51 protein-coding genes and 2 tRNA genes (2 of these 53 cut by a window edge) are annotated in these 57,671 nt (G+C 43.9%); 34 read left to right on the top strand and 19 right to left on the bottom strand.

Translation table 11 applies throughout. The features are described 5' to 3' along the window. The 4 genes from Q8W40_RS11675 to hemL all read right to left on the bottom strand — a co-directional run. On the bottom strand, positions 1-817 hold the 5' end (the start) of the coding sequence (locus Q8W40_RS11675) for an ATP-binding protein (protein WP_305397303.1). It extends 2,573 nt beyond the left edge of the window; 817 of the gene's 3,390 nt are visible here — the first part of the coding sequence; its start codon is at positions 815-817; its stop codon lies beyond the left edge, outside the window. A 242-nt stretch (positions 818-1,059) separates the two neighbouring features. Continuing rightward, entirely contained in the window at positions 1,060-2,085 is a 1,026-nt protein-coding gene (gene rsmC, locus Q8W40_RS11670) for a 16S rRNA (guanine(1207)-N(2))-methyltransferase RsmC (RefSeq protein ID WP_305397302.1), read from the bottom strand. Between the two features lie 90 nt (positions 2,086-2,175). Further along, positions 2,176-3,261 (bottom strand): AI-2E family transporter, encoded by a 1,086-nt coding sequence (locus Q8W40_RS11665; protein ID WP_305397301.1) that lies wholly within the window; start codon positions 3,259-3,261, stop codon positions 2,176-2,178. Between the two features lie 247 nt (positions 3,262-3,508). Further along, complete coding sequence (gene hemL / locus Q8W40_RS11660; RefSeq protein ID WP_305397300.1) at positions 3,509-4,801, bottom strand: glutamate-1-semialdehyde 2,1-aminomutase; 1,293 nt, start codon at positions 4,799-4,801, stop codon at positions 3,509-3,511. Between the two features lie 200 nt (positions 4,802-5,001). Here hemL and erpA point away from each other — a divergent pair, with 200 nt between their 5' ends. From erpA to Q8W40_RS11645, 3 genes are all read left to right on the top strand, one after another. Further along, entirely contained in the window at positions 5,002-5,343 is a 342-nt protein-coding gene (gene erpA / locus Q8W40_RS11655; protein WP_101113259.1) for an iron-sulfur cluster insertion protein ErpA, read from the top strand. Positions 5,344-5,586: 243 nt separating this feature from the next. After that, complete coding sequence (locus tag Q8W40_RS11650) at positions 5,587-6,669, top strand: efflux RND transporter periplasmic adaptor subunit (RefSeq protein WP_305397299.1); 1,083 nt, start codon at positions 5,587-5,589, stop codon at positions 6,667-6,669. A gap of 12 nt (positions 6,670-6,681) precedes the next feature. Continuing rightward, positions 6,682-9,852, top strand: coding sequence for an efflux RND transporter permease subunit (locus Q8W40_RS11645; protein ID WP_305397298.1), 3,171 nt, complete (start codon positions 6,682-6,684; stop codon positions 9,850-9,852). Between the two features lie 90 nt (positions 9,853-9,942). Here the strand turns inward: Q8W40_RS11645 and Q8W40_RS11640 are convergent, their stop codons facing one another. Continuing rightward, positions 9,943-11,235: a peptidoglycan DD-metalloendopeptidase family protein gene (locus tag Q8W40_RS11640; RefSeq protein ID WP_305397297.1), complete on the bottom strand. Its 1,293-nt coding sequence runs from the start codon at positions 11,233-11,235 to the stop codon at positions 9,943-9,945. A 130-nt stretch (positions 11,236-11,365) separates the two neighbouring features. Here Q8W40_RS11640 and tyrS point away from each other — a divergent pair, with 130 nt between their 5' ends. Then, positions 11,366-12,553: a tyrosine--tRNA ligase gene (gene tyrS, locus Q8W40_RS11635; protein ID WP_305397296.1), complete on the top strand. Its 1,188-nt coding sequence runs from the start codon at positions 11,366-11,368 to the stop codon at positions 12,551-12,553. A 47-nt stretch (positions 12,554-12,600) separates the two neighbouring features. Here the strand turns inward: tyrS and Q8W40_RS11630 are convergent, their stop codons facing one another. Next, on the bottom strand, positions 12,601-13,011 hold the full coding sequence (locus Q8W40_RS11630; RefSeq protein WP_305397295.1) for a YbaN family protein: 411 nt from the start codon (positions 13,009-13,011) through the stop codon (positions 12,601-12,603). A 485-nt stretch (positions 13,012-13,496) separates the two neighbouring features. Between Q8W40_RS11630 and Q8W40_RS11625 the strand changes: the two genes are divergently transcribed. Continuing rightward, positions 13,497-14,324 (top strand): magnesium transporter, encoded by an 828-nt coding sequence (locus Q8W40_RS11625; protein ID WP_305397294.1) that lies wholly within the window; start codon positions 13,497-13,499, stop codon positions 14,322-14,324. On the opposite strand, the gene dacB is transcribed toward Q8W40_RS11625, so the two are convergent. Together dacB and Q8W40_RS11615 are read right to left on the bottom strand one after the other, a co-directional pair. After that, a complete protein-coding gene (dacB, locus tag Q8W40_RS11620) occupies positions 14,290-15,693 on the bottom strand; it encodes a serine-type D-Ala-D-Ala carboxypeptidase (protein WP_305397293.1) in 1,404 nt (467 codons plus the stop codon). The genes Q8W40_RS11625 and dacB overlap by 35 nt on opposite strands. A 109-nt stretch (positions 15,694-15,802) precedes the next feature. After that, a complete protein-coding gene (locus Q8W40_RS11615; RefSeq protein WP_305397292.1) occupies positions 15,803-16,822 on the bottom strand; it encodes a porin in 1,020 nt (339 codons plus the stop codon). Positions 16,823-17,353: 531 nt separating this feature from the next. Between Q8W40_RS11615 and greA the strand changes: the two genes are divergently transcribed. After that, on the top strand, positions 17,354-17,827 hold the full coding sequence (gene greA / locus Q8W40_RS11610; RefSeq protein WP_101113250.1) for a transcription elongation factor GreA: 474 nt from the start codon (positions 17,354-17,356) through the stop codon (positions 17,825-17,827). Positions 17,828-17,944: 117 nt separating this feature from the next. Here the strand turns inward: greA and yhbY are convergent, their stop codons facing one another. Next, a complete protein-coding gene (gene yhbY / locus Q8W40_RS11605) occupies positions 17,945-18,241 on the bottom strand; it encodes a ribosome assembly RNA-binding protein YhbY (protein ID WP_101113426.1) in 297 nt (98 codons plus the stop codon). A gap of 123 nt (positions 18,242-18,364) precedes the next feature. On the opposite strand from yhbY, the gene rlmE reads away from it, so the two are divergent. The 15 genes from rlmE (at position 18,365) to nlpI (ending at position 34,437) form a co-directional block, all read left to right on the top strand. Next, positions 18,365-18,994: a 23S rRNA (uridine(2552)-2'-O)-methyltransferase RlmE gene (gene rlmE / locus Q8W40_RS11600; protein WP_104401415.1), complete on the top strand. Its 630-nt coding sequence runs from the start codon at positions 18,365-18,367 to the stop codon at positions 18,992-18,994. Between the two features lie 105 nt (positions 18,995-19,099). Beyond that, positions 19,100-21,043, top strand: coding sequence for an ATP-dependent zinc metalloprotease FtsH (gene ftsH, locus Q8W40_RS11595; protein WP_126607609.1), 1,944 nt, complete (start codon positions 19,100-19,102; stop codon positions 21,041-21,043). A gap of 58 nt (positions 21,044-21,101) precedes the next feature. Next, entirely contained in the window at positions 21,102-21,932 is an 831-nt protein-coding gene (folP, locus tag Q8W40_RS11590) for a dihydropteroate synthase (protein WP_305397291.1), read from the top strand. Positions 21,933-21,947: 15 nt separating this feature from the next. Beyond that, on the top strand, positions 21,948-23,288 hold the full coding sequence (gene glmM / locus Q8W40_RS11585) for a phosphoglucosamine mutase (protein ID WP_305397475.1): 1,341 nt from the start codon (positions 21,948-21,950) through the stop codon (positions 23,286-23,288). Between the two features lie 267 nt (positions 23,289-23,555). After that, positions 23,556-23,900, top strand: coding sequence for a preprotein translocase subunit SecG (gene secG, locus Q8W40_RS11580; protein ID WP_101113245.1), 345 nt, complete (start codon positions 23,556-23,558; stop codon positions 23,898-23,900). Between the two features lie 9 nt (positions 23,901-23,909). Continuing rightward, positions 23,910-23,993, top strand: a tRNA-Leu gene (locus Q8W40_RS11575). Between the two features lie 56 nt (positions 23,994-24,049). Beyond that, positions 24,050-24,126, top strand: a tRNA-Met gene (locus Q8W40_RS11570). Between the two features lie 234 nt (positions 24,127-24,360). Further along, a complete protein-coding gene (rimP, locus tag Q8W40_RS11565; RefSeq protein WP_305397290.1) occupies positions 24,361-24,816 on the top strand; it encodes a ribosome maturation factor RimP in 456 nt (151 codons plus the stop codon). Between the two features lie 18 nt (positions 24,817-24,834). Further along, positions 24,835-26,322: a transcription termination factor NusA gene (nusA, locus tag Q8W40_RS11560; protein ID WP_101113244.1), complete on the top strand. Its 1,488-nt coding sequence runs from the start codon at positions 24,835-24,837 to the stop codon at positions 26,320-26,322. Positions 26,323-26,343: 21 nt separating this feature from the next. Then, positions 26,344-29,052 (top strand): translation initiation factor IF-2, encoded by a 2,709-nt coding sequence (gene infB, locus Q8W40_RS11555; protein ID WP_101113243.1) that lies wholly within the window; start codon positions 26,344-26,346, stop codon positions 29,050-29,052. A 98-nt stretch (positions 29,053-29,150) separates the two neighbouring features. Then, entirely contained in the window at positions 29,151-29,546 is a 396-nt protein-coding gene (gene rbfA, locus Q8W40_RS11550; protein WP_104401422.1) for a 30S ribosome-binding factor RbfA, read from the top strand. Further along, positions 29,546-30,490 (top strand): tRNA pseudouridine(55) synthase TruB, encoded by a 945-nt coding sequence (gene truB / locus Q8W40_RS11545; protein ID WP_305397289.1) that lies wholly within the window; start codon positions 29,546-29,548, stop codon positions 30,488-30,490. The genes rbfA and truB overlap by 1 nt, the downstream gene beginning before the upstream one ends. A 204-nt stretch (positions 30,491-30,694) precedes the next feature. Further along, entirely contained in the window at positions 30,695-30,964 is a 270-nt protein-coding gene (gene rpsO / locus Q8W40_RS11540; protein WP_101113239.1) for a 30S ribosomal protein S15, read from the top strand. Positions 30,965-31,234: 270 nt separating this feature from the next. Next, positions 31,235-33,358 carry a polyribonucleotide nucleotidyltransferase gene (pnp, locus tag Q8W40_RS11535; protein ID WP_305397288.1) on the top strand — a complete coding sequence of 708 codons (2,124 nt, stop codon included), beginning with the start codon at positions 31,235-31,237 and terminating at the stop codon, positions 33,356-33,358. A gap of 200 nt (positions 33,359-33,558) precedes the next feature. Continuing rightward, positions 33,559-34,437 (top strand): lipoprotein NlpI, encoded by an 879-nt coding sequence (nlpI, locus tag Q8W40_RS11530; RefSeq protein WP_305397473.1) that lies wholly within the window; start codon positions 33,559-33,561, stop codon positions 34,435-34,437. 62 nt (positions 34,438-34,499) lie between these two features. Here nlpI and Q8W40_RS11525 read toward each other — a convergent pair whose 3' ends face one another. The 3 genes from Q8W40_RS11525 to Q8W40_RS11515 form a co-directional block, all read right to left on the bottom strand. After that, on the bottom strand, positions 34,500-35,378 hold the full coding sequence (locus Q8W40_RS11525) for a U32 family peptidase (RefSeq protein ID WP_305397287.1): 879 nt from the start codon (positions 35,376-35,378) through the stop codon (positions 34,500-34,502). Positions 35,379-35,394: 16 nt separating this feature from the next. Continuing rightward, positions 35,395-36,408, bottom strand: coding sequence for a ubiquinone anaerobic biosynthesis protein UbiU (gene ubiU / locus Q8W40_RS11520; RefSeq protein ID WP_305397286.1), 1,014 nt, complete (start codon positions 36,406-36,408; stop codon positions 35,395-35,397). 100 nt (positions 36,409-36,508) lie between these two features. After that, positions 36,509-38,545 (bottom strand): putative bifunctional diguanylate cyclase/phosphodiesterase, encoded by a 2,037-nt coding sequence (locus tag Q8W40_RS11515; protein WP_305397285.1) that lies wholly within the window; start codon positions 38,543-38,545, stop codon positions 36,509-36,511. A gap of 195 nt (positions 38,546-38,740) precedes the next feature. Here Q8W40_RS11515 and ubiT point away from each other — a divergent pair, with 195 nt between their 5' ends. Then, a complete protein-coding gene (gene ubiT, locus Q8W40_RS11510) occupies positions 38,741-39,268 on the top strand; it encodes a ubiquinone anaerobic biosynthesis accessory factor UbiT (protein WP_101113234.1) in 528 nt (175 codons plus the stop codon). After that, positions 39,252-39,755 carry a GNAT family N-acetyltransferase gene (locus Q8W40_RS11505; RefSeq protein WP_305397284.1) on the top strand — a complete coding sequence of 168 codons (504 nt, stop codon included), beginning with the start codon at positions 39,252-39,254 and terminating at the stop codon, positions 39,753-39,755. The genes ubiT and Q8W40_RS11505 overlap by 17 nt, the downstream gene beginning before the upstream one ends. Before the next feature lie 79 nt (positions 39,756-39,834). On the opposite strand, the gene Q8W40_RS11500 is transcribed toward Q8W40_RS11505, so the two are convergent. The 3 genes from Q8W40_RS11500 to Q8W40_RS11490 all read right to left on the bottom strand — a co-directional run bounded on the left by Q8W40_RS11500 (position 39,835) and on the right by Q8W40_RS11490 (position 42,440). Next, complete coding sequence (locus tag Q8W40_RS11500; RefSeq protein ID WP_305397283.1) at positions 39,835-40,953, bottom strand: class II histone deacetylase; 1,119 nt, start codon at positions 40,951-40,953, stop codon at positions 39,835-39,837. Between the two features lie 93 nt (positions 40,954-41,046). Next, complete coding sequence (locus tag Q8W40_RS11495) at positions 41,047-41,352, bottom strand: hypothetical protein (protein WP_305397282.1); 306 nt, start codon at positions 41,350-41,352, stop codon at positions 41,047-41,049. 113 nt (positions 41,353-41,465) lie between these two features. Further along, complete coding sequence (locus Q8W40_RS11490; RefSeq protein ID WP_305397281.1) at positions 41,466-42,440, bottom strand: response regulator transcription factor; 975 nt, start codon at positions 42,438-42,440, stop codon at positions 41,466-41,468. A 311-nt stretch (positions 42,441-42,751) separates the two neighbouring features. On the opposite strand from Q8W40_RS11490, the gene Q8W40_RS11485 reads away from it, so the two are divergent. The 3 genes from Q8W40_RS11485 to rimI all read left to right on the top strand — a co-directional run bounded on the left by Q8W40_RS11485 (position 42,752) and on the right by rimI (position 44,054). Continuing rightward, the gene (locus Q8W40_RS11485; RefSeq protein WP_305397280.1) at positions 42,752-43,054 is read left to right on the top strand and encodes a hypothetical protein; all 303 of its coding nucleotides are present in this window, start codon (positions 42,752-42,754) and stop codon (positions 43,052-43,054) included. 168 nt (positions 43,055-43,222) lie between these two features. After that, complete coding sequence (locus tag Q8W40_RS11480; RefSeq protein WP_305397279.1) at positions 43,223-43,615, top strand: DNA polymerase III subunit psi; 393 nt, start codon at positions 43,223-43,225, stop codon at positions 43,613-43,615. Continuing rightward, positions 43,608-44,054, top strand: coding sequence for a ribosomal protein S18-alanine N-acetyltransferase (rimI, locus tag Q8W40_RS11475; protein ID WP_305397277.1), 447 nt, complete (start codon positions 43,608-43,610; stop codon positions 44,052-44,054). Before Q8W40_RS11480 ends, rimI begins: the two co-directional genes overlap by 8 nt. An 81-nt stretch (positions 44,055-44,135) precedes the next feature. Here the strand turns inward: rimI and Q8W40_RS11470 are convergent, their stop codons facing one another. From Q8W40_RS11470 to Q8W40_RS11460, 3 genes are all read right to left on the bottom strand, one after another. Further along, positions 44,136-46,571: an EAL domain-containing protein gene (locus tag Q8W40_RS11470; RefSeq protein ID WP_305397275.1), complete on the bottom strand. Its 2,436-nt coding sequence runs from the start codon at positions 46,569-46,571 to the stop codon at positions 44,136-44,138. A gap of 53 nt (positions 46,572-46,624) precedes the next feature. Next, a complete protein-coding gene (locus Q8W40_RS11465) occupies positions 46,625-47,332 on the bottom strand; it encodes a substrate-binding periplasmic protein (RefSeq protein WP_305397273.1) in 708 nt (235 codons plus the stop codon). A gap of 430 nt (positions 47,333-47,762) precedes the next feature. After that, complete coding sequence (locus tag Q8W40_RS11460) at positions 47,763-47,987, bottom strand: hypothetical protein (RefSeq protein WP_305397272.1); 225 nt, start codon at positions 47,985-47,987, stop codon at positions 47,763-47,765. Positions 47,988-48,109: 122 nt separating this feature from the next. Here Q8W40_RS11460 and prfC point away from each other — a divergent pair, with 122 nt between their 5' ends. Next, a complete protein-coding gene (gene prfC, locus Q8W40_RS11455; protein WP_305397270.1) occupies positions 48,110-49,699 on the top strand; it encodes a peptide chain release factor 3 in 1,590 nt (529 codons plus the stop codon). A gap of 123 nt (positions 49,700-49,822) precedes the next feature. Here the strand turns inward: prfC and Q8W40_RS11450 are convergent, their stop codons facing one another. Then, positions 49,823-50,734 carry a MurR/RpiR family transcriptional regulator gene (locus Q8W40_RS11450; protein ID WP_101113223.1) on the bottom strand — a complete coding sequence of 304 codons (912 nt, stop codon included), beginning with the start codon at positions 50,732-50,734 and terminating at the stop codon, positions 49,823-49,825. A gap of 449 nt (positions 50,735-51,183) precedes the next feature. Between Q8W40_RS11450 and Q8W40_RS11445 the strand changes: the two genes are divergently transcribed. The 7 genes from Q8W40_RS11445 to Q8W40_RS11415 form a co-directional block, all read left to right on the top strand. Continuing rightward, complete coding sequence (locus Q8W40_RS11445) at positions 51,184-52,176, top strand: thiamine pyrophosphate-dependent dehydrogenase E1 component subunit alpha (protein ID WP_305397268.1); 993 nt, start codon at positions 51,184-51,186, stop codon at positions 52,174-52,176. A gap of 45 nt (positions 52,177-52,221) precedes the next feature. Continuing rightward, positions 52,222-53,232 carry an alpha-ketoacid dehydrogenase subunit beta gene (locus Q8W40_RS11440; RefSeq protein WP_305397267.1) on the top strand — a complete coding sequence of 337 codons (1,011 nt, stop codon included), beginning with the start codon at positions 52,222-52,224 and terminating at the stop codon, positions 53,230-53,232. Positions 53,233-53,371: 139 nt separating this feature from the next. Next, the gene (locus Q8W40_RS11435) at positions 53,372-54,535 is read left to right on the top strand and encodes a dihydrolipoamide acetyltransferase family protein (protein WP_305397266.1); all 1,164 of its coding nucleotides are present in this window, start codon (positions 53,372-53,374) and stop codon (positions 54,533-54,535) included. Positions 54,536-54,614: 79 nt separating this feature from the next. After that, positions 54,615-55,487: a class II fructose-bisphosphate aldolase gene (locus Q8W40_RS11430; RefSeq protein WP_126609208.1), complete on the top strand. Its 873-nt coding sequence runs from the start codon at positions 54,615-54,617 to the stop codon at positions 55,485-55,487. Then, positions 55,475-56,173 (top strand): HAD-IA family hydrolase, encoded by a 699-nt coding sequence (locus tag Q8W40_RS11425; protein WP_305397265.1) that lies wholly within the window; start codon positions 55,475-55,477, stop codon positions 56,171-56,173. The genes Q8W40_RS11430 and Q8W40_RS11425 overlap by 13 nt, the downstream gene beginning before the upstream one ends. Before the next feature lie 163 nt (positions 56,174-56,336). Then, positions 56,337-57,467 carry a sugar ABC transporter substrate-binding protein gene (locus Q8W40_RS11420; RefSeq protein WP_126609210.1) on the top strand — a complete coding sequence of 377 codons (1,131 nt, stop codon included), beginning with the start codon at positions 56,337-56,339 and terminating at the stop codon, positions 57,465-57,467. A 12-nt stretch (positions 57,468-57,479) separates the two neighbouring features. Beyond that, on the top strand, positions 57,480-57,671 hold the 5' portion of the coding sequence (locus tag Q8W40_RS11415; RefSeq protein WP_305397264.1) for a sugar ABC transporter ATP-binding protein. 1,323 nt of this gene lie beyond the right edge of the window; 192 of the gene's 1,515 nt are visible here — the first part of the coding sequence; it begins with the start codon at positions 57,480-57,482; its stop codon lies beyond the right edge, outside the window.

The following is a 57,671-nucleotide window of genomic DNA, read 5'->3' as shown; positions in this document are numbered from 1 at the left end:
CCTTGATGGTTTTACTCGTTGCAGCATCTTCAAACAGCGACAAAAGTTTGGTGCTCGGTAAACGAAATAGCGCGTAACTGTGTAAGTATTCATGCTGTACAATGGGAGCAGCAAACCACGCAACATGTTCGTTGCCTTCTAAAGCAAAGTCCGACATGGCGATAGGCGTGAAATCTTGGTTGTCTTTGTGCTTTCTAACTTTTTCTTTTAACGCGTTAAAAGTTTTGCCTAGATTACTTTCACTGTATTTTCCGGTATTTAGATTAGTACCGTAATTGTCGTATTTATTTAGGGAATAAACGACATTACCATCCATATCTACTAATAAAATATCGTCAAAATCGCTACGTTTAAGCAAATCAACGTAGCGGCGGTGATAGCGTTTGTGCATTAATCGGTAGCGCTCACTACCCTGATAGTCTTCGGATTCTGGTAATACCGACGTTTTTATTTGATCGCCAGAACCTTGTATATAACGCTGTTGTGCATAGTCTCGAGCTTGCTCAATGGTCTCGCCCAAGTTATTGAAAGCATTTATTAAACCGTAGAACCTTCCTCCGCTATTGTACGCCAGTTCAGAACGGACAAAGCCCATAACCTCGGACTCTTTGGCTTCGAAATAATCGAGTAACTGTTGTTTTTTTGTATCTCGAACTGAAAGGAGGTGAGACGTACTTTGTTCTTGTAAATCTTTACTATGGGACTGGAGAAAAAACAGCGCGATCATAGTCAGTGGCGTGATACTCAAAACGAGAAAAGCCACCATCAACGTGTGCTGAAGACGTTTAAATTTTTGTTTTTTATTAGGTTTAAACATAAGTGTCGTTTAAAAAAGCCTATTAACAACTCAAGCCGTTTTCGTAAGCTGCGACGAAAACGACAAAACGGGAAATGACGATTTTAACGTTTATACGAGGTTTTTTTTCTTAATCAAGTAAGTGCCATATAAATCGTGGTCAATAACGCAAAAATTGAGTCTCGCTAAGCAACAGTCGCATGAGTATTGGTGCAAAAGCAACGCCAGCATGAGAGATCAGGCTGGCAGGTAAACTCAATCTGTTATGCTTTATTTGCTTGGTAAATAGCGAACTTTGTTGTTTTGTCAGCTAACTCGCAGTGACCAAATGCTTTTTCAATAATTGGAGGATATTTTAGAAAGCTATTGGCGACGATGTGTAATGTCCCTCTTTTATTCAAGTAAGTAGGGGCTTGGGCCAATAACGTTTCTGTCGCACTGTAGCTAGTATCTAAGCCTGAATGAAACGGTGGGTTAGATATTAAAAAATCATAAGAATCATTCATATCTGAATACACGTCTGTTGCAAACACGTGACCTTCAATATTGTTGGCTGCAAGTGTTGCTTTGGAAGATGCAACAGCCAGTGCGCTGACATCGCACATAGACAAGTTTATTTCTGGGAATTGATTCGCCATCGCAGCGCCAATAACCCCTGCACCACACCCGAAGTCGAGCACTTTTCCTGCTAAGTTAGGGAGCGTTTTCAATAGTAGTTGAGTACCAAGATCAAATTCACCATGGCTAAAAACACCCGGTAGACTTTTTATGGTTAAGTCAGTCCCGCCAATGCTTAATGAATAGCTTTTGTACCACTGCTGAATGTCAAATTCAGGGGGCTCAGAGGTACATTGCCCCCAGTAAAAAGAGCAACGGCGCGCTGAGTCGTATTTCTTAATGACACCATAGGGTTTAAAGAATTTTTCTATACTTTTGATGCCAGAACGGTTTTCTCCAATGACGACAATTTCTGTATCGACACCGAATTTGCTCATCAACATTGCCAACAAATATTCGGCTTCTGCTTTTGCTTTTGGCCAATACAGCAAGATGAGATCAGCCTGACTTGGCGCTGTGAATTCTTCACCGAAAAAACGTTGAATAGAGGAGTGACTTTCGAGTTGGCGATAGTATCCATAATGCGTGGTAAATACGGAAACACTTTCACAGTTCTTGGCGAGTTCTATTGGAAACAGATCTTCTGCTTCGCCCGCAACCAATACGTGTTTGCCATTAAAATATTCCAGATTTCGCTCTGCAATTTGGCTAGGAGCGGTAAATGCTGACATGAAAGGATCTCGAAAAGAAAAATATGGTCGGATTCTCGCACAATCCGACCATAGCTTGAAGTGTCTATGAAGGAATTAGGTCAACAGATTTTAACTGTTATCTTGTTTATTTAAGAAGGTTTGGAACTCTTCTTCATAAATAGTGAACAGCACCATGGTGACGGCAAAGATGAGTGGACCATAGATTAAACCTATTAACCCGAACAGCTGGATACCCCCTAATAGGGAGAAGAAAATCATCAGTGTATTCATCCCAGCACTGCCCTGCATTAGCAGAGGACGTAAGATGTTATCGATAGAACCAACAATGACGACACTCCATATGGTTAAGAAGATTGCCCAACCCGTGTCACCTGTAACAAATAGGTAAATTGCCGCTGGTATCCATATTAAAGCGGTACCAACCAGTGGAATGAAGGAAGCGAATCCCATCATTGTTCCCCAAAATAGCCCTGGGAAACCCGCTAGCCACATTCCAATACCGCCTGCCAAGCCTTGAGCGATCGCAGTGAGAAATGACCCTAAAACTGCCGACTTTGATACTTTCTCAATTTCTTCAAGCAGCCTATCTTCTTGGCTACGAGAAAGAGGAAGTATATGGCGGATAGCTTTAATGATTTTGTCGTGATCTCTTAAAAGGAAGAAAAGCACAAACAGCATCAAGAAGAAATCCATTAAGAAGTTGGTCGCATCCCCAAGTACTTTGGCACTAAATGCCACTAACTGAGAACCAAACTGAGAGACAAACTCGGCGACTTTCTGGGCGATTTGCTGCGGGTCTATTGCATCAAAAGGCAGGTATTCATTAATAAAGCCGAGTGCTTTGATAACAAAAGGATGCGAGGTGGCTTCTTGAATTCCACCGTGAGTTAGCCAGTTATAAGCGTTTTGAGAAAAACCGGATCCTTGCTGAACAATGGCCGCAAATACGGCTAATAAAGGCAAAACAATGATGACGGTGAGTAACACGCAAGATAGGACAGATGCAGTGTTTCTGTATTTTGGCATTTTGTTTTCTAGCCACTCATGCACAGGAAACATAAGAAGAGAAATAATGAAAGCCAAAATAATGGAGTTAACGTAGGGCTGGACAAGCAAATAGCACGCATAACCAGCAGCCAAAAGTGCGAGTACGAGTACCCAGTGGCTGGAAGATAACTTGAGTTTATCTGACACGGTATTGCCTCTAATCTTTATAGTCTGTGCATTATAATGGCGGTAATACAATTGGTTATCAACAAAAGAAAAACGTTATGGCGTGATGTAGGAAAGAGAAGGCGTGCTCAGGAAAAAGAAGCCGAGTATCGCTATTTACACTATATGTTTGTGTACTTCTCGCTTTAGTTATTCTCCATAGGCGATAAAAAGGGCAGCGAAGGCTGCCCTAAATAGACTGATTTTTATTAAAAATCGGTGTAAGAATTTATGCTTCAGAAGCAAGGATCGCAAGACAGCGGTCTGCCGCTTCCAACGTTGCATCAATTTCTTTGCTGCCGTGCGCCAAAGAAGTGAAGCTTGCTTCAAATGCGGAAGGTGCAAGATAAACACCGTGATCAAGCATGAGGTGGAAGAATCGTTTAAAACGCTCAATATCGCATTTTGTGACGTCTTCATAGCTAGTTACGTTAGTCTGATCCGTAAAGAAGAATCCAAACATCCCACCGACTTGGTTCACAACCAAAGGAATACCATTTTTATCGGCTAATTCTTTGAATCCATCAGCCAGTTGTTTGGTCACGTCGGCCAGACGTTGTTCATTACCTTCGCACGTTAATTCCTGCAAACAAGCGTAGCCAGCAGCCATTGCCACTGGGTTACCAGAAAGGGTACCCGCTTGATAGACAGGTCCTGTTGGTGCGATATGTTGCATGACTTCTTTCTTACCACCAAATGCACCGACTGGCATACCACCGCCAATCACTTTACCTAACGTAGTCAAATCTGGCTGAATATTGTAGTAAGCCTGAGCGCCACCTTGTGCAACACGGAACCCCGTCATGACTTCATCAAAAATCAGCAAAGCGCCTTCTTGATCGCAGAGGCTACGTAAACCTTCGTGGAAACCATCGACAGGAGGAATACAGTTCATATTACCCGCAACAGGTTCTACAATAATGCAGGCGATTTCCCCTTTGTTTGCAGCAAACAGCTCTTTTACCGACTCTAGATCGTTAAAAGTCGCAGTAAGAGTATATTTAGCAAAATCGGCAGGTACACCCGGAGAGCTTGGCTGACCAAGGGTGAGAGCTCCTGAGCCTGCTTTCACCAATAGACTGTCTGCATGACCGTGATAACAGCCTTCAAATTTCAGAATCTTATCTCGACCAGTGTAGCCACGAGCTAATCGAATCGCACTCATAGTGGCTTCAGTCCCAGAGCTCACCATGCGAAGTTGCTCCATTGAAGGAACTAATGTCGACACCAACTCCGCCATTTTGATTTCCATTTCGGTTGGCGCACCAAAACTAAGTCCGCGATTAGCGGCTTCTACTACGGCATCGCGAACAGCAACATGGTTGTGACCTAGAATCATTGGTCCCCATGAACCAACATAGTCTATGTAAGCTTTACCATCAGCATCAAAGATAAATGCGCCGTCAGCTCGTTCTATAAATAGCGGTGAGCCACCTACGCCATTAAAAGCGCGTACAGGGGAGTTAACGCCTCCCGGGATAATATCTTGCGCTTTTTGATACAGCTCGGCTGATTTGGTCATGGAGAAATCCTTATTTAAGTTGAACGCACGCATTGTAACGGTAACCGCGATTTTTGCATTATCCAATTTAAAGTTTTGTGTGACTTAGGTTGAAATAGGCAATACTTGAACGTAACAGTCAGGTATTAGATAATCAGCCAATAATCGAAATTTTAATAAGTCGGCGTATTGATGAAATAAGCCGCGTGAGAGAGGTCGTTGTGAGTGAAATAAATGTACCCTTGTCCTTTTCAGATACGGCGGCAGCACGTGTAAAGCTCCTAATTTCTGAAGAAGAAAATCCAGAACTAAAATTGCGTGTATACATCACTGGAGGTGGCTGCAGTGGTTTTCAATACGGATTTACTTTTGATGAGTCCGTCAATGAAGGTGACTCGATTATCGAAAATGATGGTGTTGTTCTTGTTGTAGATCCTATGAGTCTTCAGTACCTAATGGGGGGGATTGTTGACTACACTGAAGGTTTAGAAGGCAGTCGCTTCTTTGTCAACAACCCTAACGCAACGACAACATGTGGTTGCGGAGCGTCATTTAGCGTCTAGTCGCAGTTTTAATACGTCCTTTAATTCCATGAAAACCCAGTAATTTACTGGGTTTTTTCATTTTTTTTTGAGTTTACTTGCAAAACACCGTTCGGTGCGGTGTATTGTTTCCGTATACTTGATTAGCATTGGGTCATTCAATGTTAATCTGAGCTTAAGGTTGCTCAGATATAATCCCCGTCTAAATTGAGTCTTTTGCGTTAGGAAGTCGTATAAGACAAAAAAATATAACAAGGAATTTGTATGCCAGTTGCAAGAACTAATGGCTTTTTCTCTCAACGCCCTTGGCTAGTTTCCCTCATACTCGTTACTATTCTCACCGTTTGGCTTGGTCTTGGCATTCTGAAAGCGGAAGAATCTCCCCAAAGTAATAAGCAAGAAGAAACCATCCCACTCGCAAAGGTTGTTGTTGATAGTTTTATAGCTCAACCCACAGCCAAAAATATTAACCTCTATGGTCGTACCGCACCAAACCGTGAAGCCACTCTCGGCGCAGAAATCGCCGGAAAAATTATCGCTCTCAAAGCGAGTAAAGGTGACTTTGTTAAAAAAGGACAAGCTATTGCCCAAATAGACAAAGCGGATTTGGATATTAGGCTTGAGAAAGCCAAAGCATTACTGACTGTAAAAGAGAAAGAATTTAAAGCAGCGAACTCTTTGAAAAAAAGAGGACTACAAGGTGAGGTTGCTTACAGCAATGCTCAAGCTTCTTTAACCGACGCTCGAGCTGGTGTTCGAAATGCACAATTGGCTCTAAGCAATACTGAAGTTAAAGCACCTTTCTCTGGCTTTGTTGAAGACATGATGATTGAAGTTGGGGACTTTGTAGGTGTGGGTGATCCCGTCGCGAAAGTCTTAGACCTTTCTAAGTTGGTTATTGAGGCAGACGTCAGCGAGCGCCATGTTCATCAACTTAAACTGAATCAACTTGCTTCTATTCGCTTGGTGACTGGGGAGATTATTGAAGGGCGTTTACGCTATCTTTCTCGTGTTTCCTCTTTATCTACAAATACGTTTGCCATTGAAATTGAAATTCCAAATAAAGGGCAGAAAACACCAGCAGGTGTGAGCGCTGAAGTTGATTTAGAGCTGGAGACTCAGCTTGCTGTTAAAGTTACGCCCGCAATGTTAGCGCTAGATGAATCTGGGAACTTAGGCGTGAAAACGGTTCAAGCCAAAGACATAGTTAAGTTTATTCCCATTCAATTGGTTAAAGCGGAACAAGACGGTGTTTGGCTGACAGGGCTAGGCAGTGAAGTGGATATCATTACTGTTGGTCAAGGATTCGTCCGTGATGGCGATTCCGTAATCGCTACTCGCCAATAAGAGGGCTGTATTATGTATTCTGTAATTGATGCAGCACTCTCGCGTAGCCGTACAATGCTGACTTTGTTGGTCTTGATTTTGGTTGCAGGGGCACTGACTTACCAAGCGATCCCTAAAGAATCCAGCCCGGATATTACCATTCCAATTATTTATGTGTCTGTTGGACACCAAGGTATCTCGCCTGGAGATTCAGAGCGACTGCTTGTACGACCTATTGAGCAAGAGCTACGCTCAATTGAAGGTGTAAAAGAGATGAATTCCACCGCTTCAGAAGGTCATGCTTCTGTCATGCTGGAATTCAATGTTGGTGTTGACCTCAATAAAGCAATGGCTGATGTTCGTGAGGCGGTGGATTTAGCCAAAGCTAAGCTGCCAGCAGACAGCGACGAACCAACCGTTAACGAAGTAACTTTGGCTTCCGCACAGCCTATTTTATCTGTTGTGCTATACGGGACAGTACCGGAACGTACTATTGTTCAGGTGGGGCGCCAAATACGAGATAAGCTGGAAGGTTTCCGTCAGGTTCTTGAAGTCGATATTGCTGGTGACCGCGATGATGTTGTTGAAATCATTGTCGATCCGCTTCTCATGGAAAGCTATGGTCTTGATCAAGGCGATATCTACAATCTAATTGCTCAAAATAACAAAGTTGTTGCAGCTGGTTTTGTTGATACTGGCTACGGACGATTTTCTGTCAAAGTGCCTTCGGTTTTTGACTCTCTAAAAGACGTCTTAGAGCTACCGGTAAAAGTTGATGGAAAACAAGTCATTACATTTGGTGATATCGCGACCGTAAGACGCGCATTCCGAGATCCTGAAAGTTACGCTCGACTCGATGGAGAGTCCGCTGTCGTTCTCGATGTGAAGAAACGAGCAGGCGAAAACATCATTGAAACTGTTGATCTGGTTAAGCTGGTTCTAGCAGAGGCGCAGAAACGTGACGATTGGCCTTCAAACCTGTTAGTTAAATATACGTGGGATGAATCGAAAGATGTGAAGACCATGCTTAATGATCTTCAAAACAACATTCTTTCTGCGATCATTCTTGTTGTCATCGTGATCATTGCGATTCTTGGTACGCGAACGGCTTTCTTAGTGGGTGTATCCATTCCTGGATCATTTCTTACTGGGTTGCTGGTTCTCGCAATATTTGGCTTGACGGTTAATATTGTCGTTCTTTTCTCGTTGATCATGGCCGTCGGTATGCTGGTGGATGGTGCCATTGTAGTCACCGAATTTGCAGACAGAAGAATGCAAGAAGGTGTCGATAAGAAACAGGCCTACCGAGATGCAGCAAAACGAATGGCGTGGCCTATTACCGCTTCTACCGCTACTACGCTGGCGGCATTTGCTCCCTTACTATTCTGGCCCGATACCACGGGCGAGTTCATGAAGTATCTACCGCTGACGCTGATTGCTACGTTAAGTGCATCTTTGGTCATGGCGCTGTTGTTTGTTCCAGTTCTTGGGGGGCTGTTAGGTAAACAGCAGTACGTTTCTCCCGCTAAGCAGAAAGAAATGGTGGCCTTGCATGATGGCGACTTTGAAAAAGCGACTGGTTTAACAAGGGCATACTATAAAACGCTGTCTGTGGCGATTAAGCATCCTCTCAAAATTCTATTTTCTGCAATCTTACTGGCCGTTGCCGTAGGCTTCGCTTATAACAAAGCCGGTCTAGGTGCAGAGTTCTTCCCTGAGGTTGATCCTCCATTCTTTACTGTAAAAGTACGCTCACATGGTGATTTATCATTACGTGAAAAAGACACCATCATGCGCGAAGTTGAAGCCGCTGTTTTAGGGCACGATGAATTTGAGAGTGTTTATACCAAAACAGGTGGAAAAGATGAGATAGGGCAGATCCAAATTACCCCTATTGATTGGCAGTATCGTCGTAAAGTGACCGTTATTATCGAAGAGCTTCGTGAAGTGACAGATAAGTTTGCAGGGGTCGAGATCGAATACAAATTCCCAGATGCAGGTCCCCCAGTAGAAAATGATTTAGTCATTGAGATGTCTTCAAGCCAACCTGATAATTTGGACGAAGGAGCGAAAATTGTACGCCATTGGGCGGATTCATATCCTGCGTTCACAAACTTGAATGACACATCCAGTAAAGAGGGTATCGACTGGCAAATCGATATTCGACGCGATGATGCTTCACGTTTTGCGGCGGATGCAACCTTAGTAGGAAACACGGTTCAATTTGTCACAAACGGATTGAAAATTGGTGATTACCTTCCCGATGATGCAAATGAAGAAGTGGATATTTTGGTTCGATTCCCTGAAGACAAGCGAGATATTGGACGCTTCGATCAATTGAGAGTCAAAACTCAACAGGGGTTAGTGCCAATTACTAACTTTGCAGAAATTAAACCGCACCAAAAACAAGACGCGATCCAACGTCTTGATGGGCACCGTATCATCAACATCATGGCTGACATGAAAGAGGGTGAGGAATATAACCTAGCTAATGAACTGCCTAAGATTGAAGAAGCTTTGGCGAAACTAGAGCTTCCTGCTGGTGTGGAATACAAGATTCGCGGACAGAATGAGGAGCAAGAAAACTCGTCTGCATTTTTGCAAAAAGCGTTCTTGATTGCGTTAGCTGTGATGGCGTTGATTCTGATTACCCAATTCAATAGCTTCTATCAAGCATTCTTGATTTTGAGTGCCGTGCTGTTTTCTACTGTTGGCGTGTTTGTTGGCTTGTTGATTTTCCAAAGACCATTTGGCGTGATTATGTCAGGAATTGGTGTCATTGCGCTGGCGGGTATTGTCGTTAACAACAATATAGTACTCATTGATACATACAATCAGTTGAGAAAACGTGGTTTAGACAAGACCAATGCGATATTGCGTACCGGAGTTCAGCGTCTTCGCCCAGTTATGTTAACCACTGTGACCACTATTTTAGGTCTTTTGCCAATGGTATTGGAAATGAACATTGACCTTATTAATCAGAAGATAGAGTTTGGTGCGCCAAGTACTCAATGGTGGTCTCAATTAGCAACTGCTGTTGCGGGTGGGTTGGCATTTGCGACAGTGTTAACACTGGTTTTGACACCTTGCTTACTCATGCTTGGTAGAGAGCCTAAAACAGAAGTCAAATCAGATGACTCTTCCGTTATTGGAAAAACACAGTCTGAAAAAACGGAGCTGGAATTGGTAAACGAGGCATCGTAACTTCTTTCACTACTCTCACTTAAAAAGAAAAACGCCAGCTTAGTATCACTAAGCTGGCGTTTTTGTTTGGATATGAAAATACAGCGAAAGCTAACTTTCTTGGGGTTGCAGAAGCACTTTGTATTTATCAAGTTGCTCTAGACGAAGCTTGGAGTTGGCAATGAATGTTTGCTTCGCTTTTCCTTTTAACGATTTGGACTCAGGAAGCTTCACTGTCCGAGGGTTTTTGTGTACACCATTAACCAAAAATTCGTAGTGAAGGTGCGCTCCAGTGACTCTACCAGTGCTCCCTAAAGTGCCAACGGTTTGCCCCTGTTTTACTCTTTGCCCTGTTTTCACCCTACGTTTTTTCATGTGTAGATATTTAGTTATGTACGTGTTGCTGTGGCGAATAAAGACATAATTACCATTAAACTTGTTGTATCCAGACTTCTCAACAATACCGTCTCCAGCAGCCCAGATAGGTGTACCAACAGGTGCAACATAGTCGGTTCCTCTGTGCGCGCGTACTTTACCCGTCACAGGGTGTAGCCGTCGTGGGTTGAAGTTAGAGCTGACATAACGGAAGTTGATTGGAGAGCGAAGGAAAGCTTTCTTCATTGCGCGCCCGTCTTGATCGTAATAGTTACCCGTTTTTCTGTCACGAATCGCTTTGAATGTATCACCTTGGTTGGTAAAGATGGCGGCAATGATATTACCTCGTCCAATCTTTTCACCTTCGACAACTTTTTCTTCGTAAAGCACCTGAAAGTTATCGCCTTTTCGAATGTCTAGGGCAAAGTCGATATCCCAGCCAAATATCCCAGCCAGCTCCATAATCTGATTTGCATTTAAACCGGCGGTAACGCCTGCGTTCCAAAAGTTCGAAGTAATTTCAGCTTCGGCATAATTGTATTGTATGTCGACCTCTTTCTTACTCCGCTGGGAGGCATACCCATCTTCAGACCGAGTAATACTGAATGTTTCAAAGGCGTTTAACTGACGATTCAAATGAATCAGCTCATTCTTCTCATCAAAGCCAAATTTTAACGTATCTCCGGGGCGCAAACGTGATAGCTGCCTGTTGATTTCTTTGTTACTGCTGATCAAGTTATGTAGAAGACGAGGAGACAACCCTATGCGGCTAAATAGGACAGCAGCGCTTTCACCTGAACGTACTTTATGGGTTTCCCAGCGAATCAGTGAAAGGGTTTTGGGCTCGTAGCTTGGGCTTAAGTTCGCACCATCAATGGGGATTGGATAGGCTTTGCCCACTTCCAAACTTTGAGTCTTGGGTTTGAGCTCACTGGCATCTGGAAGAAGAAACACAGCGATGATGACAATCGCAGAAAAGAAGGCAATCCATACTCGGTGCAACGGAGAAAGACGTGCGAATTTAGACATCGGAATCCATTTATTGGGTTAATGATATAAAAAAGACAATTACTGAGTCTAACTGGTTTCAAAACTGAGTGCTATTCAAGTAAGATGACGGAATATCAAATTTTTGCCAAATCTGTGGGAGTGAACAAGAATGGCGAGTATTGAAGCAGCACTGGCGGAAATTAAGCGCGGTGTCGAAGAGCTTATTCCAGAAGAAGAATTGATTGAAAAGCTAAAGGAAGGTCGCCCTTTACGCATTAAGCTAGGTGCCGATCCTACTGCACCAGATATCCATCTCGGTCATACCGTTATTTTTAATAAGTTACGTGCATTTCAGGATTTAGGTCATGAAGTGACGTTCCTTATTGGTGATTTTACTGCAATGGTTGGTGACCCAACGGGTAAAAATAACACTCGCCCACCTCTTAGCCGTGAAGACGTTCTTCGCAACGCAGAAACGTATAAAGAGCAAGTATTTAAAATTCTCGATCCAGCGAAAACCAAGATCCAATTTAACTCAGAGTGGTTATCGGAATTAGGTGCTGAAGGTATGATCCGTTTGGCTGCGAATCAGACCGTTGCGCGTATGTTAGAGCGTGATGACTTTAAGAAGCGTTATGCTGGTGGCCAACCTATTGCGATTCACGAATTTATGTATCCATTGCTTCAAGGCTGGGATTCAGTCGCAATGGAAACAGATGTGGAACTGGGCGGTACAGACCAGAAGTTTAACCTTCTAATGGGTCGCGAACTGCAAAAGTCGAATGGTCAAAAACCACAAGCTGTTTTGATGATGCCTTTATTGGTGGGTTTGGACGGTGAGAAGAAAATGTCCAAGTCGGCGAATAACTATATTGGCATCAGTGAAGCGCCAAGTGAAATGTTCGGTAAAATCATGTCGATTTCTGATGATTTGATGTGGAGTTACTATGAGTTGTTGTCATTCCGCCCATTAGGCGAAGTTGAGCAATTCAAGAATGATATCGCAAACGGTAAAAATCCACGTGATATCAAAATACTACTGGCTAAAGAAATTATTGCTCGCTTCCACTCCGAAGCGGATGCTGACGCAGCTGAGCAAGAATTCATTAACCGTTTCCAGAAAGGTGCAATGCCTGAGGAGATGCCTGAATTTGAATTTGATGCTGGGTTGCCAATTACGAATCTGCTGAAAGATACAGGGTTAGTTAACTCAACATCAGATGCGATGCGTATGATTAAACAAGGTGCAGCCAAAATAGACGGCGAGAAAGTTGTAGACAACAAACTTGTCCCTGAAGCAGGTACTGCTGTTTACCAAGTGGGTAAACGCAAATTCGCACGAGTGACAATTAAGTAGCAATAACTGCTTTGAAAAAGCCCTGATTCTATCAGGGCTTTTTTATATTAGAGATCGCTGGGTGTATAGCTTTTAAATCGAGCAATAAACCAAGTTTCAAATACAAGTAAAGAGATCACGCCATATTGCCAATGGGTTCCCCAAGCTAGCCAGTACAAGACCGCTCCCATAGATAACCAGATAACCACTAGTGATTGGATTTTCTCTGCTTTTGTTAACCCTTGCTTGTTCTTTAACCGTCTTGAAATAGGTCCTAAATACTTATTTTTAAGCAACCAATTTTGAAATTTCTCAGATGTTGCTCCAAAGCAATAAAGCGAGACGAGCAGAAATGGCACGGTGGGAAGCAACGGAATAAATACCCCGATAAAAGCGAGCACAACCGTAAGCCACCCTAGAGCGATGAGGAAAAGGCGCTTTCCGTTTGAGATTGGCGTATCTGTGTGCACTTTTTCCATGTGAATCCAATTTGAGTGTATAAAAGCCTTGTCTATATGGTGGAAGTATAGACCAATTAATATGTTGATTGTCATTCTAATTTCGTTGTTAATGAGAATCAATATCAAAACGGTGTGCTGTTGCTCAATGAGTAGCTAGGGTCTTATTGGTGCGACCAATTAGTTAGCATTTATGTTGATTTTTAAGGAATTAAAATTCCTTTTATGCCATTCGAATTTTTAGGGGGCATGGTAAAATCCTCGTGCTGCAATTGTGCAGTAGATAGGAGTTTATCATGAGCAATGCCGACAATCCTCCCAGTAGTCGAGGAGAAAAATAGCTGCATGATTCTGAAATGACTCTCCATCGATTTCAAACTTCTATTTATCTCCCTTCTGCAAGAGCAAGACTTCCCTTTACAGGTAACTGAATTCCGGAAGTATGTTGGTTGTTCATGAAATTTACTGTCTCTAGGCAATAGATACCGCTAATCGGGAGATTCGCAATGACAATCATAAAAAGTAAATTATATTCTGAAGAAGAAACAAATACGGTATTCACAGTATTTAAGCAGTATGACAATGAACATCAGCTTTACTTACTTTCAATTATGCCACTGGAAGAAGTAACAGCGATTCTCATGCATTACTCAGTAAGGGAAGTTCAGCACTTTATCAAGCAACTTGAAAAGTGTGGTCATGATTTACGTGCACGGCAGTGCGCAATCCGGCTTGGCTTCATTCATTCTGAAGCTGAAACCGCACAAGGGTATATGTCTACCAATGTGTTTGAACACTTTAAACAGCGTGTTGGGTGGATAATTGGATTAGCGCTGTTAGGAATAGTTTCAGGGCTCATTATTGCTCAATATGAGGATACACTAAGCCAATTAGTGTTATTGGCAATTTATATGCCGGTCATCGCTGCAGCTGGAGGAAATACAGGAACTCAAGCTGCAACACTTGTCATTCGTGCACTCGCGACTGGAGAAATAAGAAAGAGGCAGTGGTTACAGGTACTTTGGAAAGAAAGCCGCGTGTCTCTCTTGTTAGCAATGGTGGTCGCGATAGTGATTGTAGCCAGAATTATGCTCTTTAGCGGAAATGTGAATACTTCGAATTTTGAGTTGGATTTGATCGCAATAGCAGTAGCTGTCGCTCTATTTATTCAAGTCACCATATCTACAACATTAGGTGGTGTGTTGCCTATATTAGCGCGAGCTTGTCGACTGGACCCCGCAGTTTTAGTGAGCCCAGTATTGGCGTCTATTGTCGATATATCAGGTATTTGGATCTACTTTACCGTAGTGAATCATTTTCTAGGCTTGAGTTAACCAAGTCGCGATAAAATTGTTTCTCAAAATTAAAAATAGGGGCGATAACCTTTGGGGCGTCGTCCTTTTTTATAGGGTGATAGTCAGTAACGAATTGAACAAACAGCGATGTTGGTTTGTTTTTTTCATCCAAAACATACCCAGCCATATTGTAGCTGCCGTACAGTGACCCACTTTTTGCGGTTATCCGACCGGCTATAGGTTTTTTCCTCATGCTTTTTCGATATTTAAGTGTGCCAGATTGTCCGGAAACAGGAAGTAGCTCAATTAAACCCAGCTCGGCATTATGTTTCCAAACGTATTTAAGCACTTTTTCCATATCAGAGCTTGTTAAGCGGTTATTCCGTGAAAGCCCAGAACCATCTTCCAACTGCGTATGCTCTAAATTGATGCCTGCTCGTGTATAAAGAATTTGTTTAATGGCTTCAGTACCGTTCGAGAAACTACCTGGCTGGTGATAAAAACGAGCCCCCATCGTTTTGGTCAAGTTGTCAGCAATTAAATTGTCTGACTTACTCAGCATTATCTTGAGTAATTCTGGGAGTGCTTGGGATTGATGTGTAGCAACAATGATCCCTTTTTTAGTTTCACTTTTACTTGAGATAGAGCCTGTTACGCTGATGCCATTTTTAGCTAAGATGCGCTTGATAATGGCAGAGACATAAAGAGAGGTATCTTGCACCGCAAACTTTAGCGGTAGTGGCTTATCTCTCTCCTGCATGCACCCTGATAGATGGTACTGATTCCCCTCAGAGGTTATCAGCTCTAACTGGCATCGTTTGGATTTCACAGCCACCTTATTTAAGCTAAGAGCATCGGTTGTGACATTGATGGGCTGATGGCTTGGGACAAATACCGATGTTGCTTGATTGGATTGAGACGAAATTGACGCTTGTACACAGTTATTGTCCAGTGTTATCGCGCTGGCAGGAGCACTATAGCAGACGCCTAAAATGTCCCAAGGCCAGCCTACTGCTCGTTCATACCCTCTAAAAGCATTGCTGTCTAAAATTACGTTGTTAACGGTGGTTATACCTTGTTGCTTAAGCTGCTGGGTAAGAGCCGTTAGATGTTCGGTTTTTAACTCAGGATCCCCACTAAAGCGAATAACAAGGTTTTGTTCAACTATTTCAAAATGTGTTTCGAAGCGAAAATCATCGCCTAATTCTAATTTTGCGGCCAGCGCAGTCAGAATTTTTAGAGTGCTTGCTGGAGGAAAAAACTGTTCGCTGTTTTCCTTCAATGCGTAGTCTCCGAAGCTGTCTGACACCAAAAGAGTGTGCCTAGAACCGTATGGGAGTGAATCCACGGGGGCATATGCTAAAGATTGGAAACTGATGAGAAAAAACAGGAGTATTAGTGTTCGCATAATATGGGGTCAAAGATGCATATCGGTTTTTAGTGTAGCAAATAATCAGCAAAAAAAAACGTCCACCCTAAGGTGGACGCTCTATCATTCATTTCAGCTAAAAGCGAAATTAGAAGTCGTAACGTAGACCAAGAACCGCCTCGTTTTGTGCGCCTAGCTTGCCAACTTTGTCTGAATCTAGCAGGTTAAAGTTGTAAGAAACGTACGAACGGAAGTTGTTGTTGAAGTAGTAAGTCGCATCTACAGCGATGTTGTCTTTTTCCACTTCTGATTCTGAGTTTGCTGCGTTTGATTTGTCGTTCAAACGGTTGTAAGTCGTTGTGAACTTAGCTTGACCCATTGTGTAAGCTGCTGCTAGTTCGTAACCGTCGCCTTTTGAACCGTTGTTCGCGCCATCTTCTTGGTTGTCGATGTTTGTATATAGACCAGCTACGTAGAATGCATCAAATTCGTAAGATGCACCTAGCATGAATTCTTTAACAGACTTGGTCGCAGATTCGTCTTGAGCAGCGTAAGCGGCTGTTAAACGTGCGCCAGTGTCACCGATTGAGTAGATACCAGAAAGAGCGTAACCGCTGTTATTGTCTTTCTCGTTTTTATCTGTAGTTGTGTTAGCCGTAGCTGAACCAATAGTGTAGTTAGCACGAGCTTCGAAATCACCGAAAGTACCAGCGTACGCGATTGAGCGATCTGGACGGTCTGCAGCGTTAACTTTAGGTGCTGCAGTGTTACCGTGGTAAGCCATGATATCTGTGAAGTCAGTAACCGCTTGTAGAGAACCTTTTACAGTACCCATTGTTACTTCACCAAAGTTACCACCAATACCAGCAAACACATAACGGTGCTCAATTGTATCTCGAGTCGAGCTGTTGTGACCGCTTTCGTTGTATGCCTTGAACTCACCTTCGTAGAAGCCTAGACCGTATAGCTCGTCAGTGATCTGAGTTTTACCTAAGAAGTTTAGACGTACGCGAGACTTGTCTTCTACTTTGTTGTCTTTAAGAGAAAGACGAGCTTCAACACGACCACCCATTTCAAGGGAAGCGTTGTCGTTTTTCGCGATTTCAGCAGCAGTAGCGCCAGTGCTAGCAGCCGCAGCTACAGCTAGAGCAATTAGTTTTTTGTTCATTGCTTTCTAAGTCCTAGTTTTAGTCCGTAAATATAAGCAGGTAGGTTATTTTCCTGCCCACTTAGGGATGCGAATAACATCATGCAGATACCTGTGTGATGTCATTCGCATTTATAAGGTGAGGAATTTGTACCCTTAAAGTTCAGGTTTCCGTTAGTAAAATGATATAAAATCAAATAATGAACATTGTTTTTTTAGATCTTTGTTGGTTTATTATCTTTTTAAAACATTGGGTTGTGATTTTTTTTGTTTTTTTTCTTAAATGATTTTTTTATATTTTTTTATATGAATTATGTTTGGTTTGTTGGGAATTTATAATTGTGGTGATTAGGTGAGGCTGGGGAAATCCGCCAATTTAAGGTTTTGTGACTCACAACTTTTGAAATACGTGACCTTGCGAAAAAGTTTGATTACACTATTTGAAAGTGAACCATTTGCCCCGCCTCATACTCGCACCTTGAGTAGGAGAGGGGTTTTGTTGTCTGAAGATTCTGACAAATACATTAAGTCAGATATCTGTTGAGGTATAAGATGGAAAAAGTTCCAATGACTGCTCGTGGCGAGCAGAAACTACGCGAAGAACTGGAAACGTTGATGAAGCGTCGTCCATTGATTTCTGAAGCAATTGCAGAAGCTCGTGAGCTAGGTGATCTAAAAGAAAACGCAGAGTACCATGCGGCTCGTGAAGAGCAGGGCATATGTGAAGCTCAGATTCGTGATATTGAATATAAGCTGTCGGTTGCACAAGTTATTGATGTGACCAAGATGGAAAACACTGGCAAAGTGATTTTTGGTACTACGGTAACCTTGGTGGATATTGATACTGACCAAGAAAGTACATACCAAATTGTCGGCGATGACGAAGCAGAGATTAAAGCTGGAAAAATTTCTGTTAGCTCTCCGATTGCTCGTGGTCTAATTGGAAAAGTAGAAGGTGATGAAGTTACCATTACTACGCCAGGTGGCATCAAAGACTACGACATCGCAAAAGTTGAATACTTATAGAAAGATTGTTATTGGACCTTGCTCTTAAGGGAATAAAACACTTTAGAAAATAAAAAAAGGTCGCCAATGCGACCTTTTTTGATTGAAGCAACGGGTTGGTGCTTCAAGGGCAATCCGTTATTTACGAGGAATCTCGATTTTGCGTTCCTCAGACTGACGGTACAGAACCAGTACTTTACCAATGGTTTGTACTTTTTCAGCTTTAGTTTCACGTACGATCGCGTCAATAATGAGAACTTTTGTTTCTCTGTCTTCAGAGGCAACTTTTACTTTGATTAGCTCATGGTGGTCTAGAGCCAGTTCAATTTCAGCAAGTACGGCTTCGGTCAATCCATTGGCACCCATAAGTACCACAGGTTTTAAACTGTGAGCTAGGCCTTTCAAATACTGCTTTTGTTTGGTGCTTAGGTTCATTGTGCGCCCAATTTTCTTTAATATAAGGGTTGAAAACCGCTATTTTAACGCCATCTATCCCTGAAGACTATAATTTCTACCATACTTATTTGGTGGATAGTCATCCAAGCAATTAGGAATCGAATGAGTAAACAGAAACACTCAGCTAGCTCTGGTCGCTGGTTGAAAGAACATTTCGATGATAAATACGTAAATGAAGCAAAGAAGAAAGGTTATCGTTCACGTGCTATCTTCAAAATTGAAGAAATTCAAGGCAAAGATAAGCTATTAAAACCTGGAATGACCGTTGTCGATCTTGGTGCTGCACCTGGCGGTTGGTCTCAATACGCCGCTAAGCACGTAGGACAAGAAGGACAGGTCATAGCTTGTGACATTTTACCTATGGATTCGATCGCTGGCGTTGCCTTTTTGCAAGGTGATTTCCGTGAAGACGCTGTTCTAGAAGCACTTTTAGAGCGAATTCAACCAGATATGGTTGATGTCGTTATGTCTGATATGGCACCAAATATGGCTGGTAACCTTTCGGTAGATCAACCTAGAGCTATGTATTTGGTAGAACTCGCGTTGGATATGTGTCGACAAGTTCTGGCTCCAAATGGTAGTTTCGTTGTTAAGGTATTTCAGGGCGAAGGCTTTGATCAATACGTTAAAGATGTGCGAGACATGTTTAAGACCGTAAAAATAAGAAAGCCAGACTCTTCAAGAGCTCGCTCAAGAGAAGTCTATATTGTAGCGACTGGTTACAAAGGCTAGCTTACGTTTACAAAGAGCAATTTAACACTATAGCTACAGCGTATAAACTGTAGTACCCTACCTTTAATTACAATTAGTTATCGAGAGGCTGACACCTTGAGTGACATGGCAAAAAATTTAATTTTGTGGCTAGTAATCGCCGTAGTCTTGATGTCGGTTTTCCAGAGCTTCGGCCCTGGGGAAAATAGCGGCAGAACAGTGGATTACACCACATTTGTACAAGAAGTTGGCCAAGGCCAGATTCGAGAAGCTCAATTCAAAGACAGAGAAATCACTTACTACCGTCGTGATAACACTCGCTATGTGACTTACATGCCTGTGTACGACAGTAAGTTGCTTGATGATTTGATTAACAAGAATGTGAAAGTAGTCGGTACTCCGCCAGAAGAGCAGAGCTTACTTGGCACTATCTTTATTTCTTGGTTCCCAATGATCTTATTGATTGGTGTGTGGATTTTCTTCATGCGTCAAATGCAAGGCGGTGGCGGTAAAGGTGCCATGTCTTTCGGTAAGAGCAAAGCTCGTATGATGAGTGAAGAACAAATCAAAACAACGTTTGCTGATGTTGCTGGCTGTGATGAAGCAAAAGAAGATGTTAAAGAGTTGGTTGATTACTTACGTGACCCAAGCCGCTTCCAAAAGCTCGGTGGTAAGATCCCTACCGGTGTTTTGATGGTTGGTCCTCCGGGTACTGGTAAAACTTTGCTTGCTAAAGCCATTGCTGGTGAAGCAAAAGTACCGTTCTTTACGATATCAGGTTCTGATTTCGTCGAAATGTTCGTTGGTGTTGGTGCATCTCGTGTACGTGACATGTTTGAACAAGCGAAGAAAGCCGCGCCTTGTATCATCTTCATTGATGAAATCGATGCTGTTGGTCGCCAACGTGGCGCTGGTGTTGGTGGTGGTCATGACGAACGTGAACAAACATTGAACCAAATGCTGGTTGAAATGGATGGCTTTGAAGGTAACGAAGGTATCATTGTTATCGCAGCAACTAACCGTCCAGACGTACTTGATCCAGCACTTCTTCGTCCTGGTCGTTTTGACCGTCAGGTTGTTGTTGGTCTTCCAGATGTTCGCGGTCGTGAACAAATTCTTAAAGTTCACATGCGTAAAGTACCGCTTGCTGGTGACGTTGAGCCATCTTTGATTGCTCGTGGTACACCTGGTTTCTCTGGTGCAGACTTAGCGAACCTAGTGAATGAAGCTGCCCTATTCGCCGCTCGTGGAAACAAACGCAACGTATCAATGGTTGAGTTTGAACTTGCTAAAGATAAAATCATGATGGGTGCGGAGCGTCGCTCAATGGTTATGTCTGAAGACATTAAAGAATCCACTGCGTATCACGAAGCGGGTCACGCTATTGTTGGTCGTTTGGTTCCTGAGCACGATCCAGTATATAAAGTGTCTATCATTCCACGTGGTCGTGCGTTGGGTGTCACTATGTACTTACCAGAAAGTGATCGTGTGAGTATGTCTCGTCAGCATCTAGAGTCGATGATCTCAAGCTTGTATGGTGGTCGTTTAGCCGAAGAGCTTATCTACGGTTCTGATAAAGTATCAACTGGCGCGTCAAACGATATTGAACGTGCAACAGACATTGCTCGTAAAATGGTTACTCAATGGGGCTTCTCGGACAAACTTGGTCCTTTGCTTTATGCAGAAGATGAAGGCGAGGTGTTCCTTGGTCGTAGCGTGACTCAAACTAAACATGTTTCTGACGATACGGCAAAACTTATCGACGATGAAGTTCGCAGTATTATTGACCGTAACTATGATCGCGCCAAAGTCATTCTTGAAGCGAACATGGACATTATGCATTCAATGAAAGATGCATTAATGAAATATGAAACGATTGACGCAGGGCAGATCGACGACTTGATGGAGCGAAAGGAAGATGTTCGTGAACCAGCAGGTTGGGGCGATCAAACTCGTGCTCAAGAAGAGTCAAACAACGAAAAGAAAGCACAGCCAAATAAAGAAGAAAAAGATGAAGAAGAAAAACCTTCAGCCCCTTCTGATGAAAGTGCCGACAAAAACGTTGAGTAAAAAATAGTTAAATACAAACCCCGAGGAAACTCGGGGTTTTTCTGTTTCTAGAGTAGTCATGTTTATACGATCCAATAATAAAGAACTCGATTTGAGCAGCCCTCATATAATGGGGATATTGAACGTAACCCCCGACTCATTTTCAGATGGTGGTCAGTTCAATCGTATTGATGATGCCTTAAGCCAAGCACGTTCAATGATATCGGCAGGTGCAACTATCATTGATATTGGTGGAGAATCAACGCGACCAGGTGCTCCAGACGTTACGTTAGACGAAGAACTTAAACGTGTTATCCCTGTTATAAAAGCATTAAGAGCAGAGTCTGATGTATGGATATCTATTGATACCAGCAAAGCGGAGGTTATGAGACAAGCTACTTCTGCGGGAGCTGATATTATCAACGATGTGAGAGCACTGCGGGAGCCCGGTGCCTTGCAAGCTGCAGCTCAAGCTAATGTGCCGGTATGTCTCATGCATATGCAGGGGCAACCTAGAACCATGCAAGAAAACCCTACATATCAAGATCTCTTGAAAGATGTTGAGGTATTTCTGGCAGAGCGTGTTTCTGCTTGTGAAAATACAGGGATAGAGCGTGGACAATTGATTTTAGATCCGGGTTTTGGGTTCGGCAAAACGATTGAACACAACTACCACATATTGGCAAATCTAGAGCGGTTCCATCGCTTTGAGTTACCTATCCTTGCTGGGATGTCTCGTAAATCAATGATATTTAAGCTCTTGGATAAAGAACCGAAAGAATGCCTGATCGGCAGTGTTACATGTGCAAGCGTCTCTGCACTGAAAGGTGCCCAGATCATACGTGTTCATGATGTGGTCGAAACGGTTGAAGCGATAAAAATTATCAATACAATCAGTACAAACCAATAAAAATTATTAGGAAATATTATGTCTAAAAGGCGCTATTTTGGTACGGACGGTGTTCGTGGGAAGGTAGGACAATACCCAATTACTCCCGATTTTGTATTAAAGCTTGGCTGGGCTGCTGGTCGCGTACTTGCAAAGCAAGGGACAAAAAAAGTCATTATCGGCAAAGATACGCGTATTTCTGGGTATATGTTGGAATCTGCGCTTGAAGCTGGTCTTGCAGCAGCAGGGCTCAAAGCGACATTCACAGGTCCAATGCCGACTCCTGCTGTTGCTTACTTGACACAAACATTCCGCGCTGAAGCTGGTATTGTAATTTCCGCATCTCACAATCCTTACTATGACAATGGCATCAAGTTCTTCTCATCTGAGGGGACAAAGTTGCCAGATGATATTGAATTAGCGATTGAAGCTGAGCTAGACAAAGACATTGAATGTGTTGAGTCAGCGCTGCTCGGTAAAGCATCACGACTCGATGATGCCGCAGGTCGATACATTGAATTTTGTAAGAGCACATTCCCTAATGAATTGAGTTTAGCTGGACAGAAGATCGTTGTGGATTGCGCAAATGGTGCCACTTACCACATTGCTCCTAGCGTTTTTAAGGAGCTCGGCGCAGAAGTTATTGCTATGGGTATCGAGCCTAACGGCACGAATATCAATGATGAAGTAGGTGCAACAGATGTTCGAGCGTTGCAAAAGCGAGTGATCGAGGAGCAAGCAAATCTTGGATTGGCCTTTGATGGCGATGGTGATCGTATCATCATGGTTGATGAGCTTGGAAACAAGATTGACGGTGATCAGATTGCTTACATCATTGCGCGAGATGCACTCCGTCGTGGCGAACTAAAAGGTGGCGTAGTCGGTACATTGATGACGAACCTTGGTATGGAAAATGGGCTCAAACAACTGGGTATTCCATTTGTACGAGCAGCCGTTGGTGACCGCTATGTAATGGAACAACTGCTGGCGAAAGGCTGGAAAATCGGTGCAGAAAACTCTGGACATGTGATTTTGTTGGACAAAGTAACGACAGGAGATGCAATCGTCGCTGCATTGCAAGTGTTGGCATCAGTTGTTGATAGCGAAATGACTCTGAATGAACTTTCTCAAGGTATGACGCTATATCCTCAAGTGTTAGAGAATGTTCGATTCAGTGGAGATTCAAACCCTCTTGAAGCTCAAACTGTAAAAGATGCAGTGGTTAAGGTCGAGTCTAAATTGGGTGAAAAAGGTCGAGTGCTTTTGAGAAAGTCCGGTACAGAACCTCTTCTTCGTGTCATGGTTGAGGGTGAAGATGCGGAACTTGTTCAGAAATCGGCACTTGAGATAGCAGAAGCGGTAAAAGCGAGCTGTTGATCTCAACAATATAAAAGCCAAAGTTTTACTTTGGCTTGATGACTCTAAATTAGGTTTGTGTATTTGGTTAAGCTTCTTTTTTTAGCGCTTTGCTAATATTTTGACCACTTAAGCCCTAAGCTTTACAATTTAGTGAATTTTTACTTGTCAGCGTAAAAGGCATTCGATAGTATTGCTCCGCCTTCGAAAGGGAGGTGCGCTAGCTTTGTCTCTGTGCTTATTCAGTACGACGGCGCTGGCTCAACAATTTGGAACATAGGTGGAAGAATGTTTACAGTTCTACTTGTGATTTACCTGTTGGCAGCGGTTGGTGTTATTGGCCTAGTGTTGATTCAACAAGGTAAAGGCGCAGACATGGGAGCTTCGTTCGGAGCTGGCGGTTCAAACACAGTGTTTGGCGCGAGTGGCTCAGGAAATTTCCTAACCCGAACAACTGCAGTTTTTGCGGTAGTATTTTTTATCGTTAGTTTAGTTCTTGGTCGTATGTCTACAAACAGCGGCGAAACAGAAAGTATTCTAGCGAACCCAAGCCAGGCTGCATCATCTATTGAGCAACCGGCTGATGTAACGAGTGAAATTCCTGCCGGAAGCGGCGACGAAATTCCTCAGTAAAGAATTTATGCCGAGATGGTGAAATTGGTAGACACGCTAGCATGAGGTGCTAGTGCCTTTGGTGTGAGGGTTCGAGTCCCTCTCTCGGCACCATAAGTTCTGCAAACTTGTAAATTACTGCCTTGGGCGTATAATGCTCAGCAGTCGGACGCGGGGTGGAGCAGCTTGGTAGCTCGTCGGGCTCATAACCCGAAGGTCGTCGGTTCAAATCCGGCCCCCGCAACCAATTTCTAGCAAGTGATGTTGCTAAAGTTGGAAGCAAGTTTGAGCGGTTTTACCTAACCGCAAACTGAACAAAATAATGTTCAGTTATATCAGGGTCCAGCAACAAAAACCCCGACTAATCGGGGTTTTTTGTTATTTGTATTTTGTACTGTGCAAAATATGAGTAATGCTCGGCTATTTGATAGGGCTATTAGCCCTTTTTTTGTTTCTAGAGTGGTTATCTAAGGGTGATTTCATGACGGGTTTGGAAAGACAACTAACAGAAATGCTGGACGCGCCAGTGGCAGCATCTGGTTATGAGTTAGTTGGATTGGAGTTCATCCGTGCTGGTGAGCATTCAACATTGCGCATTTATATTGATCACGAGAACGGCATCAATGTAGATGACTGTGCAGAGGTAAGTCATCAGGTTAGCGCAGTGCTCGATGTTGAAGATCCTATTTCTGTCGCTTATAACCTTGAAGTATCTTCACCTGGTTTAGAAAGACCACTTTTTAAAGCAGAACACTATCAGCAATTTATAGGTCACGAGGTCAGCCTTGTCTTGAAAATGGCTATGGGCAACCGTCGTAAGTGGAAAGGTGTGATCGAAAGCGTTGAAGGCGAAACGATCACAATCACAGTGGACAATGCGAAAGAAGAGTTTGCACTAAGCAACATTTCCAAAGCTAACCTGATCCCTAAGTTTTAAGTCTTAAGAGGCTAGAGAATGAACAGAGAAATTTTAGCGGTAGTAGAAGCTGTTTCTAATGAGAAAGCGGTTCCTCGTGAGCGTATTTTTGAAGCTCTAGAAATCGCATTAGCTACGGCAACTAAAAAGAAATACGAGATTGAAATTGATGTTCGTGTTGCGATTGATCGCAAGACGGGTAATTTCGACACTTACCGCCGCTGGTTGGTTGTGGAAGAAGTAGAAAGCCCAACTAAAGAAATTTCACTGGAAGCAGCACAGTACGATGACGAAGAAATGGAACTGGGTAGCTTTGTAGAAGATGATATTGAGTCAGTAACATTCGACCGTATTACCACCCAAACCGCTAAGCAAGTTATTGTACAAAAAGTACGCGAAGCTGAACGTGCACAAATCGTTGAGCAGTTCATTGATAACGAAGGTGACCTGATCACTGGTGCGGTTAAAAAAGTGAACCGTGAAACCGTTGTTCTCGACCTAGGCAACAATGCTGAAGCCGTCATTTTACGTGATGACCAACTTCCTCGTGAAAATTTCCGTCCAGGTGACCGTGTTCGTGGTCTTCTGTACAAAGTTGCTCCTGAAGCGCGTGGCTTCCAACTATTTGTCACTCGCTCTAAGCCTGAAATGCTATCTGAACTCTTCCGAGTGGAAGTGCCTGAGATTGCTGAAGAGCTAATCGAACTGAAAGGCGCAGCTCGAGATCCGGGTTCACGCGCAAAAATTGCAGTGAAAACAAACGACAGACGTATTGACCCAGTTGGTGCTTGTGTAGGTATGCGTGGTGCACGTGTACAAGCAGTATCAGGTGAGTTAGGTGGTGAGCGCATCGATATCGTGCTTTGGGACGATAACCCAGCTCAATTTGTTATCAATGCAATGGCGCCAGCAGATGTGGCTTCCATCATTGTAGATGAAGACGCACACGCAATGGATATTGCAGTTGAAGCCGATAACTTGGCTCAAGCCATCGGTCGTAACGGTCAAAATGTACGTTTGGCATCTCAGCTTTCTGGTTGGGAACTGAACGTTATGACAGTGGAAGACCTTGAAAAGAAACACCAAGAAGAATCTGGTGCGGCTATCGAAAACTTTATGAAGTACCTCGATATCGAACAAGATTTTGCAGAAATGCTCGTTGAAGAAGGTTTCTCAACGCTAGAAGAAGTGGCTTATGTGCCAGTGAACGAACTTCTGGAAGTTGATGGTCTAAACGAAGAGCTTGTAGAAGAATTGCGCCAACGTGCAAAAGATGCCCTAACTACGATCGCCTTGGCGAAAGAAGAGTCATACGATGGTCTTGAGCCAGCGGAAGACCTACTTGCACTAGAAGGTTTAGAGCGCGAAATGGCGTTTAAACTTGCAGCGAAAGGCGTCGTAACACTTGAAGATTTAGCCGACCAAGGTACTGATGAGCTTGAAGGCATTGAAGACCTAACGGAAGAGCGTGCTGGTGAGCTAATTATGGCTGCACGTAACATCTGTTGGTTTGGCGACGAAGAATAAATTCAGCAAGGAGGAAGTGGCATGACAGAATTAACGGTTAAAGCACTGAGTGATGAGATTGGTACGCCAGTTGACCGCTTGATTGAGCAACTTGCTGATGCTGGAATGAAAAAAACGGGCGTAGACACCGTTTCCGACGATGAGAAGCAAAAGCTTCTTACTCATTTGAAAAAAGAGCATGGTGATACCTCAGGAGATTCTGAGCCAACTCGCTTAACTCTCCAGCGTAAAACTCGCAGTACTCTAAGTGTGAATGCGGGTGGCGGTAAGAGTAAAAATGTTCAAGTAGAGGTGCGCAAAAAGCGCACGTACGTAAAACGCAGTGCAATCGATGAAGAAGCCAAGCGAGAAGCTGAGGAAGCAGCTAAACGTGAAGCTGAAGAGCTAGCGAAGCGTGAAGCGGAAGAGCTAGCTAAACGTGAAGCTGCAGAGAAAGCACAACGCGAAGCGGATGAAAAAGCAAAACGAGAAGCTGAGGAAGCAGCTAAACGTGACGCTGAAGATAAAGCAAAGCGCGTACAAGCTGATAAGGCTAAGAAAGACATGAACACAAAGAGTGCGGAAGTAAGTTCGCAAGCAAAAAAAGAAGCTGATGAGCTAAAACGCCGTCAGGAAGAAGAAGCGCAACGTAAAGCAGAAACTGAAGCGGCGAAGCTAGTTGAAGAAGCTCGCAAATTGGCTGAAGAAAATGCAGCACGTTGGTCTGAAGCAGAGAAGAAAGAAAAAAAGGTGATGGAAGAAGGCGACTATCACGTTACAACTTCTACTTTTGCTCGTGAAGCAGAAGATGCAGCTGACCAAAGCGAAGAGAAGGCCCCTCGTCGTCGTAAGAAGAAGTCTTCTGCGAACAATGATGACAAAGGTGGCAACAATCGTAATGGCAACCGTAACCAACGTGGTCGCGGTGGTAGGAAAGGCAAACTTGCTAAACCTACTTCAATGCAGCATGGCTTCGATAAGAGTGCATCCGTTGCGAAATCTGATGTTGTAGTTGGAGAGACAATTGTTCTTTCTGAGCTGGCAAACAAGATGTCAGTTAAAGCGACTGAAGTTATTAAAGTGATGATGAAGATGGGTGCTATGGCAACCATCAACCAGGTAATTGACCAAGAAACTGCTCAGCTTGTTGCTGAGGAAATGGGTCACAAAGTTATCCTGCGTAAAGAAAATGAATTGGAAGAAGCAGTACTGTCTGATCGTGATAACAGTGCTGAATCTGTACCACGTGCTCCGGTGGTTACTATCATGGGTCACGTTGACCACGGTAAAACATCTACACTGGATTACATCCGTAAAGCACACGTTGCTTCCGGTGAAGCAGGTGGTATTACCCAGCACATTGGTGCTTACCATGTAGAAACTGACAACGGCATGATCACCTTCTTGGATACTCCAGGACACGCAGCGTTTACGGCTATGCGTGCACGTGGTGCTCAGGCAACGGATATCGTTGTTCTTGTTGTTGCGGCAGACGATGGTGTAATGCCTCAAACAATCGAAGCAATCCAGCACGCTAAAGCGGCAGGTGTACCTTTGATTGTTGCTGTAAACAAGATCGATAAAGAAGACGCAAACCCAGATAACGTTAAAAACGAACTGGCTCAATACGATGTTATTCCTGAAGAGTGGGGCGGTGAGAACATGTTTGTTCACATCTCTGCAAAACAAGGTACTAACATTGAAGGTCTTCTAGAGACGATTCTTCTTCAGTCTGAAGTTCTTGAACTAACAGCTGTTGAAGAAGGCATGGCATCTGGTGTGGTTGTAGAATCTCGCTTAGATAAAGGTCGTGGTCCTGTTGCTACTGTACTGGTTCAATCGGGTACATTGAACAAAGGCGATATCGTTCTTTGTGGTCAAGAGTACGGTCGAGTTCGTGCTATGCGCGACGAGAATGGACACGAAATTACAACTGCTGGTCCTTCTATTCCTGTTGAGATTCTTGGTCTGTCTGGCGTTCCTGCTTCTGGTGATGAAGCAACAGTTGTACGTGATGAGCGTAAAGCGCGTGAAGTAGCGAATTACCGTCAAGGTAAATTCCGTGAAGTGAAACTTGCTCGTCAGCAGAAAGCGAAACTAGAAAACATGTTTGCGAACATGTCTGCTGGTGAAGTTGCTGAGCTTAACGTTGTGCTTAAAGCTGACGTACAGGGTTCTGTTGAAGCTATCGCTGATTCACTACGTAAACTGTCTACAGAAGAGGTTAAGGTCAACATCGTTGGTTCTGGTGTTGGTGGTATTACTGAAACTGATGCAGTACTAGCAGCGGCTTCTAACGCTATCATTCTAGGCTTTAACGTACGTGCTGATGCTTCTGCTCGCCGCACTGTTGAAACTGAAAACCTAGACCTTCGTTACTACTCAATCATTTACCAATTGATTGACGAAGTGAAGCAGGCAATGGGCGGTATGCTTGCTCCTGAATTCAAGCAAGAGATCATTGGTCTTGCTGAAGTACGTGATGTGTTTAAGTCACCGAAACTGGGCGCAATCGCTGGTTGTATGGTTACTGAAGGTCTTATTAAGCGCAATAACCCAATCCGCGTTCTTCGTGAAAACGTTGTTATCTATGAAGGTGAGCTAGAATCTCTACGCCGCTTCAAAGACGACGTTCAAGAAGTTAAGAACGGTTACGAATGTGGTATCGGCGTTAAGAACTACAACGACGTTCGCGTAGGCGACCAAATCGAAGTATTTGAAATCGTTGAAGTGAAGCGTACTCTAGACTAATAGACAAAATTGCCTTGTTTATTTAGATAAACGGCAAAGGTTGTTGAATACACCATGGGGGGCGTTTGCCCCCCATTCTTTCTATAGTGAGAAAAGAAATGTCAAAAGAATTTAGCCGCACACAGCGCGTGTCGCAGCAGCTACAAAAAGAGTTGGCGCTGATTCTTCAGCGTGAAGTTCGTGACTCTCGTATCGGAATGGTGACGATTTCGGATGTCGAGGTCTCTCGTGATCTCGCCTATGCAAAAGTATTTGTTACTTTCCTATGTGTAGGAGAGCAAACACCTGAAGCTAGCCTCGCTGCATTGAAAGAGCATGAAGTTCAGATTCGAATGATGCTTGGTAAGCGTATTCGCTTACGTTTGACTCCTGAAGTTCGATTCACCTATGACAATACGCTTGTTGAAGGTATGCGTATGTCTAACTTAGTGAGTGATGTCGTCAGCAAAGACCAGCAGAAAAAACAAGATGCAGGTCGAGGAGACGACGAGTAATGGGGCGCCGTCGTAAAGGTCGTCCGGTTAATGGCGTCGTGCTACTTGATAAGCCAACGGGGATTTCCTCTAACGATGCATTGCAGAAAGTAAAGCGCATTTACTTCGCTGAAAAAGCGGGCCATACCGGTGCTTTAGACCCATTGGCTACAGGCATGCTACCTATCTGTTTGGGTGAAGCGACTAAGTTTTCGCAGTTTCTTCTCGATTCTGATAAGCGATATGTTGTCATTGCTAAGCTTGGCGAGCGTACCAATACATCCGACTCTGATGGCGAAGTTGTTGAAACTCGTGATGTGAACGTGACGAAAGAGCAACTCTTAGAATGTATTGAGAAGTTCAAAGGTACAACTGATCAAATCCCTTCTATGTTTTCTGCCTTGAAGTATCAAGGTCGTCCACTCTACGAATATGCGCGCGAAGGTATTGAAGTTCCGCGGGAATCTCGCAAGATCACGGTTTATTCTATTCAACTACTTCGCTTTGAAGGTGATGAAGTTGAAATGGAGATCCACTGTTCAAAGGGGACCTACATCCGCACTATCACTGATGATTTAGGTGAAATGTTGGGCTGTGGTGCGCATGTTACTTACCTTCGTCGTACTGGGGTTGCGAACTACCCATACGATCGCATGGTCACTTTAGAGCAGCTGAATGAGCTGCTAGAACATGCTAATGATCAGGGGTTACCTCCTAAAGATTTGTTAGATGCTTTGTTGCTTCCGATGGATACAGCGGTTGAGGATTTGCCAGAAGTTAATTTAAATGCTGAATTGACTGATATGGTTCAACATGGGCAACCTGTACAAGTCTTTGGTGCACCCGTTGAAGGCACTGTAAGAATGACGAGTGGCGATGAAAAGCTCTTTATTGGCGTCGGTGAAATTGATGATAACGGTAAAGTTGCGCCAAAACGTCTAGTTGTTTTTCGCGATGAAGAATAATCTGCGCGAACGAAATGTAATCGAGAAGGCTCAATAAATTCTAAAATAAACCGAGATATTTCTGCGTAATTTAGAGTGTTTCGGTTTTGTTTTTAGAGTGCTTGTGTTTACACATTACACCCCGTATAATTCGCGCTTCGCGTGTCGGCTGAATCAGAGATTGGCTGGCACAGTTTTATACTTAACTCTTATTAGGAGAGAAATATGTCTCTGAATGCAGAAACTAAAGCAGCAATCGTTGCTGATTACGCACAATCTGAAGGCGACACAGGTTCACCAGAAGTACAAGTAGCTCTACTGACTGCTTCTATCAACCACTTACAAGGTCACTTCAAATCACATAAGCAAGACCACCACAGCCGTCGCGGTCTGCTACGTATGGTTTCTCGTCGTCGTAAGCTTCTAGACTACCTTAAAGGTAAAAACCTAGAGCGTTACCAAGACCTAATCAAACGTCTAGGCCTACGTCGCTAAGATCAGTTTGTTTGAAAAAGGAGCTTCGGCTCCTTTTTTTACGCCTATTGTTTGGGTATAAGACATTTCCGATTAAGTAGTTTATACTACTGCGGATTTGGCTTTTGCCAGTCACACAAAGCAGCTTTACAGTCACCGATGTCGACCATAAAGGTCGCGACTAATGAAAGGAATCTTCCTTAGGTTATTTTCATTAGTCGCGATTGGTAAGGCGCTGTTGTGTTTAATCTAAGACAACATCTTTGAAATTTTCAAAGTTAAGGAAATTACGTGAATCCAATCGTAAAAACGTTTCAGTACGGCAACCACACCGTAACTATTGAGACAGGTGTAGTAGCGCGTCAAGCGACTGCAGCTGTTATGGTTAACATGGACGATACAGCAGTATTCGTATCTGTTGTCGGTAAAAAAGAAGCGGTAGAAGGTCAAGACTTCTTCCCGCTAACAGTGAACTACCAAGAGCGTACTTATGCAGCAGGTAAAATCCCTGGTGGTTTCTTCAAGCGTGAAGGTCGTCCTTCTGAAGGTGAAACGCTAACGGCTCGTCTAATCGACCGTCCTATTCGCCCTCTATTCCCTGATGCGTTCAAAAACGAAGTTCAGGTTATTGCGACAGTAATGTCTGTAAACCCAGACGTTCAACCAGATATGGTAACAATGATCGGTACTTCAGCAGCTCTTGCTATCTCTGGTATTCCGTTTAACGGTCCTATCGGTGCTGCACGTGTTGGTAATATCGATGGTCAATTGGTACTGAACCCAAGCAACACAGAGCTAGAAAACTCTAAGCTTGACCTAGTTGTAGCTGGTACTGACAACGCAGTACTTATGGTTGAGTCTGAGGCAGACAACCTAACTGAAGAAGAAATGCTTTCTGCAGTTGTGTTCGGTCACGATCAACAGCAAGTTGTTATCAATGCGATTAAAGAGTTTGCTGCTGAAGTGGCTACTCCAGCGTGGGAGTGGGAAGCACCTGCAGTAAACACTGAGCTTAAAGCTCGCGTTGCTGAACTAGCAGAAGCTCGCCTATCAGAAGCTTACCAAATCACTGAAAAAATGGCTCGCTACGAGCAAGTTGGCATCATTAAGGGCGACGTTGTTGAAACATTGCTTGGACAGGATGAAGAGCTAGATGAGCGCGAAATACGTGGCATGCTTGGTTCTCTAGAGAAGAATGTTGTACGTGGTCGTATCATTGCAGGTAACCCACGTATTGATGGTCGTGAGAAAGACATGGTTCGTGCACTGGATGTACGTACTGGTATCCTTCCACGTACACACGGTTCTTCACTGTTTACCCGTGGTGAAACTCAGGCGATCGTTACCGCTACACTAGGTACGCAGCGTGATGCTCAAATCATTGATGAGTTAACAGGTGAGCGTAAAGATCACTTCTTGCTACACTATAACTTCCCTCCTTACTGTGTTGGCGAAACTGGTTTTGTAGGTTCTCCTAAGCGTCGTGAAATCGGCCACGGTAAACTTGCTAAGCGTGGTATTGCAGCAGTAATGCCATCTGTAGATGAGTTCCCATACACAGTACGTGTTGTTTCAGAAATCACAGAATCTAACGGTTCTTCTTCAATGGCATCTGTATGTGGTACGTCTCTAGCTCTTATGGATGCTGGTGTTCCAATTAAAGCGTCTGTTGCTGGTATCGCAATGGGTCTTGTTAAAGAAGGCGATGACTTCGTTGTTCTTTCTGACATCCTTGGCGACGAAGATCACCTAGGTGACATGGACTTTAAAGTAGCGGGTACTAATGAAGGTATCACTGCGCTTCAAATGGACATCAAAATCGAAGGTATCACTAAAGAAATCATGCAAATCGCGCTTAACCAAGCACAAGGTGCGCGTAAGCACATCTTGTCTGTAATGGACGAAGCGATTTCTGGTGCTCGTGATGATATCTCTGAGTTTGCTCCTCGTATTCATACGATGAAGATCAGCTCTGATAAGATCAAAGACGTTATCGGTAAAGGTGGTGCAGTAATCCGTGCTCTAACTGAAGAAACGGGTACAACTATCGAAATCGAAGATGATGGCACAATCAAGATCGCTGCGACCGAAGGTACTGCCGCGAAAGAAGCGATTCGCCGTATCGAAGAAATTACAGCAGAAGTTGAAGTAGGCACTATCTACACTGGTAAAGTAACTCGCATCGTTGATTTTGGTGCGTTCGTTGCTGTTCTAGGTGGTAAAGAAGGCTTGGTGCACATTTCTCAAATCGCAGATAAGCGCATTGAGAAAGTGGCTGACCATCTGTCTGAAGGTCAAGAAGTTCAAGTTAAAGTTCTTGAAATTGACCGTCAGAACCGCATTCGTCTAAGTATGAAAGAAGCGGTTGAAAAGACTGAAGAAGCAGCATCAAATGAGCAGCCAAGCGCGGAATAACGTGTGAGGCATACGCATTTGAGATAAAGCGTGTTATAAAGGGGAGCTGAGGCTCCCCTTTTTGTTTTTGGGGTCAGGAAAAAAGCTTCATTTCCTGACAATGCCACAATATAAATTTCTGTCTATGCAGTGCAGCTACTATAACGACAACCTTGGACTGAAGCTAAATAAGGAGAAACAGTTTGGCGAAATGGTTAAAAATGGTCGGAGTAATATCAACCCTAATACTCACTGGGTGTGCTTCCAACCAAAACCAATGGCTTTACCCACCGATGGCGGTGCCGTTGCAGCCTAGCATTCAACAGGAAGTGCAGATTGCAAGGCTGACTCAGCTATTGCAAAGGCAAGACCTGAAAGAAGAAGTGCGAGCCAAAATGTTCTACGAACGGGGTAATTATTACGACAGCGTAGGCTTACGTGACTTAGCTCGTTTAGACTTTGAGCGTTCCTTAAACTTGAACCCTCGTCAGCCTGACGTATATAACCTACTGGGCGTATATTTTACCGAGAAGCGAGAGTTCGATGCTGCATATGACTCATTTGATTCAACGTTAGAGCTCGATCCGGCTAATCAATACGCTGAAAGGAATCGCTCTATTGCTTTGTATTATGGTGGACGTTACGAGTTAGCATTTGAAGAGATGACAACACACTATAATGACGACCCCGATGACCCTTTTCGTGCGCTTTGGTTGTATTTGATTGAGCGTGAAATTGATGCTGACGTAGCGAAAGAAAAACTGCTGAATCGTTACGATAAAAGAAGCGAACGATGGGGCTGGCTGATGGTTGCGTTAATGCTGGATCAGATTTCAGAAGAGCGTGCTCTAAAAGCTATCGTCAACGCAACGAACGACAACGAACGCTTGTCTCAGCGATTAACAGAAACGTATTTCTATCTGGCCAAACGTTATCAGTTACAAGGTGATTATGGTAATGCCATATCGCTGTATAAATTGGCCCTCTCTTTCAATGTCTATGAATACGTCGAACACCGATATTCTTATATGGAGCTGGGCAACATCTACAGCGAATTGAAAGCAGAAAGAGATAACGATCCGAAAGAAACGGAAATCTAGAAAGTTTGTAAGAGAGCCGCCAAAATAAGGCGGCTTTTTTATGTTTTTCTTCTGGTTTCCATTCACATGGTGACAGTATTTAGCCCTGCTATTTGATGCCAATAACCATTACAATCTCGGTTTGTTAGTTCTGTTGGGTGAGAGCCATCTTCATTGTTTTTAAATGCTGAAAGCTGTTGGAACGTCTCTGTTCCAAGAGGACTGAGTCGAATTACATCTACAGTATTATGCATATTGGCTACGTCATTGATTAAATTGTAACAATAACCGGATTGTGTCTGAATTCCATTCAGAGTGAAGACTTCTTGCCCTTCTTGACTGCTGACTTTTAACCCATTTGGATATCGAATACAGCAAGTCTCGCATTCGTCTTTAGGGCGTTCTTCCGCTCTCGCAGTAAAGCAACGTGCAGAGTACGCTAGCGGCAAGTAACCATACCCAAACACTTCAACTTCAAATTGATTGCGAATGCCTAATTCATCACATTGTATGAGCAAGTTACATAGCCAATCATGTGATAACTCTACAGGCATACACCAGCGCGTCATGCCCTGCTTTACGAAAAGGCCCAGCGTTTGAGCATTGTATGCGTTAACCGCAGGACCAACAGTAAACGGAACCTTCTTCTCAAAAGCCAACTGAATGGCAGATACATCGTTGGCTTCAATGGCAAACTCGCCATTGTCGATGTATCGCTTCATTATACTGACTTCACTAGGTGCTTCGAGTAATGCCATAGTGGAAATAACCACTTGCTTACCACAAGCGCTAAGCTCTTTTGCGAGCATAAGCCAATCTTTAAGTTTTACTTCCCTTCGCTTTGAGCAAACACTTTCCCCTAAGTAGATAATATCCGCCTCGGAAGATTTGGCGTGATGGTAAAACGCTTCAACATCTTGCTTTTGCCAGAAATAGAGGAGTGGACCTAGTGCGTATTTCATATTTTTCTAATCCAGATTACTGCCATTTTCTGTGATAGGCACCGAGAGTGGTTTGTGTACCCTCAGAAATGTTTGCTAGTGTGCTATTCCAAGTGTCTTCGACACGATATTGCTCCGGTGAGGACTGGTAACGATCTATCGCAGCACGCCATGTTCTGGTGACTTGTTCCACATAGGCAGGGCTACGCTGGCGACCTTCTATTTTTACCGAAGCGACATTGGCTGCAAACAAGTCAGGCAGCAAAGACAGCGTGTTTAAGCTCGTCGGTTCTTCTAGCGCATGATAGCGTTTTGGTTCCCCATCGATCATCACATCAAATCGACCTTTACACAGCGTTGGGTAGCCCGCATTTTCCCCTTCGGAGTAGCGGTCAATAAGTATGTTATTCAAACGAGATTCCAAGCCCATATCCGTCTCTTGCCAACGAACATATTTTGCCGGCGAGCAAGCCCCAACCGTATTAGGGGATTCACCAGTCATATATGAGGAAAGGTAGCATCGCCCCTCTGCCATGATACAAAGGCTTCCAAACGCAAAAACTTCCAGCTCAACCTCACTGGTCATGTTACGAGCCAACTGTTTGACTTGATGGATTGAAAGGACGCGGGGTAATACAACCCGTTTTACATTGAAGTTTTGATGATAGAAATCGATAGAGGCAACATTGGTAGCGGAAGCCTGTACGGAGAGATGTAACTCCAGATCGGGGTATTTTGTCGAGGCATAATCCAACACAGCAATGTCGGCAACAATTAAGGCATCGATGCCCAATTGCGCAGCCGTGTCTACTGCCGTTGTCCATCGTTCGAACCCATTTGGGTGAGCGAAAGTATTCAGTGCGACATGAATTTTTTTATTGTTGTCGTGCACATACTGCACGGCTTTTTCCAGTTTCTTTCCGGTGAAATTCAGACCAGCGAAATGTCGGGCATTGGTATCATCCTTAAACCCGATATAAACCGCATCGGCACCACAGTCGATGGCGGTTTTTAGTGCAGGTAAATTGCCCGCAGGACAGAGGAGTTCCATACGCTCGTTACCTTTCATTGTTATTGTCAGTAACAGAGCATTTTAGGTAGGTTTTACAAATAGGAATTTGATGTGGGGCAGTTTTTGTTCAGTTTAGGGTTCAGTTTTTATGGCGGCGATTTTGAACCAATAGCTCTTCAATTTCTTGCTTAGGTTGCGGACGATAAAAATGATAGCCCTGAATTGAATGGCAATTGAGGTTAGACAATAGAGTGGCTTGCTGCGTAGTTTCAACCCCTTCCGCGACCACGACCAAATTCAAGGATTTACCTAAATTAATGATGTTTTCTATGACGGTTAGCTGCTTCGGTAGCGTATCAAGATCGGTAATAAAAGCCCGGTCGATTTTTAATTCATCAAGAGGGAAGCGTGCTAAATAGGAGAGAGAAGAGTATCCAGTACCAAAGTCATCAATGGAAAGGGCGAAGCCAAGGTTTTTGATGGCATTGAGCATCTGAAGTGTATGATCACTGTCGCTCATTACGGCACTTTCGGTTAACTCAAAGGTAATACAGCTTGGGTCGAGTTCCGTCGTACTAAGCAACTTTTCCATATAGTCGATAAGTTTTGGGTTACCAAACTGCTCGGGAGAAAGGTTAATTGCAACCCGACCAGGAAGGATGCCTTGCATCTTCCAACGTTTAACGGTTGAAAAGACTTCGCGCATTACCACACGACCAAGATGTTCTATCAAGCCCGCTTTTTCTGCCACCGGAATGAATGCACCAGGGCTAATGTAGCCTTCCACAGGGTGTTTCCAGCGAACCAGTGCTTCAGCACCATTGATACTGAAATCACGCGCGTTAACTTTAGGCTGGTACCAGACTTCCAAACCGTTTTGCTGAAGTGCTTTTTGCAGCTCAATTTCAAGCCACAAGCGCATACGTGCTTCTTTGTTCATCTGATCGTTAAACTTGATCAGACGGTTACGCCCGCGATCTTTCGCTTCGTACATCGCCGTGTCTGCATTTTGCAGCAAAATACGCGCATCATGTCCGTCACCTGGGTAGCTCACACTACCAATAGAACATGCCAGGCGCTTACTAAAGTGGTGTAAATCAAATGGCTGATTAATCAAAGAGATAATACGTTCGGAAAGTTGATCTGCGGTGCGATTGTGATCGGGTTCGGGAAGAATTATGCCGAACTCATCGCCTCCAAGATGCCCTAAGACTGCTTGTACAGGCAGTAATCTTTGCAAACGAGAGGAGACTTCTTTGATCACTTTGTCGCCGATATGATGCCCTAAAGAATCGTTAATGTTCTTAAAGTTATCGATATCGAGGTAGAGCATAACCAACGGTGTTTCATTGTGAATGAATTGCTCCAATCGACGCGTAAAGCCAAAGCGGTTATACAGCTTGGTTAGCGAATCAATATGGGTTTCATTTTGGCCGATGCTGGCATCGTTTGCCGCTTCGTCTAACCCTTGAATCAACACTATGTGCGATTGGTTTCCCAGCAAACTCGTCAGTTCAGCTTGCAATGAAACTCGTCTTTCTAAACCACAACGCGCACCCGTTAAGCAAGTTATCTGGGATTCAGTCAACATATTAAGCAACTGATTACCAAATGTGCGTTTGGACTTCTCATCAATAAACAGACGGCTTAGCTCTTCGCCTAATAATTCGGTAGAGGCATTGAAACCCAGCAACCTTGCTGCTGAGGCGTTGGCTGAAATAATGCAACCGTCTTCTACAAGAAGAAGCCCATTAGGGAGTAGCTCTGTTAACTTAGAAAATTTGTTTTCGGATTCTTCAAGAGAGCGAACAAGAATTTGTTTCTCGGAAGTATCGATAGCATGAAAAGCGATATATTCGACCGTTTGCTCTCCAATAACCGGAGACAAACTAAAATGCAGGCTAGTTTCGAGACTGTGATCATTTAAAGTGATTTCTGCTTCTACAGATTCCCCTTCAAATGCTCGCTCATAATAGGGTTTTAGATTTCGATAAAATGCGTCACCCAATACTTGTGTGTCGCGCATACCAACCAATTCTTCGCTGCTAAGACCTGCGATTTCGCAATAGCGTGCGTTTACCATGCGGTAATTGTGCTGCTTATCTAAAATGGCAAAGAAAAACGGACTGTGATCAGTGAGTTTTGAAAACCAGTGTTGTAATTGTTCTGTTGGCATCAATCTGTTACCGAGTCTCCGGGGGAGGTAATGCAAACACCTACAGGTGCGAGTCGATAAGTTACTATAACCTTGATATACGAGATGTAAAAGCGATCCAAGGCTTAGCTGAGCTTTTTTTGATACATAACATAAATTCGAGACAAAGATTGTTCTAGTATTGCAATTATTTATGCCTATCCGAGAGATATTACCGTGTTTGAACTCCTGCGCACTAAACTAGTGCTTAATGCTGCGTCCATTTTGAGATCTCCAGCCCAGTTTTTACCTCACTCTCTTCAAAACAAAGCTATGCTTGAAGGTTTGCAACACGTATTTAAAGAGGCACTGGAAGATGGAGACTTCGATTTTCTAGAAGGGAAGTGGTTGAAAGTAGAAGTTTCAGATGTCCAACTAGAGTGGTATATCAGCTATCGAAATGACGCTCTCGTTGTGAAGAGAGATGCAGAGCAGCACGATGTGAGTTTTAGTGGAAAATTGAATGACCTCGTTCTCATCGCGGGACGAAAAGAAGATCCTGATACGCTTTTTTTTCAACGTCGTCTTAAAATAGAAGGAGACACGGAACTTGGGCTAGAAGTGAAAAACATAATGGACAGTGTGGATCTCGACGCATTACCGAAAGCACTTAACACTTTGTTAAATCAATTAGCCGACTTTGTTCAAAAAGGGCTACAATCTGCGCCCGAACACAAAGAGGTGATGAATGCTTATACGAACTGAAGCACCGGCAGATATTCTGCCTATAGAACAGTTAATCAAACATGCTTTCCCAACTGGCGCGGAAGCCGAGTTAGTGAATCGCCTGCGTGAAAATGGACAAAGAACCTTATCATTGGTTGCCTGCAATGATGAAGGTGAAGTGGTGGGGTATGTATTATTTAGCCCTGTCACGCTAGATCAACAAGATTTAAACTGGCAAGGTTTGGCGCCTCTTGCGGTAAAAGAAGAATACCGTGGAAATGGAATCGCATCAGATTTGGTGACGGAAGGCTTAGCCTCGCTAGCAGAATTGGGTTACCCAGCGTGTGTTGTATTAGGCGACCCTGCTTACTATGGTCGATTTGGATTTGAAAGCGCTGCTGATTATGAAATGGATACTCAGTGGGATGTGCCAGAAGGTGCATTTCAAGTTCGAGCCTTAAACGAAGGTGAATTTGACGGTAAATCAGGAAAAGTATTTTTCAGCCCTGAATTTTCAGATATGTAATGGTTGGAATTCTTTACCGGACCGTTTTGGAATAATTGAAAAAGGGGCTTAAAGCCCCTTTTTTACGTCTGTCATATTTTTATACCAACAGCGGAGTGTTCTTTGCTAACAAGTCGATCTTTTCTGCTTGGAGTTGGTTGAAACTTTGGCACGGTTGCTGCGCTTGAATCATCTCCAACATGGGATCTTCGATACCCGTTCTAACGCCACATAATGTTTCAATTACCGCTAACCCACAAAAAGGCACATACGCTTCAGAATACCCCCCTTCATGAACGATAACTAATTTATTGTTGGCGTGACGTCCTGAAACCTCCATTATCATTTGCGTCATTGTGCGATATGTTTCGCTATGAGCCAGCATATGGGCAAGTGGATCCACCCCACAGGCATCGTACCCTGAAGCGACCAGTATCAGTTCAGGCTGATAAGCATCGAGTGCTGGAATAACGATCTTTTCCATAGCATTTAGGTAACTGGTGTGTCCGCCTCCGGGCATCAGCGGAATATTGATATTGCTGCCTTTCCCCTTGTTTAACCCTATATCCTCTTCGCCGCTGTACCCAGGAGGAAAGCACCCTTGCTGGTGGAGAGAAATGGTTAAAACGTCAGAACGGGAATAAAAGATATCTTGTGTACCATTACCATGGTGTACATCCCAATCAACGACGGCAATGCGTGATAATCCATGAGCTTCAATGGCATGCTCTACCGCAATCGCGATATTTGCGAGCAAACAAAAACCCATAGATTGGTCCGCAAGGCAGTGATGCCCCGGTGGTCGGGAAAGTGAGTATGCGTTATCCAGCTCTCCGCTTATGACTTTATCAATGGCATGACATACCAAACCGGCAGAGCGTGTCGCAATCTCGAAGCTTCCTTTTCCGAAAGGGGCGTATAGACCAAGTTCACCACCTTTTTCATCGCTGAGTGCTTTAAATTCGTTTAGGTAATGCTCCGGATGCACTCGTAGCAGTTGTGCTTGGCTGCATGATGGGGCTGAGCTTAAGGTTAGGTGCTTGGTTATGCCAGAGGCATCCAGTAAATTTTTTAAACGACGTTTGGTTTCAGGAGATTCTGCATGACCACCAGCACTCATGGGTTGCACCCAATCACCAACGGGAAGCACTAATGCATGCTCGCCAGCAGTATGCCAAAAGCACTGTTCATCATATAAAAAACCGGTTTTATTACTCATTGTGAACTCCTTGAGCTGAAGGTGTATTGGATTGAAAAAGAATAAAGCCAAGTAAAATGAAGGAAACGAAAGCAGTAATGCAGGCATAGATGATCAAATGATCGAGAGAGTGCCCCGACTCAAGAAGGTGACCAAATATCGCTGGGCCAATGGCAAGCCCCCACCAATCACTAGGTTCGTGCTGTTCATGAGTTGCCCTTGATGGTCAATTTTTATTTGAGCGGGACCAAATTGGAATTCAGTGGCTAATTGGCTAGCTATTGCTGGTGCCATCATCAATACCGTAGGTAAAAAGGCGGCAATGATCACTAGCGCTGCGATCGTGCGCACTTCATTGGGTGAATGTTTGTTTGATGAATGATGTTCGTTTGATGAAAACTGGGGAGGTTGTTCTTTCATAGGGATATCCTTTCCGCTGTTATTTGAGCGCACGAATCCATGACGTACCTTTCGATACGACCTAAGAAGCGCTTGTTTTAGTGGGTGTTCTAACGGTTAAGCAAGTGAGAGTACTAATGCAGTAACGGTTGAATTAGCCGGATGAGCTCGGTTTTATTATGAATGTTCAGCTTTTGGTACATAGACCGAATGTGGTGTCTAACCGTATTGGGGGCGATATCGAGCTGTCTCGCAATCATTTTATAGGTCATGCCTTCGTTCATGAGCTTAGCGACACTTTTTTCTCGGCTAGAAAGCTGATCCGATTGATCTCGATACCTTGCTTGCATGAGCAGTAGCCCACCGATGCGATCAAAAGACAGAGTGATGTTTTCTCCGCAGTATTCAGACTCGTACAATTCAAGTGGTAATTGTGGTCCCTTCCAGTCGGGGAAATCGGCAAGAAGTAGCGCCGTGAAGGTTGGTTCTGTCATTTGAAGGACGCCTTTTTTATCGCATATCGCAAACGCTACCCGATGGTGGTTAACCGACTCTCTGAGGTTGTACAGCGTTCTAAGTTGGTTTGTTGCAGTCGCAGATACAAGGTGAGGCATAAGGTTAGTGAGAGTATCGACATCGGATTGAGTGAAATCGGGCTCTCCGTAACTTCGATACAGCGCTACGTGTTCACATAATTGAGTCACTGGGTCGATAGCGATCACGCACATCAGTTGGCTAATGCCGTGTTCTTTACCCAAGTTCTTGAGCTCTAATGGTGTGTCGCTATCTGCAAAGCGAATAATGACTGCCTGCCCCGGATCGTCAAACACTTTCTGTACCGTAATGTCTTTCTCTCTCATCGCTTTCCAATCGCTCAAATAGCGCTCTGAAAGATTTTTCAAATGTGTTCTGTGCAGGTGAGGTCCGTCATTTTGAATTGAGGCACGTCCCCACCATGCGCTGCTGTGTGAAATACAGCTTTCAATCGCATTCAGCACTTCACTTTGGAATTCGTCAATGGAAACGTGGCGCGCTAATTCATAGACAGATAGCAGCAACGCACTAAAGGTTTCAAGTTCACTGGAGCACCGATTGATCTGTTTTGACATGATGTCACCTTTGCGTTTGCATTGAATGAATGCTGGTTAACATTTTGTTTACATTATCACGGGAGATACTCGAAAAACATCGTCCAAATGTAGGATGGGGCAGTGGCTTGCGAAGGTTAAATTTAACGAGAAATTTCCATTGGATATTTGTGTCAATACCTTCGATTTTTTTTCAAATTTTATTTTGATAATAATCAACTCTTTATTCATTTTAGATGAAATTATCACCAGAATTTCCTTTCAAGCTCACTGGTTTGTCTATACTGATTTAGCGGTTGTGATCGGTTTGATAGGAAAAGGGAGAGGATTATATGCTGGCTAGACATTTAGATTGTGCGCTGAACGATGTGTCACACTCCAAGGCACATATCGAGGTAAACCCAACTGGTGTGGTCGCTGTTGAAATTCATGAGAGTCATCAAAGCTTAAGATCAGAATTTGACTCTCTAAGATTCGAACGAAAGGGCAACGTTACAGAGCTTGTCGGGGAAACACCGAATGCTCGTAAAGGTAAAACCTGGAGGTTGCCACTTTGCCATCGTGATGCTCGAGTTTTGCAAGAATGTATCGATGATGCATCGGAAGAACTCGAGATTTTGATGCGCGACCTCTAACAACGTCAATGAATAAATCTTCAAGAGCACTTCGGTGCTCTTTTTTTTGTAGTGAATAGTTTTGAGCTTAAGCGAGAACGATAAAAATGAGCAGCCTTTTCTTTTCGTGCAAGCATCGTTTTTTGTTACTATCGACCACCTCAATGAATAACTAATTGTGTCGATGTCATGAGTAACGCATCTTTTCTTCAAGAAATGCAGATCGATCAGTGGCAGGTTCTTCACCCTGAGCGTTTAGAAGGGGTGGATATCACACCTATCTCACTGCCAGAGCACTGCCGAATGTTACTGATTTGCCCTAATGTTCCAACATCTGCCGAGCGCACCTTTCTTGCAAAAGTGCTTGGTAGCTTCAAAGTGAGTATTGATGATGCCTTTTTACTTGAGCCTCAGCAGTTGTCACAAGTTGATATTGCCAACGTCGAGTGGGTCTGGTTTTGTCAATGTGAGCCTAGCGAACTAGAGAGTGTGAAAACGTTACATTCTGAGTCACTCTCATTGGTTGAATCGAATAAAGAGCACAAACAAGCACTTTGGAAGCAAATAAAGTCCTATGAATAATGCAATTACGCCGCTGTCTACTCAGCACTTAGATAGTGTTTGGGCGATTGAGCAGCAAGCGCACAGCCACCCATGGAAAGAATCGATGATACGGGAATTAGACTCTCGTGGAGCGTGTCATTATGGGCTTCATATCGGTGATGAGCTGGTGGGGTATTTTTACGCACAGAACATTGTAGGAGAAGTGACGTTACTGAATATTGCCGTTTCTCCTTCTCATCAAGGAAAAGGGTATGGAAAGCAGCTGCTTCAAGGGTTTATTGAAGTATGCACAGCGGCCAATGCCGAAAGTGCTTGGTTGGAAGTGAGAGAAAGTAATCAGAGTGCATTTGGGTTGTATGAATCGGAAGGGTTCAATGAAGTTGACCGACGCATAGATTACTACCCGACGGCATCAGGAAAAGAAGACGCGATTATCATGAGTTATCTGTTTATGTAGCGTAAAGAAAGAGAAACCCCTTTCACTTATATTCTCGCGCCTTGAACCCGTTTAACTGAAACCAAAAACAGCGTAGATCTCTCACTTAGATTGACTCAATTGTTTGATGATTTGATTGTTGTATTGCGGCTTCTTAAGTCGCAAAGACATAGTTTCTGCATCCAAAGGTTTATCGAATATGTATCCCTGAAATTGTTCACAACCTAAGTCTGTTAAGGCTTTTAGCTCTTCGGGTTCTTCGACACCTTCTGCAATCACTTCTAATCCAAGGCGCTCCGACATCAAAATGATTGAATCGACGATAGCGGTATCGTTTTTATTAAGGTGAAGTTCGGTTACGAATGAGCGATCGATTTTTAACACGTCCAGTGACAGTCTTTTTAAGTACTTAAGAGATGAATACCCCGTACCAAAGTCATCAATGGCTATCTTAAAACCTTTCTTTTTCAATTCCGCCATTTTTATTACACAGGCATCGATGTTCTTCAGTAGCATGTTTTCAGTGAGTTCTAGCTCGATGTCTTCGGGAGCGATACCTGAACGCTCTACCGCGCCCGTTACCTGCTCAACAAAATCTGCCTGAGAAAATTGAAGTGGGCTGATATTGATAGCAAGTCGTTTGAAGGTACTAGGCACATTACCGCTCTCTTTCCAATGCGCCATTTGTAAGCAGGCTTGCTCAAGTATCCAAGAGCCCATAGGGATGATTTGCCCAGTCTCTTCGGCAATAGACATAAAGGTATCTGGCGGCACAGTGCCTTGAGTGGGGTGATTCCACCGGATGAGCGCTTCAGCACCCACCAACTCCCCTTTTTTATTTACTTGAGGCTGATAGTAGAGCTCGAATTGGTTTTTGTTGAGGGCTTCATGAAGCCCTTTTTCGATAGACAAAAAAGAGTCCACTAACTTACGCATTTCGGGCTCGTAAGTCTTGTAAGTATTACTGCCCGCCGATTTTGCGCGATACAGGGCGGTATCGGCTTGTCGCAAAAGTTCTAAGGCATTGGTATCTGGGCTCGGGAAAGTCGCAATGCCAACACTGATACTGCAATACAAGTGGTGTGATTCGACGACATAAGGAGAGCGAGCTAAAGATAATACCTCCTCCGCATGTTTTTTTGCCTGCTCTAAGGGGACGTTAGGCATCAAAATCGCAAACTCATCCCCCCCAATCCGAGCGAATAAATGTATCGGGTCGAGTAGCTTTTGCAAACGTTCTGATACAGCTTGAAGAAGCTGATCGCCAATCGCATGTCCGAGTGAGTCGTTGATCGTTTTGAATCGGTCAAGGTCGAGGTAAAGAAGCACCCCTGGTTCGCTGGTGCGATAAGACTTATTGAGCGCTTCATCCAATCGGTCGAGTAGCTGTTTTCGATTCGGTAGCCCTGTCAGTCCATCAAAATACGCAAGGTTGTGAATTTGTATTTCAGCCTGCTTACGGTTAGAGATATCCCTCGCTTGCACCAAAAACATGGGAGTATCATTCATTGTAAGCTCAATAGCTGTTGCTTCAACGGGAAAGGTTGCCCCGTTCTTTTTACGATGAACCGCTTCAAATAAAGAAGCTTGGCTTTCTGACGGTTGTTTTACTTTAAAACCAATGTAATCAATCGAATAACTAACGCTTATCGTTACCGCAGGAAAGCCCACCAGCTCTTCTTTTTCGTACCCCAATAAGTCGCAAGTATTGCTGTTGACGTGGGTAATTTTGCCATCTTGATTGATCAGTAAAAGCGCATCGCTTGAGTTATCCATTATGGTACTAGCGAAATGCTCACTTTTTTCGAGTGCTTCAATGTTTTGGCTTAATTGTGCGGATGCTTGCTCACGTTCATTCCACATGGTTTGAAAAGACTGGGCGAGCTGCCCTAGTTCATCGTCTCTTAGTTGCCCTGGTAGCTTCTTTTGAGATTCTTGAAATTGCAAAGAACGAACCCAATAGGTGAGATCAATAAGAGGTTTGGATAGTTTTCGATAAAAGAAAAAAAGCAGAATACTGGCTAGGAGTACATTGCGGATCATATCGAAAATGAGCAGTGATTTTGCTCTTTCTAAAAAGCCATTAGCGGATGCAATACCGTTAACCGTAAAACTAAGCGTTCCTACAACCTGCGTTGTGCCTGGCTGGTGGAGTGAGATAGTGTAAATTTGTTCGTTGGTGAAGAGCCACTGACCAAGAGACTGATTCAATCGGCTTTCATAATGAAAAGTTCGATGCTCTTCCGATAACACATCATTAAAGTCGTCGGTAAGCACTACATGACGTACAGCCTTGGCCGTCATGATACTGTCCGTCACTTGCTGGGCTAATAAGGGGTTAACGTGATAAGCCGCTTGGCTGGCATTGGTGTAATTTTGCTCCAGCTTCAGGTGATATTTCTCAGAAATTTTTTGACGTTCTCGGTGTAGATCCAGAACAATTTGGTAAAAGCTAAAAAGCAGCCCCAGTGCAACAGCAACCAGAAATACAGTTTTGGTCTGACGAGTAGCAAGAGATTTTCGGGACTGACGATACAAATTTTTTTCCTTAAACGTTGGTGGATCTCTATAAATAAGCGCCTAATTATTATTTAATTTTTGAGCGCATTGTATATCGCAAGATCTTGATTAAACCTAGCCATAATCTCTTTTGCATTTGGTGTTCGTTTTCCTAAGCACATATGCAGCGTGATGGGTTTACTGTCTTCAAACAATACGACTTTCAGCTTATTTTGTGTGTGTGACCTTTCTGCAAAGTATTTCACACTCTCGGTTCCGCTATAAATCGCGTCGAAATCGCGCCTAAGAAGCATATCTAATGCCTGCGGGATAGAGTTTGCTTGAGCATGGGGAATGTTATTTCTCACCAATTCGGTTTGCGTGTTCCATTTGTGGATAGCAATTAGGTTTATGCCATTTAAATCGCTGATGTGTTTTGGGGGTGTGCCAGTGTAGCTGTTTCGAACAATAAGACCGTTATTTATGGCATCAATAGGATCTGAGAAAAGCATATATTTAGATCTGTCATTATTTTTCGTACAGCTCACTAGTCCTGAAATCTTACCATGCTTGACACTTTTTAATGCTCGAGACCAAGGTGGGTTGATCAAATTAATGCGGATTCCTTGCATAGCCATAACATCGACAACAATTTTAGTGTCGTTACCTGCTATTTCGTTGTCGGCGTTGATAATGGTGTAAGGAGGGTAGTGAATGGCTGCTAAAGAAATTTCTTTAGAAATAACGGGTAAAGAAAAAAACATCACGAGGAATAATACTCGAATTTTGCCATTCAACATGATGCGGTTCTTCCTGATTGTTATCGAGCTGTAAAGTTTAGATTCTAGAGACTTTACAACATATGTGAATGATAAATATCACAAAAAACCTAAAACTTTTACAAATTTATCCAATTAAAGAATTTTGGCAAACTATTCATACTAGTTAATTTTTTTGTCCTTAGTAATCTCATTTATTGAAAAGCTCAAATTTAAGACAGTAGCATCAGATATGAGCCTCACTCTGTGGCAGTTTTCTTTCACGTTATTGCAAATTTCGCTGATTTTAATCTCATGTTTGACGAAAATATCGTGCTACTTACGAATTGTTTAAAAGTTAACCTAAATGTTCTTTTTCAAATTTTAGTTTTTTTGCAGTTTATAAATATCGATAAATAGGGGGTATCGCAGATGTGTCTACATGATGTTCAATCACTCGCAAGCTCTCACTTCATTCCGATTGTTGAATACAGTAAAAAGATGAATAAAAGGTTTGGTTTGTGTCAGTCGGTAAGCTTGAGGTGGTTTGAGTATAAGTACGTTCATGTGATTTCACACCTCTTAGCTGGTGTACTATCGATAACCAACTGGAAAGCTGAGCCCGAATCTCATACAATTGCGCCATTTGCTCACGCCTGACGACAAGACCGATGTAATAGCCTGAATTCAAATACACAGTTTATACCTCGCATATTGTGCCTAAAACTTGTTTTTAAACAGCGAGTTTGGCGTGTCGTGCATACCAGTTTCAATGTCATTGCAACCATAATGCAGTGATCAATAAAGAAGATTACAACCATGTCTAATTCTCCATTTACACAAGAAGTGTCTAAACGTAGAACCTTCGCCATTATTTCTCACCCCGATGCGGGTAAGACCACCATTACCGAAAAAGTTCTTTTATTCGGACGCGCAATTCAGTCTGCAGGTACGGTAAAAGGGCGTGGCTCAAACCAACACGCTAAATCCGACTGGATGGAAATGGAAAAAGAACGTGGTATCTCGGTCACCACTTCTGTGATGCAGTTTCCGTACAACGAGTCTTTGGTTAACCTTTTGGATACTCCAGGACACGAAGATTTCTCGGAAGATACATACCGTACTTTGACCGCAGTTGATTCCTGTTTAATGGTGATCGATGCGGCAAAAGGTGTCGAGGATCGTACCCGTAAACTCATGGAAGTAACGCGCCTGCGTGACACGCCTATCGTAACTTTCATGAACAAGCTCGACCGTGATATCCGTGATCCAATGGAATTGTTGGACGAAGTTGAAAGCGAGCTGAATATGGCTTGTGCCCCGGTTTCTTGGCCTATTGGCTGCGGTAAAGAATTCAAAGGTGTTTACCACATTCATCGTGACGAGACGATTTTGTACTCGACTGGTCAAGGTCATACTATTCAAGACACAAACATCGTCAAAGGTTTGAATAACCCTGAACTTGACGAAGCCCTTGGTGAAGAACTTGCCGAGCAACTGCGTGAAGAGCTTGAATTAGTGATAGGTGCTTCCCATGAATTTGATCGTGAGCTGTTCTTAAGCGGTGAACTCACCCCTGTTTTCTTCGGTACCGCATTGGGTAACTTCGGCGTCGACCACATGTTGGATGGTTTGACTGAGTGGGCACCAGAGCCTCTATCTCGCCAAGCGAACGAGCGAGAAGTCGAAGCTAAAGAAGAAAAGTTCTCAGGCTTTGTTTTTAAAATTCAGGCAAATATGGACCCGAAACACCGCGACCGTATTGCATTTATGCGAATTGTATCGGGAACGTACACGCAAGGCATGAAGATGAATCACGTTCGTCTTGGTAAGCAAGTCAGCATTTCTGATGCTGTTACCTTTATGGCGGGCGACCGATCTCGTGCAGAAAACGCGTACGCTGGCGACATCATTGGGTTACACAACCACGGTACAATTCAAATTGGCGATACCTTTACACAAGGTGAAAACCTGAAATTCTCTGGTATTCCTAACTTTGCGCCAGAGTTGTTCCGTCGTATTCGATTGAAAGATCCATTGAAGCAGAAGCAGCTTCTGAAAGGGCTAGTCCAGCTATCAGAAGAAGGCGCCGTACAGGTGTTCCGTCCACTGCAAAACAACGATCTGATCGTAGGTGCCGTTGGTGTTCTTCAGTTTGATGTTGTTGTGGCTCGTTTGAAGTCGGAATACAACGTTGAAGCAATCTATGAAGGCGTTAACGTGGCAACAGCTCGTTGGGTAGAATGTGACGACGAGAAAAAACTGGATGAATTCCAGCGTAAGAACCAAACTAACCTAGCGCTCGATGGTGGTAATAACCTAAGCTATATTGCGCCAACCATGGTTAATTTAAACCTTGCGCAAGAACGCTTCCCTGAAGTTAATTTCCGTGCCACTCGCGAGCACTAATTGTTAGGGAAAGTTGTTCACGGAAACCCATTAAAAACGTCGCCTTTTTGGCGACGTTTTTATTTGAGAAACACACAAATGGGATAATTAATCCAAGAAGACTATTTTCATCAAGATTTTCAATCAGGCTCCATCACTGCTATTAAGCGAATGACCTTGATAGTATTTCTCCAGCGCGTCTCTGGTCATCTCTAATGACACCTTGGCGTCTTTTCCTCGACGGAACATCAAGGCGAGATAAAGCAAATCAATGAGGTATAACTGGCAAGCTCGCCCTTCCAGAAAGTCGCCATAAAGAGGAACTTGCCTTGGGTTGTGATTGTGCCACGTGAGCAGTGTATGATCTGCGCTTTGCCCCACTTTAGAGTCTTTCAAGCTGGTGATGGCAATGGTATTTGCCCCATTGATTTTAGCCTGAGTTAATGCCTTTGCGACGGTGTCAGTTTCGCCTGTATGGGAAATGCCGATCATCACGGCATCCGATGGCAAAGTAGAGGCAACAATGGTTTGGGTATATCCATCGCAATAGCTGGTGGCATCAATCCCTATTTTTAGCAGTAAATGCACAGCTTCATCACAAATCTCAGCCGCTCCACCAACACCGACGAGTACCACTTTACTGGCATTGTGAATGGCATCAACAGCTTGTTCTAGATTGCCGTAGTCGAGGTTTTTTTGGGTCATCCCTAAACCATTAATCAATGCGTTCATCAGCTTTTGGCTTAACACCACTAATGAGTCTTTTTCTGATAGCTCGCTAGGAATGTTGGGAATGGTATTTTCTTCCGCAATACTGCTTGCTGCCGCCATGGAAAGTTTTAGATCAGAATACCCTGCGTAGCCTATAGAACGAGTGAATCGACTGATGGTTGCTTCGCTAATTTCTAGCTTGTCTGCGAACTCGGTGATCGAATAATTCAGCCGCTTTCCTAAGTGGCTCAAAATGAAATCTGCGACCAATCTTTCTGATTTACGCAGTTTCTCGTAATTTGAGTGGATTCTTTCTACCAGCTCTGTGCCTGCCTGTTTGTCCATTTTATATCATCTCATTCCGTCATTGGGCGAAGGGCTCTCGATCTTTCGAATAATCGTTAACTTTGAAAGGTCAATCACTCCCATAAACACAAAAAATAAAAATGTAAGTAATTTTTAACATTAATAATCCTATGTAACTTCTAGTAAGTCAATTTTCAATATCACAGCATTACAAAGTTAATTAGTAAAATAATTTTCACAAAGTGTGATCTTTCTCTGGTTTGTCTTTTTAAGTTTATTATTATCAAGTATTTATTCGTTTGGTTCTGTATGCCTTTCGAGTGTCTTTATTCTATTTAACACAAGCTAATTGCTTATATTTCATACATTTTGATTGGTTTTAAAGTTTGTTTTTTATCGTGTGTAAAATTATTTACATTTAAAATTGTACGATCTATAGTCAATTCCATATCGAGAAAACGACACGGAAAATAAGTTTAGGTAACGAAATGGACGCGAAGAAAATACAGGTAGATACGCAGGTCTCCAGTGAGACGTTGAAAAAAATTTTCACAAGCTGCTACAAAACGCGGTTATTTGAAACTGAGGGGGTCAAGCTGTACCGCCAAGGTCATGTTAGAGGGTATTTTCACCCATACCTTGGGCAAGAAGGCATTGCGGCTGGTGCGTGTGCTGCAGCGGTCCCAAATAAAGATTACATCTCTTCCACCCATAGAGGGCATGGTCACTGCATCTCATGGGGAGCCGATGTGAAGCGTATGCTCGCTGAACTTTTGCAAAAGAAAGAAGGATACTGCAAAGGGTTCGGTGGCTCGATGCACATTGCGGATATTCAATCCAACAATCTAGGAGCCAATGGGATCGTAGGGGCAGGTACCCCGATCGGAGTTGGCAGTGCGTTAGCTAATCAAGTGAAGGGTAGCGATGCGGTCACTATTATTTTTACATCCGACGGTGGCGTAAATAACGGGACGTTTTTGGAAGCATTAAACCTTGCCGCCATTTGGAACCTCAATGTCGTTCTGATTATAGAGAACAACCAATACGCAGTGTCAACGCCAATTGAAGATTCCACACGACAAACGGATCTGTATCGCCGAGGTGAAAGCATTGGTGTTCCTAGCTATGCAGTGGACGGTAATGATCCTCTTGCTGTCTACACATTGGTCTCGGAGGCATGCGAAATATGTCGCTCCGGAAAAGGACCTGTGTTGATAGAAGCTAAAACTTATCGCCACTCTGGTCACCATGTAAATGACCCTGGTAACTATATGCCTGAAAGCAAACTTCAATATTACAAAGACAAAGATCCCGTGACTTCTGCTCGCAACAACTTAAAAGGTTTAGGGGGGTACTCAGAAGAACAAGTTGCCTCCTTGGAAGCTGAGATTGAATCGGAATTGGAAGAAGCGTTGTCATTTGCTTTAGCGGGAACGCAAGTCTCGGTGGATGAGTTTGAACAGACCATAGCTGGTTATTAAAGGAACGGACAAACCGATTTATAGGATTAAAACATCAAAGGAGAGATGGTTTTGGCTAGCAGAGTAATTATGTACCGAGACGCGCTGCGCGAAGCTCTCGAAGAAGAAATGGAAAGAAACAGCGACGTGTTCATTATTGGTGAAGGCATCGCAGAACGAGGCGGTTCCTACAAAGTAACAGAGGGGCTACTTGATAAATATGGAGAGTTAAGAGTTCGCGATACCCCTATATCAGAAGCCAGCATGATAGGAGTGGGTGTGGGCGCCGCTATTTCAGGCGCAAGACCCATCGTGGAAATTCTTTACGTCGATTTTGCCATGTTGGGTATGGATCAAATTGTAAATCAGGCGGCTAAATTCCGCTTGATGACCGGCGGTTCTGGTCATGTTCCCTTTGTACTGCGAACCCAAGGCGGAGCAGGTGGTGGGGTTGCGGCACAGCATTCACAAAGCTTAGAGGCGCTGTTTTACCACATTCCTGGGTTAAGAGTTGTCATGCCTTCAACGCCTTATGATGCAAAAGGTCTATTAAAACACGCCTTAAGACAAGCTAACCCCGTTATGTTTATTGAGCACAAACATTTATACATGACCAAAGGCGAAGTGCCTGAAGGTGAGTACGAAATTGAGTTTGGTAGAGCTGATGTGAAGCGAGCGGGATCGGATGTCACCTTGATTGCTTGGTCGAATATGCTGCCTCGCTCTTTAGAAGTGGCAGAAGAAATGGCGAAAGAGGGCATTTCTGTCGAAGTTATTGATCCAAGGACATTAGTGCCTCTCGATGAAGAAACCATCATCAATTCAGTGAAGAAAACGAACAGAGTCATCATTGTGCAAGAGGCTGTGCGCCGAGGCGGTGTGGCGTCAGATATATGCTCCATCATCCAAGATAATGTCTTTTATCACCTTGATGCGCCCATTGAAATTGTAGCTGGGCTTAATACGCCAATTCCATTCAACCTTGAGTTGGAAAAAGCCGCCATTCCGCAAAAAGAGCAGATTCGAGACGCCATTTTGAAGGTGGCGAACAGCACGGTTCAAAGTGAAGCGGGATAGAAAGAGCGTTTAGCCCTATGTAGAGCGCTCAAATTTACAACACGAAGAGCGATTAGCTTAACAAAACGCAAAACGATCAGTTTAACGCTATGTGGAACGACAAATAGCAAAGCAAACGAGTGAACAGGGAAGTGAAATTATGGCGACTCCGGTATTGATGCCACAGGTTGGTCAGGATCTGGAAGAAGGCACGTTAACAGAGTGGATGGTAGAAGTCGGCGATACGGTCAAAAAAGGCGATATTGTTGCTGTTGTCGAATCTGAAAAGGCTTCGTTTGAAGTCGAAACCTATCAGGAAGGCGTTGTGCTGGAATTGCTTTATGAAGAAGGTGATACCACCACAGTGTTGGAGCCCATTATGTTTATTGGGGCACCTGATGAAGCGAACAATAACGAGAAAGCACATGCGGAAACCACGCCTGTCGCCGCAGTGACTTCTTCGACAGAAAACGATACAAAAGCCGAGCAAGCCTCACACCTAAATACAGTGATATCGGCTAACCATGGGCAATTGGGAGCGTCACCTTTGGCGCGAAGGATGGCTGCGAATCGAAATATTGATTTAGCCTCTGTCAGCGGCAGTGGACCTGGAGGGGCTGTGCTGGAAAGGGACTTGGCTGATGCAGAGCCGAGCTCTGGTAATGATTATGGCGACCAGCCTTACTCGAAAGTCCGTCAAGTTATTGCTGACAGGCTGACGGAATCGAAGCAAACCAAACCCCATTTCTATTTGCGCACCGAAGTAGATGTAACGGATTTACTGGCGAAACGAAAAGCGTACAACCAGTCTAATGATGACAACCTTTCGATTAACGATCTGGTGATTTTCGCGGTCTCTCGTCAATTAAAACACCATGGCAAACTCAATTCACATGTGTTTGCTGACCGTTGCACGCTTTTGGAGGATATCCATATTGGAGTGGCGGTATCGGTTGACGATGGTTTGTTGGTTCCGGTTATCGATCATGCCGACCGTAAATCCCTGAAAGAAATCAATCAGGCATCTCGCACTCTGGCAGAAGGTGCGCGTAATGGGATGAATAAATCCAAATCCCGTGGCTCATTCACCATTTCGAATATGGGGAAATGGGGCGTTGAACTTCTCCCCATCATCAATCCACCGGAAGCGGCCATTCTCGGGGTGGGCACCATCAATAAACGTGCTTGCTGCATTAATAATGAATTGGGATGGCGTGACTTTATGGTATTGACGCTATCGGCGGATCACCGAGCAGTCGATGGCGTTTACGGCGCCGAGTTCATGATGAAGCTGAAGGAAAGTATTACCGCTTTGGATCTATAAAATTTATGAACGTATGAATTACGCCGAAGCGCGGAAGTGATTCGGCATCAAGATAGACACTCTCTGAGGAGAATTAATTATGCCTTTAATCTCAATGAAGCCAATGTTGCAAGATGCGAAGCGAGACGGTTATGGCGTCGCAGCCTTCAACATTATTGATTACAACAGCGCACGCTCTGTGATCAGCGCGGCTCAGGATCTGAACTCGCCAGTCATTGTCCAGCTTTCCGTTAAAACCATCCGTTTATGGGGATACGACGCCATTGCCTCGTGGGTAAAAAGCCTAGCACAAAACGTGGATGTGCCAGTGGCGTTGCACTTGGATCACTGTGCTGATTTAGACGTGATTCAGCGCTGTATTGATGCCGGTTGGACGTCGGTTATGTTTGATGGCTCTGATATGCCTTTTGAAGAAAACTTATCCATGACGTTGAAAGCTTACGCGTTGGCGACTCAGGCCAACGTAGCACTAGAAGCGGAGTTAGGCGCTATTGGTGGCGTGGAAGACGACAAAGTCGTTTCCCTAGAAAGCGCGATGCTGGCGGATTTTCAGGAGTGTTTGCAATTCTGCACCGAAATGCCTGAATTAGCGGCGTTTGCACCAGCGATTGGCACGGCCCATGGACAGTATAAAGGTGAGCCCGTCATTGCTTACGATCTTCTCGAGAAGATCACAGAAAACATCGATACCCCAATTGCATTACATGGCGGCACAGGCTTAGCCGATGCACAGTTTGAACGCTGTATTCGATCTGGCTGCGCCAAAGTCAATATTTCTACCATGCACAAGCATCAGTTCATCGAAGGTTTTGTCACTTTTGCGTTGCAAAAGCCAGGAGTCAAAGAGCCAATTCCTTACATCGAGTCACAGTTCTTAATGCTGAAAGATGGGGTGGAGTCGATGATTTCAAAATTTGGTTCTCAGCAAAGGGCAGGTTCATGGACGCACTGATTTTTGATTGCGACGGGGTTTTAGTCGATACCGAATGCGATGGGCACCGAGTGGCGTTTAATCAGGCATTCCAAGAGAAAGGTTTACTGGATTACTGGTCGAAAAGCCAATACGAAGATCTGCTCGGTGTTGCAGGTGGTAAAGAGCGCATGTCGCATTACTTCAATGCCGTCGGTTGGCCGGAAGTCTCCATTAGCCGAGATGAATTCATAAAGAACTTACATCAGTTAAAAACCGCGATCTTTATGGCGCTGATTGAATCAGGAGAACTTGCGCCTAGACCCGGGGTTAAGACGTTGATAACAGAAGCGTATGAGCGAGGTATACCGTTAGCTGTGTGTTCCACATCGAATGAGAAAGCCGTCAAAACGGTAGTGAAAAATTGCGTTGGAGAAGAGATCGCCAAAAGCATACGAGTTTTCGCCGGAGATGTGGTTTCCGCTAAAAAACCCGACCCTGCCGTTTATAGGCTTGCCGCTGAAAAAATGCAGCTTTCTCCTAAGCGATGTTTGGTGGTCGAAGACAGCAATATCGGTATGCGAGCAGCGTTAGGCGCTGGGATGAATTGCTTAGTGACAAAATCCTACTACACCGAAAATGAAGATTTTAGTGGTGCAAACCGAGTCGTTAGCGACCTATCCGAGGTGGATTTAAATCTTTGTTATCAGCTAGTCGGTGATGAATGAAAAGAGATCGCTAGGTAGATAACGAATCTGATTGCGACTTGTTTGTACACCCAACGAGGGCACAAACAAGTCACATGGGTTTGTCCGAGTATGTGCAGGATCGGAATCAACACTATAGGACGTAGTGGTACTTGAATAAGGTACTTTAATTAAGGAATTGAACATGAAAAAGCGCATCAACAAAGGTGTCAGCGAATCTGACACTCCAAAAACAGAACCAGTCACACATGAATCCTTTACACACGAATCCATTACACATGGAGCCAGTGATGATCTCTCCCCGATAGGGCTGTCTCGCCGAAGAATGATGCAATTGAGCATGGGAACGGCAGTGGCTGTAGCGACTATGGGACCAGCAACATTCAGACCTGCCATGGCTGCGTCGGGCAAGAAATTAAAATTTGCGGCTGCACTAGGCTGGACAGCCTTTGATTCAGGCGCAGCATTACACCAAGGATATAAAGATGCCGTTGAACAACTTGGTGGAGAACTCACGATTACCGATGCAGGCTTCGATCCGAAGAAGCAGACTGAGAACATCGACGCCTTCATTACCAGTAAACCGGATGCATTGTTTATCACTCCTGCTGATGCAGCGGCGATAGCTCCTGCGGTTCAACGTGCACTCGATGCAGGAATCCCAGTTTTTGCAGGGGATAGCCAAGTGCCAGGGGTTGCCGTTCACAGCACCGCGATGTCGAGTAACTACTCCATGGGTTGGTTTACTGCGGAATGGCTTGCAGAGCAGTTGGGTGGTAAGGGCAAAATTGCCATTGTGACGTTACCGCAAAATGAAAGTTGGGATCAGCGCACATTGGGTATGGAGTGGGCATTGCGCCAGTACCCCGGAATTGAAGTGGTCGCCAAATGGGCGTTTAACTTTAACGCCAGTACGACACCTCGCCAAGCCGTCGATAACATGCTGACAGCACGAGACGATCTGGATGCCATCTGGTGCGCTTGGGACGGTGCGGCGATCGAAGGTGCCCTTGCTGTTCGAGCTGCAGGGCGTAAAAACATCTTCCTTACCGGTATTGATGGCGGTCCTCAATCCTTCGGATACATCAGTGGTGGCTCTGCTTTCAAGATGAGCTGTGCTCAAAGCTTCTATGAAATGGCCTTTTCTAATGTGTTTTATGCTCACGAATACGCTGCGGGTAGAAACATACCTCGTCTAGTGATCACACCTTGCTACAAAGCGACGGAAGATACTTTGCAAGGGCTAGGAGAAAAAGCTGCCGACTATGACAGACCGGGTCGAGCAAAAGAGTTGGGCTGGGTACGAGTCGTTTAACTGGAGAGTAATATGAACAGCAACGTTATTTCGATGTCAGGGATAGACAAGAAATTCGGTTCTGTCACCGCCCTTGATAATGTGGATTTTGAACTCAGGAAGGGTGAAATCCACGCACTCCTTGGAATGAATGGGGCGGGGAAGTCCACGCTAATCAAGATCTTGTCTGGTATTTACCAGAAAGACTCAGGGCAGATTGAAATT

The organism is Vibrio penaeicida, from assembly GCF_030689305.1.
Taxonomy (GTDB): Bacteria; Pseudomonadota; Gammaproteobacteria; order Enterobacterales; family Vibrionaceae; genus Vibrio; species Vibrio penaeicida_B.
This window is presented reverse-complemented; position numbering and strand designations above follow the sequence as displayed.

Bases quoted from the DNA above. Each gene is read 5' to 3' on its own strand.
- rsmC (WP_305397302.1), bottom strand. From the start codon at position 2,085: ATGTCAGCATTTACCGCTCCTAGCCAAATTGCAGAGCGAAATCTGGAA.
- hemL (WP_305397300.1), bottom strand. From the start codon at position 4,801: ATGACCAAATCAGCCGAGCTGTATCAAAAAGCGCAAGATATTATCCCG.
- Q8W40_RS11650 (WP_305397299.1), top strand. From the start codon at position 5,587: ATGCCAGTTGCAAGAACTAATGGCTTTTTCTCTCAACGCCCTTGGCTA.
- Q8W40_RS11645 (WP_305397298.1), top strand. From the start codon at position 6,682: ATGTATTCTGTAATTGATGCAGCACTCTCGCGTAGCCGTACAATGCTG.
- Q8W40_RS11640 (WP_305397297.1), bottom strand. From the start codon at position 11,235: ATGTCTAAATTCGCACGTCTTTCTCCGTTGCACCGAGTATGGATTGCC.
- tyrS (WP_305397296.1), top strand. From the start codon at position 11,366: ATGGCGAGTATTGAAGCAGCACTGGCGGAAATTAAGCGCGGTGTCGAA.
- Q8W40_RS11630 (WP_305397295.1), bottom strand. From the start codon at position 13,011: ATGGAAAAAGTGCACACAGATACGCCAATCTCAAACGGAAAGCGCCTT.
- Q8W40_RS11625 (WP_305397294.1), top strand. From the start codon at position 13,497: ATGACAATCATAAAAAGTAAATTATATTCTGAAGAAGAAACAAATACG.
- dacB (WP_305397293.1), bottom strand. From the start codon at position 15,693: ATGCGAACACTAATACTCCTGTTTTTTCTCATCAGTTTCCAATCTTTA.
- Q8W40_RS11615 (WP_305397292.1), bottom strand. From the start codon at position 16,822: ATGAACAAAAAACTAATTGCTCTAGCTGTAGCTGCGGCTGCTAGCACT.
- greA (WP_101113250.1), top strand. From the start codon at position 17,354: ATGGAAAAAGTTCCAATGACTGCTCGTGGCGAGCAGAAACTACGCGAA.
- yhbY (WP_101113426.1), bottom strand. From the start codon at position 18,241: ATGAACCTAAGCACCAAACAAAAGCAGTATTTGAAAGGCCTAGCTCAC.
- rlmE (WP_104401415.1), top strand. From the start codon at position 18,365: ATGAGTAAACAGAAACACTCAGCTAGCTCTGGTCGCTGGTTGAAAGAA.
- ftsH (WP_126607609.1), top strand. From the start codon at position 19,100: ATGGCAAAAAATTTAATTTTGTGGCTAGTAATCGCCGTAGTCTTGATG.
- folP (WP_305397291.1), top strand. From the start codon at position 21,102: ATGTTTATACGATCCAATAATAAAGAACTCGATTTGAGCAGCCCTCAT.
- secG (WP_101113245.1), top strand. From the start codon at position 23,556: ATGTTTACAGTTCTACTTGTGATTTACCTGTTGGCAGCGGTTGGTGTT.
- rimP (WP_305397290.1), top strand. From the start codon at position 24,361: ATGACGGGTTTGGAAAGACAACTAACAGAAATGCTGGACGCGCCAGTG.
- nusA (WP_101113244.1), top strand. From the start codon at position 24,835: ATGAACAGAGAAATTTTAGCGGTAGTAGAAGCTGTTTCTAATGAGAAA.
- infB (WP_101113243.1), top strand. From the start codon at position 26,344: ATGACAGAATTAACGGTTAAAGCACTGAGTGATGAGATTGGTACGCCA.
- rbfA (WP_104401422.1), top strand. From the start codon at position 29,151: ATGTCAAAAGAATTTAGCCGCACACAGCGCGTGTCGCAGCAGCTACAA.
- truB (WP_305397289.1), top strand. From the start codon at position 29,546: ATGGGGCGCCGTCGTAAAGGTCGTCCGGTTAATGGCGTCGTGCTACTT.
- rpsO (WP_101113239.1), top strand. From the start codon at position 30,695: ATGTCTCTGAATGCAGAAACTAAAGCAGCAATCGTTGCTGATTACGCA.
- nlpI (WP_305397473.1), top strand. From the start codon at position 33,559: ATGGTCGGAGTAATATCAACCCTAATACTCACTGGGTGTGCTTCCAAC.
- Q8W40_RS11525 (WP_305397287.1), bottom strand. From the start codon at position 35,378: ATGAAATACGCACTAGGTCCACTCCTCTATTTCTGGCAAAAGCAAGAT.
- ubiU (WP_305397286.1), bottom strand. From the start codon at position 36,408: ATGGAACTCCTCTGTCCTGCGGGCAATTTACCTGCACTAAAAACCGCC.
- Q8W40_RS11515 (WP_305397285.1), bottom strand. From the start codon at position 38,545: ATGCCAACAGAACAATTACAACACTGGTTTTCAAAACTCACTGATCAC.
- Q8W40_RS11505 (WP_305397284.1), top strand. From the start codon at position 39,252: ATGCTTATACGAACTGAAGCACCGGCAGATATTCTGCCTATAGAACAG.
- Q8W40_RS11500 (WP_305397283.1), bottom strand. From the start codon at position 40,953: ATGAGTAATAAAACCGGTTTTTTATATGATGAACAGTGCTTTTGGCAT.
- Q8W40_RS11495 (WP_305397282.1), bottom strand. From the start codon at position 41,352: ATGAAAGAACAACCTCCCCAGTTTTCATCAAACGAACATCATTCATCA.
- Q8W40_RS11490 (WP_305397281.1), bottom strand. From the start codon at position 42,440: ATGTCAAAACAGATCAATCGGTGCTCCAGTGAACTTGAAACCTTTAGT.
- Q8W40_RS11485 (WP_305397280.1), top strand. From the start codon at position 42,752: ATGCTGGCTAGACATTTAGATTGTGCGCTGAACGATGTGTCACACTCC.
- Q8W40_RS11480 (WP_305397279.1), top strand. From the start codon at position 43,223: ATGAGTAACGCATCTTTTCTTCAAGAAATGCAGATCGATCAGTGGCAG.
- rimI (WP_305397277.1), top strand. From the start codon at position 43,608: ATGAATAATGCAATTACGCCGCTGTCTACTCAGCACTTAGATAGTGTT.
- Q8W40_RS11465 (WP_305397273.1), bottom strand. From the start codon at position 47,332: ATGTTGAATGGCAAAATTCGAGTATTATTCCTCGTGATGTTTTTTTCT.
- prfC (WP_305397270.1), top strand. From the start codon at position 48,110: ATGTCTAATTCTCCATTTACACAAGAAGTGTCTAAACGTAGAACCTTC.
- Q8W40_RS11450 (WP_101113223.1), bottom strand. From the start codon at position 50,734: ATGGACAAACAGGCAGGCACAGAGCTGGTAGAAAGAATCCACTCAAAT.
- Q8W40_RS11445 (WP_305397268.1), top strand. From the start codon at position 51,184: ATGGACGCGAAGAAAATACAGGTAGATACGCAGGTCTCCAGTGAGACG.
- Q8W40_RS11440 (WP_305397267.1), top strand. From the start codon at position 52,222: ATGGTTTTGGCTAGCAGAGTAATTATGTACCGAGACGCGCTGCGCGAA.
- Q8W40_RS11435 (WP_305397266.1), top strand. From the start codon at position 53,372: ATGGCGACTCCGGTATTGATGCCACAGGTTGGTCAGGATCTGGAAGAA.
- Q8W40_RS11430 (WP_126609208.1), top strand. From the start codon at position 54,615: ATGCCTTTAATCTCAATGAAGCCAATGTTGCAAGATGCGAAGCGAGAC.
- Q8W40_RS11425 (WP_305397265.1), top strand. From the start codon at position 55,475: ATGGACGCACTGATTTTTGATTGCGACGGGGTTTTAGTCGATACCGAA.
- Q8W40_RS11420 (WP_126609210.1), top strand. From the start codon at position 56,337: ATGAAAAAGCGCATCAACAAAGGTGTCAGCGAATCTGACACTCCAAAA.